Source organism: Streptomyces sp. NPDC052225, from assembly GCF_040679615.1.
GTDB lineage: Bacteria > Actinomycetota > Actinomycetes > Streptomycetales > Streptomycetaceae > Streptomyces.
On record NZ_JBFAVD010000003.1, the window covers coordinates 163,223 to 219,175 of the forward strand.

The following is a 55,953-nucleotide window of genomic DNA, read 5'->3' on the forward strand; positions in this document are numbered from 1 at the left end:
GGGCGATGTGCCCGATGCGCAGCAGCTTCTGCGCGAGGTCCTGGGCGACGAGGCCGGAGGCGCCGACCCCGTAGACGTCGACGCGGCGGGCGCCCGCGAGCGCGTTCACGGCGGCGCCGAGCTGCACGGTGTCGAGTCCGGCCGCGGTGTCGGCGAGGGTCTGCTGTTCGTCGTAGGCCAGCTTGGCGACCACGTCGGCGATCGGGTCGTCGACCGCGATGTCGGCGGTGACGGCCGGGGCCCGGCCCGACTGCTGCTGGGCGGCGAGGCCGGCGAGCGCGAGGCGCAGGTCCCGGTAGCCGGGGTAGCCGAGGAGGCGGGCGGTGCGGACCACCGTGGCCTCGCTGGTGCCGGTGAGCTCGGCGAGTCCGGTGACGGTCAGCGCCGCGCAGCCCGCCGGGTCACCCGCGACGGCCTCGGCGACCCGCTGCATGGAGCGGGTCATCGACGGCGCCAGGGTGCGCACCTTGGCCGCGAGGGCCGCCGGGGCGGGGGGCGCGTCGTTCACGAAACTTTCCTTCACGTCATTGCTCACGTAATGAAAGATATTTTCGCGGCGTGTCGTGGTCAAGGGTCCTTCGGTCGGGACGTGGGTCACATCTGGGGGCCGTGAGGTCGCGGGACAATGGGGTCATGGATTCCGTCAGCCCGCTCGAACAGGCCCTGCACGCGGCCCGCGCCCTCGTCCTCGCCGACCTCAAGGCGGTGGATGTCGCCGACGCGGATGTCGTGTCGCTCGTCGAGGATTCGGTCACCTCGCGCCGCTGGTGGGTCGAGCAGTGGCCGGAGGGTGTCGCGTACGTGACCGGGCTCGTCGCCCAGGACGTGAAGGACGGCCTTCTGGAGCGCTACGGGCGCTGGCCGCTGTGCCCGGTCTGCGGCCCCGGCTCGGGCACGGAGGGGCCGCACGCGCTGGACGTCGAGCCGGAGCTGGGCGCCGACCCGCACTGGGTCTGCTCCGAGGCGGGCGTCGTGGTCGCGCCGGTGGGGTCTTTGGGGACCGTGACCGGATGACCGTCTACATCGACCCGCCGACCTGGCCGGGGCACGGCCGCCTGTGGTCGCACCTGGTCAGCGATGTGTCGTTCGAGGAACTGCACGCGTTCGCCGGGCGGTTGGGGGTGCCGCCGCGTGCCTTCGAGCGCGACCACTACGACATCCCGTCGCACCGCTACGAGGACGCGGTGCGGGCCGGGGCCGTGGTGATCGGCTCGAAGGAGCTCGTGCGCAGGCTCACGGACGCGGGGCTGCGGCGGCCGAAGGGGCGGCCTGCGGTGCCGCCGCCGAGCCCGTGACGATCTTCGATCCCGTACGTCGGTGAAGGCGCAGCGCTGCGGCCGTCGCGGCGAGGGCGAGGACCGTCATCGCGGCGCCCGCCCAGGCGGTGGCCGGGTAGCCGAGGTCCGCGTCGATGACCGTGCCGCCGAGCCAGGGGCCGCCCGTGTTGCCGAGGTTGAACGCCGCCGTCGTGGTGGCGCCGGCCAGGGTGGGGGCGGCGCCCGCGACGTTGAACATACGGGCGTTGAGGGCGGGCGCCGTGTAGAACGCGGAGAGGCCGAGCAGGAACGACAGGGCCACCGCCGCCACCGCGAAGCGGCCCAGGAGCGCGAGCGCCACGAGGAAGACGGTCGAGGCGGTGATGCCGGTCAGCAGGACGCCGAAGAGGTGCGCGTCCGCGACCCGGCCGCCGACCGTCGTGCCGACCAGGGCGCCGATGCCGAACAGGGCGAGGACGCCCGGGACCCAGCCCTCGGACAGGCCCGCCACGTCCGTCAGGAGCGGTGAGAGGTAGCTGAACGCGCAGAAGACGCCGCCGGCCGCGAGCGCCGTCACGACGATCGAGAGCCAGACCTGGCGGTCCGCGTAGATCCCCAACTCGCGCCTGAGGCGCGGTCGTTCGGCGGGCACCGGGATCGCGGGGACGAGCGTGACGATACCGACGAGGGCGACCGCGGACGCCGCGCCCACCGCCCAGAACGCGGCCCGCCAGCCGAGCCCGTCGCCGAGGAAGGCGCCCGCGGGGACGCCGAGGACGTTCGCGATCGACAGGCCGCCGATCATCACGGCCATCGCGCGGGCCCGCTGGTTCACCGGCACCATCGCGATGGCGACCGCCGCGCCGACCGCCCAGAAACCGGCGCACGCCAGGGCCGAGATCACGCGGGACGCGAAGAGGACGGCGTACGACGGGGCGAGCGCGCCCGCGATCTGGCCGAGGCCGAAGACCGAGATGAGCGCGATGAGGGTGGTGCGGCGGGGCAGGCGCAGCGTCGCCACCGCGAGGAGCGGGGCGCCGACCACCATGCCGATCGCGAAGGCCGAGATGAGCAGGCCGGCCTGCGGGATGGTGACGTCCATGTCGTCGGCGACCGCGGGGAGCAGGCCGGAGAGCATGAACTCGCTCGTGCCGAGGGCGAAGACGCTGAGGCCGAGGATGTAGACGGCGAGCGGCATACGGGCGGGGGCGGAGTTCGGCGGCATGTCAGGGGCAACCTGCGCGGTGGGGCGTGGCATTCCCGGTCAGGGGACGTCGAGCAGGCTCAGCTCCGTCGACAGGTTCTCCCGCGCCGCCGCCTCCCAGGCCCTCGCACCGTGCGGGGTCCTGAACAGCCTTGGCAGGCCCAGGAGTTGGCGGAGCACCGCCGCCCGTCCCTCGCGGAACGCCTCGTCGGGCACGAACGCGTACTCCTCGCGGACCGCCCGCGTGTAGGCGGCGTACGTCTCCGCGTCCGACGCCAGGATCGCCAGGTCGGCGTCGCACAGGGCCTCGCCGTTGGTGTCGCCCTCGTCGGGGTCGTGCGTGGTGGTCAGCCGGACCAGCCGCGCGACCTCGTCCACCTGACGGGACGTCAGACCTGCTTCTTTCAGGGCCCGTTCGGCGAGCACGGCGGACCGCTCCTCGTTCTCGGAGCGGTCCGGACGGTACACCGCGTCGTGGAACCAGGCCGCGAGGCGCACGAGGTCGGGGTCGTCCGCGTGCTCCGCCAGTACGTCGATGTGGTCGAGGACCGCGGCGAGGTGCGCGGTGGTGTGGTAGCGCCGCTGGGGCTCGGCCCAGCGGGCCAGCAGGTTGTCGGCGTACGGGTACGGGTCGGTGCCCGGGGTGCCGGTCGTCGCCCGCAGGGTGCGGGCCCAGCGCTCACGCAGCTCGGTCATGGGACGACCATAGCTGTTGTGTACCCCCTGGGGGTATGTTACGTTCCTCGGCGTCCGGTACCCCCTGGGGGTATCTAAGGTCACGTACTCGGGAGGGAATGTCATGGACGGGGTCAACCCACGGCGCTGGTGGGCGCTGCTCGTGCTCGCCACCGCGCAGTTCATGGTCATCATGGACACGTCGATCATCGGGGTCGCGCTCCCCGAGATGCAGAAGGACCTGGGGTTCTCGCAGGGCGACCTCCAATGGGTCTTCAACGCGTACGTCATCGCCTTCGGCGGACTGCTGCTGCTCGGCGGGCGCCTGTCGGACCTGCTCGGGGCGCGCAAGGTGTTCGTCGGCGGATGGAGCGTCCTGATCGCCGGGTCCGTCGTCGCCGCGGCCGCGCAGACCGCGTGGGTCGAGGTCGCCGGGCGGGCCGTGCAGGGCGTGGGCGGGGCGCTGATCGCGCCCGCCGCCATGACGCTCCTGATGATGCTGTTCGGGCACGACCCGAAGGAGCTCGGCAAGGCGATGGCGCTCTACGGTGCCGCGGCACCGGCCGGCGGCACGGCCGGGGTGTTCCTCGGCGGCGTCTTCACCGAGTGGCTGAGCTGGCCGTGGGTGTTCGTCATCTACGTGCCCATCGGCCTCGCCACCCTCGCCGCGACCGGCCTGCTGCCCGCCGTCGCGCCGCGCCGGGGCGCCGTCGACGTACTGGGCGCCGCGTTCGTGACGGCCGGGCTCGCGCTCGCCGTGTACGCCGTGGTGCGGGCGCCGGAGATCGGGTGGGGCGCGACGGCGACGGTGCTCCAACTGCTGGGTGCCGCGCTCCTGTTGGGGCTGTTCATCGGCGTCCAGCGGGCGGTCCGCGCCCCGCTGATGCCGCTCGGCGTGTGGCGGATCCCGCGGCTCGGGTCGGCGAACCTGGCGATGGCGCTGCTCGGCGCGGCCTGGATCCCGATGTGGTACTTCCTCAACCTCTACCTCCAGCAGGTGCTCGGCTACGGGGCCTTCGCGTCCGGCGCCGCCCTGCTGCCGATGACCGGGCTCCTGATGATCTTCATGACCGCCGTCACGGCGCGGCTGCTCGGCCGGTTCGGGGCGAAGCGGCTGATCGGGGCGGGGCTGCTCGTGCTCGCGGCCGGTCTGGTGTGGCTGTCGGCGGTCGGGCCCACGGGGTCGTTCGTGATCGACGTCCTGCCGGCGTCGCTGGTCGCCGCGCTCGGCATGTCCCTCGCGTACATCCCCGCGATGATGGCCGCCATGTCCGGGGCGCCGCAGGAGCAGGCGGGCCTGGCCTCCGGCATCGTCAACACCACGTACCAGGTCGGCTCGGCGCTCGGCCTCGCCGCGCTCACCGCCCTCGCGACCTCGCAGGGGGCGGGGCGGCTCGGGGACCTGCCGGCGCTGACGGACGGGTTCAGCGCCGCGTTCCTCGGGGCCGCCGGGATCGCGGCGGTCGGGGGAGTGGTGACGCTGGCGTTGATGCGGCGCGAGCCGGCTGCGACTGCGACTGCGACTGCGGCTCCGGATTCGGATTCGGCTCCGGATTCGGCTTCGGCTTCGGCGAGCGAAGAGGCCGGCGTGTGAGTGGCTGTCGGCCAACTGGTCGGTGCAGGGCGCCCGTTGCTCCTCTCCCGGAGCGGCGGGCGCCTTACCGTGTGGCCATGACTACAGACGCCGTACGAGACGACATACGGGACCCCGAGCTGCCCGGGCGGCTCCTGGTGACGGAACGGGACGCCCTGATCCCACTGCTGCGGGCGCGGCCCGACGAGGACTTCGCGCTGCGGACCGCGTGTCCGGGGTGGGCGGTGCGGGATGTGCTCGCGCACTGTTCGGCCGCGCTGATGCGGGTCGTGGAGAGCCGGTTCGAGAAGGGGGTCTTCAGCCCCGAGTGCAACGACCGGGACATCGCCGAGCGGGCCGCCTGGTCGCACCAGGAGGTCGTCGACGAGCTGGAGCGCGGGATGACCGAGGCGGGTGCGGCCATCGCCAAGGCCGGCGGGGTGCTCGACGCGGTCGCGCTGGGGGAGTGGATCCACGCGGGCGACGTACGGGAGGCCTTCGGTGAGCCCGGGGCGTACGCGGGGTCCGGGTTGCCGCTCGCCCTTGAACTACTGGTCCGGATCAGCCGGGACCGGGGGCATGTGGCGCTCCACGCGGACGTCGACGACCTGGACACGCCGCTCGTCCTGGGCGCCCCGGCGGAGGCGGCGCCGCCGGGCCGGTACATCGGGGGCGCGAGCACGTTGCTGCGGCTCTATTCGGGGCGGCATGTGGTGGGGGCGCGGTATGAGTTGGCCGGGGTGGGGGAGAGGGAGCTGAACTTGTTCGGGTGACGTCCATGTGGCCCGGCCACATCGAGGGCCTGGGCACATCAAGCCCCTGCGGCGATTGAGCAGCGGGGTCCGGGGCGGAGCCCCAGGCCTCAGCGCCGTTGCCGGTTGCGTTTTCGTGGGCGGGTGCAGCGTCGTCGTGGCTGGTCGCGCAGTTCCCCGCGCCCCTGACGGGGCGGAGTCACATGTCGATACAGCCCCGCGCCCCTTAAGCGCGGCGCTTCACGACACCCGCGTCACGAAGGAGGGCCGGGTCCGTCGTGCCCAGGACGGCCACGCTGAACGCCGCGGCGGCGAAGACTCGGATCGCCCGCACCGTGTCGCCGACGCGGTGCGGACGGTGCGTGCCCGTCGCCGCGGTGGCGCCGGACGGGGCCGGGGTGATGGTCGCTGTAGTCATGCCTCAAGGATGCGATTCGGGCATACCGCGCACATCGGCCCCAGGGTGTAACCGTCGTACGACCCGCGGGGGACCCGTCCCCTAGGGAAGGAAATGGTTGGCCCGGCCCGGCAGCTGTCCCGTACACTCGCCCGTCTCCCCCCGCCCGGCGCAGCCGGAGCGCGTCGCCGACCGGACGGAAACCGGCCGGAGCCTTGTGTACCAGTACCCGTACCTCGGAGCCGGAGGCAGAACCCCGTGAGCACGTCACCGCTCGACCGCGAGCGCGCGCACCTCGTATCGTCCCGCGCCGCCCTGCGCGCCATGCGCGAGGACGCCCAGGCGCTCGACATCCGCGACGTCACCGCGAACTGGGTGAACGCGGAGGTGCTCCAGCGCCAGATCGACGAGCGGATCAAGGCGCTGGCCGACCTGAGCCACACCCCGCTGTTCTTCGGCCGGCTCGACTACCTGCACGCGCCGGGCGCCGAGCAGGCGGAGGGTGCTGACGGCGAGCAGTTCTACATCGGCCGGCGCCATGTGCACGACGCGGACGGCGACCCCATGGTCATCGACTGGCGCGCCCCCGTCTCGCAGCCGTTCTACCGGGCCTCGAAGAAGGACCCGATGGACATCGCGCTGCGCCGCCGATTCGGTTACACCGGCGGGGAGTTGACCGCGTACGAGGACGAGCACCTGTCCGACCCGGAGGAAGTGGCCCGCACCAGCGCGCTGCTCCAGCAGGAGATCGAGCGCCCGCGTGTCGGCCCGATGCGCGACATCGTGGCGACCATCCAGCCCGAGCAGGACGAGATCGTGCGCAGCGGCCTCGCGGGGTCCGTCTGCGTCCAGGGAGGCCCGGGCACGGGAAAGACCGCGGTCGGCCTGCACCGTGTCGCCTACCTCCTCTACGCCCACCGCGAGCGCCTCGCCCGCACCGGCACCCTCGTCATCGGGCCGAACAAGTCGTTCCTGCACTACATCGAACAAGTGCTGCCCGCGCTGGGCGAGTTGGAGGTCAAGCAGGCGACGGTCGACGACCTCGTCGCGCAGGGCACGCACGTGGAGGTGCGCGGCACGGACGACGCGGCCGCCGCGGTGATCAAGGGCGACGCCCGGATGGCCGAAGTCCTGCGGCGCGCCCTGCGCTCGCACATCAAGGCGCCGGCCGAGGGCGTCGTGGTCGTACGGGGATCACGCCGATGGCGCGTCGCCTCGTACGAATTCGAGGACATCGTGCGGGAGTTGACCGAGCGCGACATGCGGTACGGCGCCGCGCGCGACGCGCTGCCGCAGCGGATCGCGCACGCCGTGCTCGTCCAGATGGAGCGGGCGGGCGAGGCGCCGGACGACCGCGTGCAGGACTCCGTCGCCCGGAACGCCGCCGTGAAGGCCGCGGTCAAGGCGGTCTGGCCGGCCGTCGACCCGGCCAAACTGGTGCTGCGGCTGCTGTCCGACGCGGAGTTCCTCGCCGAGCACGCGGCGGGGCTGCTCGACGAGGACGAGCAGAAGACCGTGCTGTGGGCGAAGCTCCCGCGCAGCGTGAAGTCCGCCAAGTGGTCGGCCGCGGACGCCGTGCTGATCGACGAGGTCGGCGATCTCATCGAGCGCACGCACTCGCTCGGGCACGTCGTCCTCGACGAGGCGCAGGACCTGTCGCCGATGCAGTACCGCGCGGTGGGGCGGCGGGCGACGACCGGTTCGGTCACGGTCCTCGGCGACCTCGCGCAGGGCACCACGCCCTGGGCTACGCGGAGTTGGGCCGAGGCGCTGAACCATCTCGGCAAGCCGGACGCCGTGATCGAGGAGCTGACGGCGGGTTTTCGCGTGCCGACGGACGTCATCACCTACGCCTCACGGCTGCTCCCGCACATCGCGCCCGGCCTCGCCCCGGTGAGGTCGGTGCGCGAGAACCCCGGGCAGTTCGAGGTCAGGCCGGTCACGGACGACGCGGACATCGTCGCCGCGTGCCGCGAGGCCCTGGAGAACGAGGGCTCGGTCGGTCTCATCGCGGCGGACGCCCGCTGCGAGGCGCTGGGCGCGGCCCTGACCGGAGCGGGCCTCGCGTACCTCTCCCCGGGCGAGGAGACGACCGCCGCGTCCCGCCTCACCCTCGTCCCCGCGTCCCTCGCGAAGGGCCTCGAGTACGACTACGTGGTCCTGGACGAGCCGGCCGCGGTGGTCGACGGGGAGCCGGACGAGCGCACGGGGCTGCGCCGCCTGTACGTGGCTCTGACCCGAGCGGTGTCGGGCCTCGTGGTGGCCCATTCGGCGCCGCTGCCGGCGGAACTCGGCCTGGCGTAGCCGCTGTAGCGGGGCTGTATCTGCGCAGCCCGGCTGCAGGTGCACCCCGTCAGGGGCGCGGGGAACTGCGCGACCAGCCACGACGGTGTGGCACCCGCCAACGAGAACGCGACCGGCAACGGCGCTGAGGCCTGGGGCTCCGCCCCGGACCCTGCTGCTCAATCGCCCCGCCAGGGGCGCGGGGAACTGCGCGACCAGCCACGACGATGCGGCACCCGCCCACGAAAGCGCAACCAGCAACGACGCCAAGGCCCGGGGCTCCGCCCCAGACCCCGCTGCTCAATCGCCCCGTCAGGGGCGCGGGGAACTGCGCGAGCAGCCACGACGGCGCGGCACCCGCCGACGAAAGCGTGACCGGCAACGGCGCTGAGGCCCGGGGCTCTGCCCCGGACCCCGCTGCTCAATCGCCGCAGGGGCTTGATGTGCCCAGGCCGACTGCCCAGGCCCGATGATGGGCTCGAGCGGCGCCGGAGGCTCAGGCGTCCAAGGCCTCGCGCCACACCCGTACCGCAGACGCCGAAACCGGGCCCGCCCAGCCGTCCGGCCGAGACGCCCCGCCGATGTGGAACGCCGAGATCCCGGCAGCCCGCAGCCCGGCGACATGCTCCAGGCGGAGCCCCCCGCCGACCAGGATCTGCTGCCCGTACCCGGGCTCCCCGGATGCGGAGCGGGACGCCTCCGCGGTGAGGACGTCGAGGCCGGCGTCCACGCCCGCCGCCGAGCCCGCCGTCAGATACGTGTCGAGGCCGGGCAGGTCGGCGAGCTGCTTGCGCAGGGCGTCGCGGTCCGCGGCCCGGTCGATGGCCCGGTGGAACGTCCACCGGCAGCCGTCGAGCTCCGCCACGATCCGCTCGACGGCGGCGAGGTCGGGGCCGCCGTGGTCGTCGAGGAAGCCGAGGACGAACTCGTCGGCGCCCGCGGAGCGCAGGGCGCCCGCGGCCCGTACGAGAGCGGACACGTCGCCCGCCGCGAAGCCGTCGGCGAGGCGGAGCATCACGCGCAGCGGGATGTCCACGGCCGCGCGGATCGCCTCGAACGTCTCCACGGACGGGGTGAGGCCGTCGGCCGCCATGTCCGTGACCAGCTCAAGCCGGTCCGCGCCTCCGGCCTGGGCGGCGATCGCGTCCTCGGCGTCGAGGGCGATCACCTCCAGGACTGCCCGCTCGCTCATGAGGCCCCTTCACCTGTCACCTGCGCGCCGATCACCCGTGCGCGACAGGTCTAGTCCAATGTCCCGCCCAGCCTACGCCGCGTGCACCGTGAACGCAGCCGTCCTGACCTCGCCGCCGTGCTTGAAGTCCAGGAAGAGCCGGTACGTCCCCGTGCTCGGCGCGGTCGCGGTGAACGAAACCTCGGGGCCGGGCTTGCCGTCATGCGGGTGAACGTGGAGGTAGGCGAGGTCGCCCGAACGCAGCGCGACCAGGTGCCCGTACGCCCCGAGGTACGGCTCAAGATCGGTCACCGGCCGGCCGTCCTTGCTGACGCTGAGCGTGAGCTCGCTCGCCGTCCCCGCCCGCAGCTCCCCGTCGACCTTCACCTCGTACCCGTCCGCCACCCGCGCCGTCACCGCGTGCTCGGGCAGCGCCGCCGGTGCGTAGGCGCCCGCGACCCCGAGGTCCGCGCCCAGCGTCAGGCCCTCCTCCTCGCCGCGCGGCGTGAAGTCCGCGAAGACCCGGTAGTCACCCGCCTTCGGCAGCGAGACCGGCGTCGACCAGGTGCCGTCCGCAGCCCGTACGGGGTGCAGATGCCGGTACGCGGTCAGGTCCCGCGAGGCGACGATCAGGTGGAGCTCCTTGCCGTGCTCCTTCTTGTACGAGGTCACGGGCTTGCCGGTGGCGTCCTTGCGGATGGTGAAGCGGATCTCGCCCTTCTTGCCGGGGAGCCGGTCCCGGGCCAGGTCGAGGGTGTAGCCGCGCTCGGAGACCTGGAGGCCTCCGGGGGTCTTCGCGTCACCCGCGGCCTCCGCGTGTCCGCCGTGCCCGGCCTCCTTCCCGGCTTCCTCCTCGTGAGTGTCACCGTGTGCGCCCCCGTGCGCGTCCGCCGGGCGCTCCTCCGCCGTGACGGGGCCGACGCCGGCCCCCACCCCGTACGCGGTGCCGAAGGTGGCGGTGACGGCGGCGGCGAAGGCGGTGATCTTCAGTCCCGTACGCATGACGACTCCCCAGGTTTTGAGCGGTGCGGGCCGGTCGGCCACGAGAACGAAGATACCCCTAGGGGGTATGAAGTCAAGCCCGGCCCGCGCCTTGCTTTCAATACCCCCCAGGGGTATAAATGGATCTCAGCAAGGGGTACCCGGCCGGGGTATCCGCTCACGGATCTCACCGAGGAGGCACCATGTCGGCGCACACCGTCGCCCCACCCGCGCAGGTGGAACTCGCCATCGGCGGCATGACCTGCGCGTCGTGCGCCGCCCGTATCGAGAAGAAGCTGAACCGGATGGACGGCGTCGAGGCGACCGTCAACTACGCGACCGAGAAGGCGAAGGTCTCCTTCGCGGACGGTGTCGACGTCGCGGACCTCATCGCCACCGTCGAGGCCACCGGCTACACGGCGCAGGAGCCCGCGCCCCCGGCGGCCGAGGCGTCCCAGGAGGCCGGGGGTGAGGCCGGCGACGAGCTGCGGCCGCTGCGGCAGCGGCTGATCACCGCGGTGCTCCTGTCCGTGCCCGTCATCGCGATGGCGATGATCCCGGCCCTCCAGTTCGAGTACTGGCAGTGGCTGTCCCTGACGTTGGCCGCGCCGGTCGTGACGTACGCGGCCTGGCCCTTCCACAAGGCGGCGTTCACGAACGCGCGGCACGGCGCCGCGACGATGGACACGCTGATCTCGGTCGGTACGTCGGCCGCGTTCCTGTGGTCCCTGTGGGCGCTGTTCTTCGGCACGGCCGGCACGCCCGGCATGACGCACCCCTTCGAGCTGACCATCGCGCGCAGCGACGGCGCGGGGAACATCTACCTGGAGGCCGCCGCCGGCGTCACCGCGTTCATCCTCGCGGGCCGTTACTTCGAGGCGCGCTCCAAGCGGAAGGCGGGCGCCGCGCTGAAGGCGCTGCTCGAACTCGGTGCCAAGGACGTCACCGTGGTCCATGACGGAGGCCACGAACAGACCATCCCGGTCAGCGAGTTGAAGGTCGGCGACCGTTTCCTCGTACGGCCCGGAGAGAAGATCGCGACCGACGGCACCGTCGTCGAGGGTTCCTCGGCGGTCGACGCCTCGATGCTCACCGGCGAGTCCGTGCCGGTCGAGGTCGCCACCGGCGGCACCGTCACCGGCGCCACCCTGAACGTCGGCGGACGCCTCGTCGTCGAGGCCACCCGCGTCGGCGCCGACACCCAACTCGCCCGCATGGCACGCCTGGTGGAGGACGCGCAGAACGGCAAGGCCGCCGCCCAGCGCCTCGCCGACAAGATCTCCGCCGTGTTCGTCCCGGTCGTCATCGCGCTCGCCGTCGCCACGCTCGGCTTCTGGCTCGGCAGCGGTGCCGGCTGGACCGCCGCGTTCACCGCCGCCGTCGCCGTACTGATCATCGCCTGCCCCTGCGCCCTCGGGCTCGCCACGCCGACCGCGCTGATGGTCGGCACGGGGCGCGGCGCCCAGCTCGGCATCCTCATCAAGGGTCCCGAGGTCCTGGAGACGACCCGCAAGGTCGACACGATCGTCCTCGACAAGACCGGCACGGTGACCACCGGCCGTATGACGCTCCTCGCCACGCACGTCGCCGAGGGCACGACCGCTGCTGAAGTCCTGCGCCTGGCCGGTGCGTTGGAGCACTCCTCCGAGCACCCCATCGCGCGAGCGGTAGCAGCAGGTTACGAGGGCGAACTCCCCGTCCCCGAGGACTTCGCGAACGTCGCCGGGCTCGGCGTCCAGGGCGTCGTCGAGGGCCACGCCGTACTCGTCGGCCGCGAGCAGCTGCTCACCGAGTGGGAGATCCACCTGCCCGTCGAACTGGCCCGCGCCAAGGCGGCGGCCGAGGCGGCAGGGCGTACGGCCATCGCGGTGGCCTGGGACGGCGAGGCCCGCGCGGTGTTGGAGGTCGCCGACGCGGTGAAGGACACCAGCGCCGACGCGATCCGCAGGCTGCGGGCGCTCGGCCTCCGCCCGGTGCTCCTGACCGGCGACAACGAGGCCGTGGCGCGGTCCGTCGCCGCCGAGGTCGGCATCGACGCCGAGGACGTCATCGCGGAGGTCCTGCCCCAGGACAAGGTCGACGTCGTCAAGCGCCTTCAGGGCGAGGGGCGTTCGGTGGCCATGGTCGGCGACGGCGTCAACGACGCGGCGGCGCTCGCCCAGGCCGACCTGGGCCTGGCGATGGGCACCGGCACGGACGCGGCGATCGAGGCTGGTGACCTCACGCTCGTACGGGGTGACCTGCGATCGGCGGCCGACGCGATCCGCCTCTCCCGCAAGACCCTGGGCACGATCCGCTCGAACCTGTTCTGGGCGTTCGCCTACAACGTGGCGGCGCTGCCCCTCGCCGCGGCAGGCCTCCTGAACCCCATGATCGCGGGCGCGGCCATGGCCTTCTCGTCGGTCTTCGTGGTCGCCAACAGCCTGCGGCTGCGGAGCTTCAAGGCGGGCTTCTAGAGGGGCGGGAGGTGCGGCCCCGCCAGGGGCGCGGGGAACTGTGCGACCAGCCCCCACGGCGCCGCACCCGGCATCGAAGCTGAGGTCCCGGGGCTCTGCCCCGGGCCCCGCTGCTCAAGCGCCGCAGGGACTTGATGTGCCGAGGCCCGCTCTCCACGCGCCGCAGGAGCGTGCCCCCGCGAACCCACCCGCTACCGTGGACCAGATGAGCCCCAACGAGCAGAAGCCGGCGGCAGCACCCCGGTCCCTCGCGGAAGCGCTCCGCGCCAGGGACGACGCCTCACTGGCGCGGCTTCTCCGGGCGCGGCCCGATCTGCTCGGGCCGGTGCCGAACGATCTGACGCAGCTCGCGACCCGCGCGGGGACCCGCGCCTCGGTCATCCGCGCCCTGGACCACCTGGACCGGTTCACGCAGCAGGTGGCGCAGGCGCTCGCGGTGGGGCCGGAGCCGGCGACGTACGGGCAGCTTCTCGCGCTGCTGCCCGGCGAGCACACCGCCGACGTGCTGCCGGGCGCCGTCGCCACCCTGCGCGAACAGGCCCTGGTGTGGGGCGGCGACGACCAGCTGCGTCTGGTGCGCACCGCGCGCGAGCTGCTCGCCCCCACACCGCAGCACCCCTCCCCGACCGGCCTCGGGCCGACCGTCGCCGAGGCGACCTCGGGCATGTCGCCGGGACGGATCCAGGAGATCGTCGCCGCGGCCGGGCTGCCCTCCACGCACGACCCGGTCTCCGCGGTGGCCTCGCTCACCGAGCTGTTCACCTCGCCCGAGCGGATGTCGGCGCTGCTCGACGAAGCCCCGGCCGAGTCCGTCGACGTACTGAACCGGCTGGTGTGGGGACCCCCGTACGGGCAGGTCACCGCGCGGCCCGCCGCGCACCTGCGCTGGCTGCTCGACCGGGCGCTGCTCGTGCCCACGAACCCCGGCACCGTCGTGCTGCCACGCGAGGCGGCCCTGCATCTGCGCGGCGGCCGGGCGCACCGGACCCTGGAGCCGCTCGCGCCCGAGGTGCGGGAGAAGGCGACGCACCGTCCACAGGTTGTGGACGCGGCGGCGGCCGCCCAGGCGTACACGGCGCTCGACACCGTCGAGGAGCTCCTGAAGGACTGGGACGAGGGCGGCCCGGCCGTGCTGCGCGCGGGCGGCCTGAGCGTACGGGACCTCAAGCGCACCGCCGCCGCGCTCGACACGACGGAACAGACCGCGGCCTTCTGGGTCGAACTCGCTTATGCGGCAGGGCTGTTGGCGTCCGACGGCGAGGCCGACGAGCGGTACGCGGCGACCCCCGCCTACGACGAGTGGGCCGAGCTGCCCCCGGCCGCGCGGTGGACGCGTCTTGCGACGGCGTGGCTGGCGGCGACCCGCACCGCGGGCCTGGTCGGCGGGCGCGACGGCAAGGACCGCACGCTGTCGGCGCTCGGGCCCCACCTCGACCGCAGTGCGGCGCCGGAGGTGCGGCGCCGGGTGCTCGGCATGGTGGCCGGCCTCCCCGAGGGCGCGGCCCCCGACCCCGAGTCCGTGACCGACCGCCTGACCTGGGAGCGGCCCTCGCCCGGCGCCCTCGACCTGCGCATCCGCCTCGCCCGCTGGACGCTGGAGGAGGCCGAGCTGCTCGGTGTCACCGGCCGCGGCGCGCTCTCCGCGCACGGCCGCGCCCTGCTGGACACCTCGGCGGAGACGCCCGGTGAGACCGCCGTCACCGCCGCCCGCGTCGAGAAGCTCCTCGCCCCGCTCCTGCCCGAGCCGCTCGACCACGTCCTGCTCCAGGCCGACCTCACCGCGGTCGCCCCGGGCCCGCTGGAGCGGCCGCTCGCGGACACCCTCGCCGTCCTCGCCGACGTCGAGTCGAAGGGCGGCGCGACCGTGTACCGGTTCACGCCGGGCTCGGTGCGCCGCGCGCTCGACGCCGGGCGCACCGCCTCCGACCTGCACACCTTCCTGACCCAGCACTCCCGCACGCCGGTTCCGCAGCCGCTCGCCTACCTCATCGACGACGTGGCCCGCCGCCACGGCCACCTGCGCATCGGCGCCGCCTCCGCGTACGTGCGCTGCGACGACGACTCCGTGCTCGGCGAGATCCTGGCCGACTCGCGGTCCGCCGCGCTGCGCCTGCGCCGCCTCGCGCCCACGGTCCTGGCCGCCCAGGCCGACCCGGGCACGCTCCTCGAAGGCCTGCGCTCGATGGGCTTCGCGCCCGCCGCGGAGACCCCCGACGGCGACGTGATGATCACCCGCGCGCACGCCCACCGCACCCCGCCGCGCACCGCCCCCGAGCCGGTCCCCGAGGGGCCGCCGCTGCCCGACGGCACCCTCCTCGACGCCGCGATCCGGTCGATCAGAGCGGGCGACATGGCGGCCACGACGCCGCGCAAGCAGGCCCCGGTCGCGAACGGCGACTTCCCCCGCACCGCCGCCGCCGACACCCTCGCCACGATGCAGGCCGCCGTCATGACGGGCGAGAGCCTGTGGATCGGCTACGTCAACGCCGAGGGCGCCGCCAGCCAGCGCGTCATCGCCCCGATCCGCGTCGAGGGCGGCTTCGTCACGGCGTACGACCACACGGCCGACGAGGTACGGACGTACCCGCTGCACCGGGTGACGGGCGTCGCCGAGCTGGAGCCGGACGCGAGCTGAGTCACGTCACGCAGCCGCCGCGATGCGGCACACTGGACGTTTGGCCGAACGACAGAGGCCGAACGGAAGGGTGCCGCGCGTGAATGGTCCACTGATTGTCCAGTCGGACAAGACCCTGCTCCTGGAGGTCGACCACGAGCAGGCCGACGCCTGCCGCCGGGCGATCGCCCCGTTCGCCGAGCTGGAGCGGGCGCCCGAGCACATCCACACCTACCGGCTCACGCCGCTCGGCCTGTGGAACGCGCGGGCGGCGGGCCATGACGCGGAGCAGGTCGTCGACGCGCTCGTCGAGTTCAGCCGCTACCCCGTGCCGCACGCGCTGCTGGTCGACATCGCCGAGACGATGGACCGCTACGGCCGCCTCACCCTGAGCAAGCACCCGGCCCACGGCCTCGTCCTCACCAGCACCGACCGGCCCGTCCTCGAAGAGATCCTGCGCTCGAAGAAGATCCAGCCGCTGGTCGGCGCCCGCATCGACGCCGACACCGTCGCCGTGCACCCCTCCGAGCGCGGCCAGATCAAGCAGACGCTCCTCAAGCTGGGCTGGCCCGCCGAGGACCTCGCCGGTTACGTCGACGGCGAGGCGCACCCCATCGAGCTCGCCGAGGACGGCTGGTCCCTTCGCCCGTACCAGAAGCAGGCCGTGGAGGGCTTCTGGCACGGCGGCTCCGGTGTCGTCGTGCTGCCCTGTGGAGCGGGCAAGACGCTGGTCGGGGCCGGTGCGATGGCGCAGGCCAAGGCGACGACCCTGATCCTCGTCACCAACACCGTCTCCGCCCGCCAGTGGAAGCACGAGCTGGTGAAGCGGACCTCGCTCACCGAGGACGAGATCGGTGAGTACAGCGGTACGAAGAAGGAGATCCGGCCCGTCACCATCGCCACGTACCAGGTGCTGACGACGAAGCGGAAGGGTGTGTATCCGCACTTGGAGCTGTTCGACTCCCGCGACTGGGGCCTTGTCGTGTACGACGAGGTGCACCTGCTGCCGGCGCCCGTCTTCAAGTTCACCGCCGACCTCCAGGCGCGCCGCCGTCTCGGGCTCACCGCGACCCTCGTCCGCGAGGACGGCCGCGAGTCGGACGTCTTCTCGCTGATCGGCCCGAAGCGGTTCGACGCCCCGTGGAAGGAGATCGAGGCGCAGGGCTACATCGCGCCCGCCGACTGCGTCGAGGTCCGCGTCAACCTCACCGACTCCGAGCGGCTCGCGTACGCCACCGCCGAGGCCGAGGAGAAGTACCGCTTCTGCGCCACCACCGCCACCAAGCGGAAGGTGACCGAGGCGCTGGTGAAGAAGCACGCGGGCGAGCAGACCCTCGTCATCGGCCAGTACATCGACCAACTCGACGAGCTGGGCGCCCACTTGGACGCCCCGGTCATCAAGGGCGAGACGACGAACGCCGTCCGCGAGAAGCTCTTCGAGGCGTTCCGGCAGGGCGAGATCTCCGTTCTCGTCGTGTCGAAGGTCGCCAACTTCTCCATCGACCTGCCGGAAGCCACCGTCGCCATCCAGGTGTCGGGCACCTTCGGTTCGCGGCAGGAAGAGGCCCAGCGGCTCGGCCGCGTGCTGCGCCCGAAGGCCGACGGGCACGAGGCCCGCTTCTACTCGGTCGTCGCCCGCGACACCATCGACCAGGACTTCGCGGCCCACCGCCAGCGCTTCCTGGCCGAGCAGGGCTACGCGTACCGGATCGTCGACGCGGACGAACTCCTCGCCGAGGGCTGACGGCACCCGGCGGCCACGAGGGCGACCCCCAGAATCGGATACGGGGACGCCAACGGCTGCTGCCACCACGCCAGTTGGAGATCCAGGTCTCCCTGGTGGGGCAGCAGCCACATGGTGCGCGCCGTGAAGACGACGGCGAGCGCGACCGCCGTACGGTGCTGCCCCTCCGCCCACAGCACCGCGAGCAGCGGCACGCACCACACCCAGTGGTGCGACCAGCTGACCGGCGAGACGAGCAGCGCGGTCAGCGCCGTGTACGCGACGCCGCGGGCCGGGGTGCGGGCGGCGCGGGCCGCGTACAGGCCCGCCGCCCCGGCGAGCACCGCCGGGACCGCCCAGAGCGGGCCGGGCTCGGTGGTGTGCAGGGCGCGCGCGATCAGCCCCTGCAACGACTGGTTGTCGACGATCCACGCCTTGCCGACCCGGCCCGTCTCGAACAGCCGCCGCGTCCAGAACTCCCAGGCCGCGTACGGCAGTACGGCCGCCCCGACCGCCACCGTCCCGGCGAGACCGAGCACCGCGCGGCCCGCCTCGCGACGGCGCCCGGTGAGCAGCAGGTAGGCGATGAAGACGGCCGGGGTGAGCTTGATCCCGGCCGCGATCCCGAGCGCGACGCCCTTGCCGCGGGCCCCGGCCGGCCTGGTCAGATCCCACAGGATCAGGCAGGCGAGGGCCAGGTTGACCTGGCCGAACAGGGCCGTCTGGAAGACCGGTTCGAGCCACAGGGCGCCCGCCGTGAGCGCGCGGACCGTGGCCCGCGAAGGCCGCAGTCCCGCGAGGCGGCAGGACAGGTGGACCAGCAGGGCGAGCAGCGCGACGTTGCCGAGCAGGCACACCGCCTTGAGTGCGGGCAGCGGCAGCCACGTCGTCGGCACGAAGAGCAGCGCCGCGAACGGCGGGTAGGTGGCGGGGAGTTGCCACCGCGTGACCGTGAACCCGTAGAGCCCGGCGCCACCGTCCCCCCGTGCCGCCGCGGCCCCCTCCGCCCGGTACACCAACACATCGGCCATCGGGGCGTGTTGGACGGCGCAGAGGGTCACGAAGGCCGCGACGGACACGGCGAGCAGGAGGTGGGCGGCGGTTCGTGTGCGTACGGTCACGAGACGTGACTGTAGGTGATCCCGGACGAATCGGGTGACCTTGTGGCGGTGTTGTCCGGCGGGCGGGTGCCCGGATGTCGTGAGGGCGCGATACCGTCGAGGCGTCAACCGCACCGCCCCGGAGGGGACTTCGTGGGGATCGAGAGCGACCAGATCGTCTTCGACTATCTGAGCAGGGTCGGGGACCTGGCCCAGCAGCGCCAGTTGCCGTCCCAGGCCCGGATGCGCCTGGTCTCCGAGCTGCGCAACGAGATCGACCGGCGCCGCGCCAGGGTCACCGTCGACAGCCCCGCCGCCGTGCGCCGCATCCTGGAGCGCCTGGGCAGCCCGGACCGGATCGTCACCGAGGCGCGCGAGAACGGCGGTTCGTCGGGCGGCGCCGCACCGGTGGAGTTCGCGCCGGAGGTGCCCGAGCAGCGGACCGGCCGGGCGGCCGCCCTGCGCAAGATGGTGCCGCGCCCGCGCCGCGAGCCCGCGCCCGAACCCGTACGGGACCTCGACCGGGACGCGCCGTCGCCGCCGCACCTCGCGGGCACCGACGAACTCGGCTCGTCCGCACCGGACATGGACTGGTGGGCCGTCGCCGACGGCGGCCCGGGCGGCCTGGGCGAGACCGACACCGTGCCCGGGTTCACGGGCGGCGTCGAGATCCCGGACATTCTCAAGTCGCCGCCGAAGCGGGACGCGCCCGACCTGCGCAAGAAGCCGCTCCCCGAGGTCATCGAGGCCGACGACGCGGCCGACGAGGAGGACGAGGTCATCGAGGCCGCGGCCTCGCGGCGCACCCTGCCCCGCCTCGGCCCCGCCGCCGGCTGGACCAACCCGCTGCTCCTGCTCGCCGCCGTGGCCCTGGTCGCGGGCGCGATCCTGGGCAACGTCCTGGCGCTGCTGCTCGGCTGGGCCGTCGTCTACCTCTCCCGCCGGCTCACCCTCGGCCAGAAGAAGTGGGCCGTCTTCGGCCTGCCGGGGCTCGCCGCGGCGGGTGGCATCGTCTGGCTGTGGGGCCGCAGCGAAGGCCGCTGGGGCGAGCCGATCGCCGACGGCCGGATGAGCGGAGCGCTCGCCGACACCTGGCCGTGGGTCCTGCGCTGCGCGGCCGTCGCCTCGGCCCTGTACCTGGTCTGGCGCTCCCAGCGAAGCCGATGACCGGTCAGCGCGTCAGGTCGGACTGGAGCTCCGTCAGGATCTGGTTCGCCGCCGTGTAGCCGATGCCCTGGATCCACAGCTCGTCGTCCACCTGGAAGACCTTGCCGTCCTTGACGGCCTTGAGGTTCTTCCACAGGCCGCTCGTCGTGGTCTGCGTGACCTTCGCCTTGCCCGGACTGCCGTACGTGGACGTGAAGATGACGTCCGCGTCCGCCTTGTCGATCTGCTCGGGGCTGACGTCGTACGAGAAGCCGTCCTTGGCCTTGTCGGTGATCGCGGGCCGGCCGACGCCGACGTCGGCGAGGATCGTGCCGATGTAGTTCCGCTCGCCGTAGATGCGGATGTCGGCGCCCTCGACGAAGCGGACGACGTTGACGTCCGTCCTCGCCGCCTTCGCCTTCCCGCCGAGCGCCTTGGTGACCGCCGCGGCGCGGGCCTCGTACTTCTTGATCACCGTCTTCGCCCGCGCCTTCTTGCCGAGCGCGTCCGCGTGGACCAGGAAGTTCTGCTTCCAGGGGTAGCCGGTCGTCTCGGTCAGGACGGTCGGGGCGATGGCGCTGAGCTGCTTGTACCGCTGCCCGTCGCGGACCTTGGAGCTGAGGATCAGATCGGGCTTGAGGCCGGCGATCTTCTCCAGGTTCGGCGCGGTGATCTCGCCGACTTCCGTGATGTCCTTCGTCGCGGACTTCGGGAGGTACGAGAGGAAGGCGTCCTCGGCACCGGCCCGGGTGGCCCCGACGGGCGTCACGCCGAGCGTGACCGCCGAGTCCAGCTCGGCGGTGTCGAGGACGACGACGCGCTTCGGGGCGTTCTTGACCTTCACGTCGCCCATCGCGGTCTTCACGGTGTGCGTCGTGCTCGTGGGACCGGACGCCTTCTTCCCGGAGTCGTCCGAGGTGCAGGCCGTCAGGGACAGGGTGAGACCGAGTGCGAGGGTGCCGATGCCAGTGCCGCGGTGCTTGAGCATGGGGTGCCTTTCGGGTCGCGTCTGACGGGCGTACGGACAGGCTTGAAGGTCAGGCGGTGGCGCTCCACGGCGCGCCGGGGACCACCAGGGGCGAGCCGGTCACCGGGTCGGGGACGACCACGCAGTCCAGGCCGAAGACCTCTTTCACGAGGTCCGCGGTGACGATCTTGGAGGGGGCGCCCTCGGCGACGATCCGGCCCGCCTTCATGGCCACGAGGTGGTCGGCGTACCGGGCCGCCTGGTTGAGGTCGTGCAGGACGACGGCGACCGTGCGCCCCTTGTCGTGGTTCAACTGCCGTACGAGGTCCAGGACTTCGACCTGGTGCGAGATGTCCAGGTAGGTCGTGGGCTCGTCCAGGAGCAGGATCTCCGTCTCCTGGGCGAGGGCCATGGCGATCCAGACGCGCTGGCGCTGGCCGCCGGAGAGCTCGTCAACGCTGCGGTCGGCGAGCGTCGCGACATCGGTGCGCTCCATGGCGTCCGTGACGGCCTTCTCGTCCGCGTCCGACCACTGCTGCCACCAGTGCTGGTGCGGCTGGCGGCCGCGCGAGACCAGGTCGGCGACCGTGATCGCCTCGGGCGCGGTGGGCGACTGGGGGAGCAGCCCGATCTGCTGGGCGATCCTCTTGGTCGGGACCTCCGCGAGGGCCTTGCCGTCGAGGACCACCGAGCCGCTCTTCGGCTTGAGCAGGCGGCCGAGCGCGCGCAGGGTCGTCGACTTGCCGCAGGCGTTCGGGCCGACGATCACCGTGACCTGCCCGTCGGGTATGTCCAGGTCGAGGTCGTGCACGACGGTGCGGTCCTCGTAGGCGAGCGTCAGGTCGCGGGCCGAGAGCCGGCTCATGCGGTGCCTCCGGAAGGGCGGACGGTACGGCTGCGGACGATCAGCCAGATCAGGTACGGGGCTCCGACCGCGGCCGTGAGCACGCCGACCGGGAGTTCGGTGGGGGAGAAGAGACGGCGCGCGAGCAGGTCGCCGACGACCACGATCAGCGCCCCGAGCAGCGCCGAGCAGACCAGCGGGATCTGTGCGGTCCGGGTGAGGCGGCGGGCGATCTGCGGGGCGAGCAGCGCCACGAAGTCGACCGGGCCGGCCGCGCCCGTGGCGACGGAGGCCAGGATGACGCCGAGCGCCACCAGGCCGAGCCGGACCCGGCCGAGCCGGACGCCGAGCGCCGTGGCCGTGTCGTCGTCCAGGGAGACCGTGCGCTGCGCGCGGGCCGCCCATGCGACGCACGGCACGAGGACGAGCAGGACCAGGGCGAGGGGCCGCGCCTCGGGCCAGCCGCGGCCGTTGAGGGACCCGGTCATCCAGATCTGGGCCTGCTGGGCGACCAGGTAGTCGCCCTTCGTCATGAACAGGGTCGTCACCGAGCGCAGGGCGATCGCGAAGCCGATGCCGATCAGGACGAACCGGGTGGCGTGCAGGCCGCCGCGCCAGGCGAAGACGTAGACGAGCGCGGCGGCGACGACACCGCCCGCGACGGACACGTACGGCAGCGCGGCCGTGCTGGTCAGCCCGAAGGTCATCGCGGCGACCGTCACCGCGCTCGCGCCCTGGCTGATGCCGATGATGTCGGGGCTGGCGAGGGGGTTGCGGGCGACCGTCTGGATCAGCGCGCCCGCGACGCCGAACGCCGCGCCCACCAGGAGCCCGACGACCATCCGCGGCTCGCGCAGCGTCCCGACGACCAGCTCGTCCGGCGACGGCCGGCCGGTGACGACCTTGAGGACCTCGACGGGGCTGGTGAACGTCTCGCCCACGCAGAGATAGGCGAGACAGGCGGCGGCCAGGAGCAGAGCCAGCACCCCCGCGACGACCGTCGCCCTGCGGTGCAGCAGGAAGCGGGCGCGTCCGGCGCGCAGGACGGCGTAACCGGAGGGCCGCACCCCTGCTCGTACGAGCGTGCTCACGCGGGCACCGCCTTCCTGCGCACCAGGGTGACCAGGAACGGCACCCCGATCAGCGCCGTCATCACGCCCGCGGGCACCTCGCTCGGCGGGAAGATCACCCGGCCCACGGTGTCCGAGACGAGCAGCATCACCGGCCCGGTGAGCGCGGCCATCGGCAGCAGCCAGCGGTGGTCGGAGCCGACGAGGGCGCGGGCGATGTGCGGCACGGCGAGCCCGATGAAGGCGATCGGCCCGGCGGCGGCGACCCCGACTCCGGTGAGCACCGTCGCGCCGAGTCCGCCCACGATCCGTACGGTCGCGACGCGCTGTCCGAGCCCCTTCGCCACGTCCTCGCCGAGCGCGAGCGCGTCCAGGCCGCGCGCGATCGAGTACACGAGCACCACCCCCACGAGCAGGAACGGCCAGATCTGGCCGACCAGTTCGGAGTCGCGCCCGGAGAGCGAGCCGACCTGCCAGAACCGGAACTCGTCGAGCGCGGACGCCTTCGTGGTGAGGACCGCGGTCGTCACGGAGACGAGCAGGGCGTTGATCGCGGCGCCGCCGAGCGCCAGCTTCACCGGCGTCGCGCCGCCTCTGCCGCTGGACGCGATCGCGTAGACGGCGACCGAGGCGAGACCCGCGCCCACGAACGCGAACCACACGTACCCGGTCAGCGTGTGGACACCGGCGTACGCGATGGCGAGCACGACACCCACCGACGCGCCCTGGCTGATGCCGAGGATGCCCGGGTCGGCGATCGGATTGCGGGTGATGCCCTGCAACACGGTGCCCGCGAGCGCGAGTGCCGCCCCCACCATCAGTCCGACGAGCGTGCGCGGCAGCCGCAGCCCGCGCACCACCTCGGCGGCGTCACTGTGTCCACCGTGCAACAGGGCGTCGAACACGGCGGACGGGGCTATCGCGCGGGCGCCGACCGCGAGGCTGAGCAGCACCGCGAGCGCCAGGGCCACGGCCGCCGCCACGATCGCGACGGCGCGGCGTCTGACGGGCATGGGCGTGTTCTCCGCGAGATCGAGACCGGGGTGTGGCCGGTATGTGGACTTGGTAAGGCTTAGCTAAGTATGCGTTGTGAAGGTCATCGTATGCCCGGGCACAATGGCCCCCATGGCTGCCCTCAAGGACCCCGCGCTCACCGTCGGCTTCGACCTCGACATGACCCTGATCGACTCGAGGCCCGGCATCCGCACGACGTGGGTCGCCCTGTCCGAGCAGACCGGTACGTACGTCGACGCCGACCTGGTCGTCACGCGCCTGGGCCCGCCGCTCACCGACGAGCTCGCGAACTGGTTCCCGGCCGAACGGATCCCGGCCATGGCCGACCTCTACCGTGAGATGTATCCCACATACGGCATCGAGCCGACGCTGCCGATGCCGGGCGTCCACGAGACGATGGCCGCCGTGCACGCGGCCGGCGGCCGGGCGATCGTCGTCACCGCCAAGTACGAGCCCAACGCGAAGCTGCACCTCAAGCACCTGGGCATCGACGCCGACGCCGTCATCGGCGACCTGTGGGCCGAGGGCAAGGGCGAGGCGCTGCGCGAGTACGGCGCGAGCATCTACGTGGGCGACCACGTCGGAGACGTCCGCGGCGCCCGCGCGGCCGGCGCCCTCTCGGTGGGCGTCACCACGGGCCCGTGCGACGCAGCCGAACTGCGGGCGGCGGGCGCCGACGTGGTGCTCGGAAACCTGACCGAATTCCCGGCCTGGCTGGAAAGCTACGTCGAGCGCGCCTGACGGCGCTGCGCCGCGACGCCGCGCAGAACTCCCGCGGCGGCGAGCAGAAAACCGATCCCCATCAACATGCACACCGCATAAGCGATGGACGGGAACGGATCGGTGTCCAGGAACAGAGGGGCCATCGTGACGAGGGTGGCGATCGCTCCTACGACGAAGACGATGCCACCGGCTTTCACGAGGCCGTCGCCGGGTCCTGACTCGGTGGCCCGGGAATTGGCTTGGGTTTTGTCGCGCACCCAGCCAGGGTAGTTCCCAGCGCAGAGGGACAAGCAAAGGGAACCGTTCGGCGACACCTTGTCACCGGCCCCGTGCGCCATAGTCTTGGTCACGGCGGGTCGCACACCACGACCCGTCGTACTGCTATCCAGAGCGTTTTCTTTCTAGTACGAGGACGAGGACTTCACGTGCCTACCGGCAAGGTCAAGTGGTTCAACAGCGAGAAGGGCTTCGGCTTCCTCTCCCGCGACGACGGCGGCGACGTCTTCGTGCACTCCTCGGTACTTCCCGCCGGCGTAGACGCTCTCAAGCCCGGCCAGCGCGTGGAGTTCGGGGTGGTCGCGGGACAGCGCGGCGACCAGGCGCTCTCCGTCACCATCCTCGACCCGACCCCGTCCGTCGCCGTGGCCCAGCGCCGCAAGCCGGACGAACTGGCGTCCATCGTCCAGGACTTGACGACGCTGCTCGAGAACATCACGCCGATGCTGGAGCGCGGCCGCTACCCCGACAAGGCCGCGGGGGCGAAGATCGCGGGCCTGCTCCGCGCGGTCGCCGACCAGCTGGACGTCTGAGGCCCCGCCGCGCCGTGTGCGTCTCGAGCGCGCCCGCCGTCTTCGCCGACACGGCGTTGTACGTCGGGCGCGTGACGCATCCCCGGCGCGGCACGGTCCACGTCCTCGGCTACCGCAACACCGCCGAGAACAGGGGCGACGGCCCCAACGCGATGCTGCTGCACCTGCCCGCGGCCCGCCCCCTGCGCCCCGCCGACTTCCTCTTCACACAGCACCATCCGCACCTGATGGACGCGCTGCTCGACGCCGCCGCACCGCCGCCTCCGGCGCTGATGAGCGACGGCATGGACTGGATGGACGGGACCGGGACCGAGGCCCCGCCGCCCGCCCAGATCTTCGACCACGACATCTACACCGTGGTCCTCGCCGCCGACGCCCGCGCGATCCCGGCCGCGCTCGCCGAGGTCCCCCGGCGCAGGCGCCCGCGCGTCGACCCGCTGCTCATCGACTTCTACGCGCAGCGCTACCCGGACCACGCGCTCGCCCTGTGCTGCTTCGACAACGCCGAAGCGGAGCGCGCCGCCCCGCTGTTCCTCCGGTACCACCCGCACGACCCGGACCTGCTGACCGCGCCCGCCCTCGACTGCCACACCGGCGGCCCGCCCGTGCGCGGCAGGCCCGTCGCCACCGACCACCGGCTGGTCTTCGGCACCGACGAGGGCGGCCCCGCCTGGGGCGAGCCGGTCGACTACCCGGCGGGCGTCCACGGCGGCGGCCTGCGCCGCTCGCTGCGCGCCTTCCTGCCGGACCGGGTCATGGGCGCCGCCTTCACGCACCGGACGCTGCCCAACGGCGACTTCGCCCTCGCCCACGACGACCTGCTCGCGGGCCGCCTCGACCGCATCGTGCGCGTGCCCCCGGCGTCCTGGGGACCCCCTGTCGCACTGGGCTAGGGGAATGCGAGCGCGTCCGGCCCGAGCGCCGGGACCAGGCCCTCGGCCGCGGCCCGGGTCAGCAGACCCCGCACCGCCGCGTAGCCGTCCTCGCCGAGGTCGGCGGTGAACTCGTTGACGTACAGGCCGATGTGCTGGTCGGCCACGGCCGGGTCCATCTCCTGCGCGTGCTCCATCACGTACGGGCGCGAGGCCTCGGGGTCGTCCCAGGCCGCGCGCACCGACGCGCGGATCGTCTCGGCGTACGAGCGCAGCGTCTCGGCCCCGAGGTCGCGGCGGGCGATGATCGCGCCGAGCGGGATCGGCAGGCCCGTCGTGGTCTCCCAGTGCTCGCCCATGTCGGCGAGCTTGTGCAGACCGTAGTTCTGGTACGTGAAGCGGGCCTCGTGGATGACGAGCCCGGCGTCGATCTTCCCGTCGCGCACGGCGGGCATGATCTCGTGGAACGGCATGACGACGATCTCGCCGACACCCCCGGGCACGACATCCGCGGCCCACAGCCGGAACAGCAGATAAGCGGTGGAGGTCTCGCTGGGCACGGCGACCCGCTTGCCGGAGAGGTCGACGCCGGCCTCCCGCGTCAGCACCAGGGGCCCGCAACCGCGCCCGAGCGCGCCGCCGCACGGCAGCAGCGCGTAGTCGTCCAGGACGTACGGCAGGACCGCGTAACTCACCTTCAGGACGTCGTACGTGTCCTCGCGGCGCTCGGCGACGCCGTTGGTGATGTCGATGTCGGCGAACGTCACGTCGAGCGCGGGGGCGCCCGGGACGCGGCCGTGGGCCCAGGCGTCGAAGACGAAGGTGTCGTTCGGGCAGGGCGAGAAGGCGATGCGTGCGGTCTGTTCCGTCATGTGTTCTTCCAACTCTCCAGTACGGGCGCCCACTTCCCGAACGCGTCGGTGAGTGCGGCGAGCGCGTCACCGATGCGCCAGGCGGCGCGGTCGCGGGGGCCGACGGCGTTGGAGACGGCGCGGATCTCGGCCACGGGCACGTGGTGCGCGGCGGCCGCCTCGGCGACACCGAAGCCTTCCATCGCCTCGGCGACGGCGCCGGGGTGCGACTGGGCCAGGAGAGCCGCGCGGTCGGCGGTACCGGTCACCGTGGAGACGGTGAGCACGGTGCCGACAGCACAGGGCGTGGCCGCGGCGAGGTCTCGTACGAGGGACGCCGGCGGACGGTGGGTGACGGTGCCGAAACCGAGGTCGGTGACCGGGACGAAGCCCTCGGGGGTCTCGGCGCCGAGGTCGGCCGCGGTGATCGCGTCGGCGACCAGGACCGCGCCGGGCGCCGCCGTGAAGCCGCCGCCGATGCCGGCCGAGACGACCAGGGCGTAGGGGCGGCCGGTGAGTTCGGCGCGGGTGAGAGCGGTGGCCGTGCCGGCCGCGGCGGCGGCCGGGCCGACGCCTACGGCGATGACGTCGATGCCGGGATGTTCACGTACGCCGTGTGCCACCGCGTCCCGTTCGGCGGGGACGGCGGTGGCGACCAGGACGCGCGCGATATCCGTCAGCTGTCCTTCTTGAGCTTGAACGACCACAGGCCGTACGCCTTCGAGTTGCCGCCCGACAGGATCGTGACCGTGGTGGCCGAGCCGGTGGCGCCGTACTGCTGGTTGAAGAACACGCTGCCCGGGACGGTGCGGTACGTCTTCTTGCTGGCGTCCGTGAGCGGCTGACCGTTCATCAGGATCGTCCAGCCCTTGTCCGCGATCTCCGGGTCCACACCGAAGCGCACGGTCTCGTCGGGGTCGACCTTGATGGACTTGGCGTCCTTGTCCTTGAGGCAGCCCTGGAGCGACGACGGCTTGAGCGCGTCGCCGTCGTTGTAGCAGGTGGCCTCGGAGTTCACCGTGCTGCGGCCCACCGTGATGGTGGCCAGCGGGGTCGGCTTGTCGCAGGCGGAGAGGACGAGCAGTCCGGCGCCGACGGCACCGGCGGCGGCCATGGCGCGGCGGTGGCGCGCGGCGAAACGCTGGGAGGTCATGGGCGAAGGCTATCTGGACCCGCCTGTGCGTTTGCCGGGTGGGTCGATCGTCGGCGTGTGCGGGTTGTATGTGGCTGGTCGCGCAGTTCCCCGCGCCCCTGAAATGCAGGCGCTGCGCGCCGCATTTCTCCGATGAAGGCTGAGCGGCGAAGCCGCAAGCCTTCAGGGGCGCGGGGAACTGCGCGACCAGCCCCCACCGAACCCGCAGCCGCCGACGAGACGAGATCCGGCAGACGCTCAGGCGACCCGAGCCGACCGCACCGGCCCACTGCGACGCGCCGCCGCCAGCAGGCCCCGTACCGTCGTCAGCCACCCCACCGCCACGATCGCGGCCGCCACGGAGAGCCCGAGCGCCCCGTTCAACGGCAGCGCGATCCCGATCGCCCCGCCCACCACCCAGGCCACCTGAAGCAACGTCTCCGAGCGCGCGAACGCGGACGTACGCACCGCCTCCGGCACATCCCGCTGGATCGTCGCGTCCAGCGACAGCTTGGACAGGGCCTGCGCGAACCCGGCGAACGCCGCGAGGCACGCCGTCATCAGCGCCCCGAAGAAGATCGCCGACGTGATCGCGACGCCGAGCACGACCGCCACCACGGTCACGATGATCACCTCGGGCGCCCGCGCCTTCAGCCACGCCCCGACCGCCGTCCCCAGCGCGTTCCCGGCCCCCGCCGCCACTCCGACGATGCCGAGCGACACGGCCGCGCTCTGCCCCGTCATCGGATGCTCGCGCAGCAGGAACGCCAGGAAGAAGATCAGGAACCCGGAGAGGCACTTCAGTGACGCGTTCGCCCCGAGCGCGTGCGTGACGGCCGGGCCGACGGTGCGCAGACCGGGCCTGCGCTGTCGTTCCGTCCGCTTCGCGGGGCCGTGCAGATGCTCCTCGTCCGCGGCGAGCAGCGCCTTGCTCTCGCCCTTCGCCGAGTCGACCTTGTGCGGCATCGAGAACGACAGGAACATCCCGGCCACGTACAGCGTGAACGCCCCGAACAGCGGCCAGCGCGGGCCGAGGGACTGCAACCCCGCCCCGATCGGCGCCGCCGCCCCCGTGGCGAGCAGCCCCGCCAGGGTCACCCGCGAGTTCGCCTTCACCAGGGAGAAGCCGGTCGGCAGCAGGCGCGGCACGACCGCCGAGCGCACCACCCCGTACGCCTTCGACGCCACGAGCACGCCGAGCGCCGCCGGGTACAGCTCCAGGCTGCCGGACACCACCGCGCCCGACAGGACGAGCGCGAGCAGCGCCCGCGCCAGCATGGAACCGGCCATCGCGGCGCGCCGCCCGTGCGGCAGCCGGTCCAGGAGCGGGCCGATGACAGGGGCCAGGAGTGTGAACGGCGCCATCGTGATCGCCAGGTAGAGCGCGACCCGGCCGCGCGCCTCGTCCGTCGGCACGGAGAAGAAGACCGTCGACGCGAGCGCAATCGTGATCATTACGTCGCCCGCGCCGTTCACGGCATGCAGTTCGATCAGTTTGCCGAGGCCCGACTCGCCCGCGCCGTGCGCGTGTGTCGCCTTCCGGATACCGCGCGCGGTGCCCGTGAACGGCAGGTGGAGGGCACGGCCGACCTTGCGGACGGCCCCGCGAACCGGGCCCGAACCGCCGTACTCGTACCGTGTCGCGCCGGACGGACCGGAGGACGACCTTGCGGCAGCCACCCGTTCATAGTGCCCCTTGAACGGGCGTACTAGTGCCGTTATGGGGGTGCGGGTCTGCTTTCGCGTCCGGTGCGGCTCGTACGTCGGTGTGGGCGCAGCGCGCGGGAAGAGGTAGCGTGCGTAGCGCGCCCGCGGCGGTTGTTCTCGGCCGCGCGCCTCTCGGCCATCCCGCAGAATGGATGGCGTAGGTGCGCCCGGAACGTCGGGCACGGACGTCGACGCGGCCCTCCGGTCCGCTCCGTCCGCGCTCCCGCTCACCGGACGGCGCACTCGTGAGACGGCGTAGGAGAGAAGCGATACCTGTGAGCGCAGCGACAACGCGAAGCCGCACCCCTGACCGTCTGTGCGCCGAGGCGGTCGACCTCGCCCGGACAGCGGCCGAGGAGGCCGCCGCCCCCGGAGTGGTCGGCGAGCACGTCGAGACGGTCGTCGAGGGCGACCGCGTCGTCACGCATCTCTTCGAGTGCAAGGAGTTCGGCTACCGCGGCTGGCGCTGGGCGGTGACCGTCGCCCGGGCCTCGCGTGCCAAGTACGTCACCCTCGACGAGACCGTGCTCCTTCCCGGGCCCGACGCGCTGCTGGCCCCCGAGTGGGTGCCGTGGAGCGAGCGGCTGCGCCCCGGCGACCTCGGCCCCGGCGACCTGCTGCCCACCGAGTCCGACGACCTGCGCCTGGAGCCCGGCTACACCGGCGAGGACGCCCCGCCGCCGAACTCGCCCGTCTCCGAGGAGATGGCCGAGCTCGTCGGGGCCGAGGACATCGAGTTCGCCGAGCCCGCGCCGGAGCCGGTCGTCGTGCCGGCCCGCGGCTCCATCGCGGCCGTCGCCGAGGAACTGGGGCTGCGCCGTGCCCGGGTCCTGTCCCGGTACGGGCTGCACGTCGCGGCCGACCGCTGGGAGGAGTCCTTCGGCGCGAAGACGCCGATGGCGCAGGCGGCCCCGGCCACGTGCGTCTCCTGCGGCTTCCTCACCCCGATCGGCGGCTCGCTGGGCCAGGCCTTCGGTGTCTGCGCCAACGAGTTCTCGCCCGCGGACGGGCGGGTCGTCTCCCTGGCGTACGGGTGCGGGGGGCACTCCGAGGCCGCGGTCATGCCGAAGCCGGCGCGGCCGGCTCCGCCGGTGATCGACGAGACCGTGGTCGACGTTCTTCCTTTGCGGCCGGCGGCGGATTCCGGGTCGGTGGGCGAGGCTCCCGCCGAGGGTGCGGATGATTTGGGGCACTCGTAAGCGCCTGCGCGTCTGCCGGGTGATCGGTTCGTAGGCGGGTAGCGGTCCGGTGGGGGCTGGTCGCGCAGTTCCCCGCGCCCCTGAGATGCGCACTTCGTGCGCCATCTCATAGGGCGCGCTCGCGGAGCCGCGCCTTTATCGGGGAAATGCGACGCGAAGCGTCTGCATTTCAGGGGCGCGGGGAACTGCGCGACCAGCCACGAACCACCCGCAGCCGGCGCACGCACCCGGAGTGGCACTCACCCCAGCCGGGATAACGTGCCGCCGAGCAATACACCCCGCCCAGAGGAGACACCGTGAGCGTCAGCAAGGCCGCGCGTCCGGCGCCGCAGGGCATCGACCCGTTCGGCACCGCCAGACTGCGGCGCGGCGTGCTGGACGCGTGGGCGGCGAGCGGGGCCCGGTTCCGCGAGGACGCGAACGCCGAGGAGGACCTCGCCCTCGGCGGCTACCGCGACCGCGTCGTCGTCGAGCTCGCCCAGAACGCCGCCGACGCCGCCGCCCGCGCCGGCGTCGAGGGCCGCCTCGCGCTCACCCTGAAGGACGGCGTGCTCGCCGCCGCGAACACCGGCGCCCCGCTGGACGCGACCGGCGTCGAGTCGCTGTCGACGCTGCGGGCCTCCGCCAAGCGCGGGGACACCGACACCGCCGTGGGACGGTTCGGCGTCGGGTTCGCCGCCGTGCTGGCCGTGTCCGACGAACCCGCCGTCCTCGGGCGCACCGGCGGCGTGCGCTGGTCCCTCGCCGAAGCGCGGCTCGCCGCGGCCGAGACGGCCCGGCACAGCCCCGCCCTCGGCGACGAACTGCGCCGCCGCGACGGACACGTACCCCTGCTGAGGCTGCCGTTCGCGGCGGAGGGCGCGGCCCCGGAGTCGTACGACACCGTCGTGGTCCTGCCGCTGCGGGACGGCGCCGCCGAGGCGCTCGCTCTCCGGCTGCTCGACGCCGTCGACGACACGCTGCTGCTCGCCCTGCCCGGCCTCGCCGAGGTCACCGTCACCACGGACGCGGGCACGCGCGTGCTGAGCCGCCGCACCGTGCCCGGTGACGACGCGTACATCGTGGTCTCGGACGACGCCCGCGAACCCGCCGAACTGCGCTGGCGCACCGTCAGCCGCAGCGGCCCCCTCGCAGCCGAGCTGCTCGCCGACCGGCCCGTCGAGGAGCGGCTGCGCCCGCACTGGTCGCTGACCTGGGCCGTGCCCGTCGACGCCGACGGCGCCCCGCAGGCCCCGCGCAGCGCGCCCGTGCTGCACGCGCCGACCCCCAGCGACGAGGCGCTCGGCGTGCCCGCGCTGCTCATCGGGTCGTTCCCGCTGGACACCGCGCGGCGGCACGTCGCCCCGGGCCCCCTCACCGACTTCCTCACCCTGCGCGCCGCCGACGCGTACGCCGAACTCCTCGACGCCTGGCGGCCCGTGGGCCCCGGCATCCTCGATCTCGTGCCGGGACCGCTCGGCAAGAGCGAACTGGACGGGGCCCTGCGCGCCGCCATCCTGGAACGGCTGCCCCGCACCGCCTTCCTGCCGCCCGCCCTCGCGCCGGACGGCGAGGACGACGACCGGCCCGCCGCCCTCAAGCCGCGGGACGCCGAGGTCGTCGAGGGCGCGGGCGCCGACACGGTGCGCGTGCTCGCCGACGTCCTGCCCAGCCTGCTGCCCGCCGGGCTCGAACGGCGCCCGGAACTGCGGACCTTGGGGGTCGCCCGGGTCCCGCTGACCGAGGCGATCGACCGCCTGGCCGGCCTGGAGAAGGAGCCCGGCTGGTGGCGGCGGCTCTACGAGTCCCTCGTCGGCGTCGACCCCGACCGGCTCAGCGGGCTGCCCGTGCCGCTCGCCGGCGGCCGCACCACGATCGGCCCGCGCCAGGTCCTGCTGCCCACCGCCGACGCCTCGGCCGTGCCCGGTGACGCCCTTGCGCGGCTCGGCCTCAAGGTCGCCCACGCCGACGCAGCCCACCCGCTCCTGGAGAAGCTCGGCGCCCTGCCCGCCACCGCCCGCGCCGTCCTGACGACGCCTCAGGTGCGGGCCGCGGTCGCCCGGTCGCTCGACGACGAACCCGCCTGGGACGACGAATCCGCCCTCGGCGCCGACGAGTTGGCGGACGTCGTCCTCACCCTGGTGCGCGACGCCCACCTCGACGTCGGCGACGAGCCCTGGCTCGGCGCGCTGGCCCTGCCCGACGAGGACGGCGAACTCGCTCCCGCCGCCGAACTCGTCCTGCCCGGCAGCCCGATCGCCGACGTGCTGCGCGAGGGCGAAGTCCCGTACGTGGACGATGAGTTGGCCGAGCGATGGGGTGAGGGGCCGCTGGCCGCCTGCGGCGTGCTCGCCACCTTCGCCCTGGTCCGCGCCACCGACGTCGTCCTCGACCCGGACGAACTGGAGCCGCGCGACAGCGACTTCCCCGAGCCCGACGACGCCGGGCTGCTCGACGCCGTCGACGTGTGGTGCGAGGACGCCCTCGACCGGCTGCCCGACTCGCCCGTACCGCCCGTCGCCACCGAGCTCGTCGCCGTACGGGATCTGGACCTGGTCGACGAGGACCGCTGGCCGCAGGCGCTCGCGCTGCTGTCCAGGCCGCCGCTGCGGGACGCCCTCACCCAGCCCGTCCGTGTCCTGCTGCCCGACGGCACGCACGAGTTGGTGCGCCCGTACACCGCCTGGTGGCTGCGCGGAAACCCCGTGCTCGACGGGCGCCGGCCGGCCGGGCTGCGTGCGGAGGGCGGCGATCCGCTGCTCGTCGGCCTCTACGAAGCCGCCGACGCGTCCGGGTTCGAGGACGAGCAGGTGCTGCGCGCCCTCGGCGTGCGCACCTCCGTCGCCGCGCTGCTCGACGAGCCCGGCGGCGCCGCCGAACTCCTCGACCGGCTCGCCGACCCGGACCGCACGGTCGGCGCCGCCCAACTCCACGCGCTCTACAGCAGGCTGGCGGAGCTCGACCCCGAGCAGGTGACGCTGCCCGACGAGCTGCGTGCCGTGCGCGACGGCGAGATCGTGGTCGTCGACGCCGCCGACGCGCTCGTGGCCGACGCCCCCGACCTGATCCCGCTCGCCGACGGCCACGCGCTGCTCCCCGTCGCCCCGGCCCGCGCCGCGCAGCTCGCCGAGCTCTTCCAGGTGCGCCGGCTCAGCGAGGCCGTCGACGCCGACGTGACCGAGGCGGGGGAGGAGCACCCCGTGCCCGACTCCGTCCGCACCCTCCTGGGACCGGCGACCCCGTCCTCGTACGTCGAACACGAGGAGCTGTTCGTCGCCGGGACCGAGGTCGACTGGCGTCGCACCCCCGACGGGACCGTGCACGCCGCGACCCTGGAGGGCGTCGCCGCGGGCCTCGCCTGGGCGGCGGGCCAGTGGCCGCGCCGCTTCGAGGTCGCGGCCCTCCTGGAGGACCCGTCGCGCACGGAGGAACTGGCGCGGGACCGCTGGTTCGACTGAGGCCGGGGAAAGCCCTGGTAAAGCAGTGGGAAAGCCGAGACAGGGGTACAACCGTCCCCCTGTCTCGGAGGTCTTCTGAACGAGTCAACAGACTCCTAGATCACTTGGGCCCGTGTGACCGCATCCGCACCACGGGCCCCCTTCTCCACTCTGGGGAACACATGCGTATTCGTGCCATAGCGGCCGCCGCCTCCCTTTCCGGCGCCCTGGCGCTGACGGCCCTCGCCGTCCCGGGCGCCCAGGCGGCCGACTCCGCCACGCCCACGACGCAGCAGGCCCGCGACTTCGCGAAGCAGCACGCGGCCGGCGCCACCTCTGCCAAGGCCCGCACGTTCGCCGCCGACGCCACCGGCGAGCCGTACGCGATCGACGCCACCTTCTCCAACGTGAAGGTCAACGGCGGCAAGCCGATCGTCGCCGGCACCACCAGCGTCGTGCACGCCCCGGTCACCTACACGCTGACCCACCCGGCCGACGTGGACGTCACCTCGCCCGAGGTCCTCACCGACGTCGACATCTACTGGGTCAACAGCGACGCCTCCGACGGCAACGTCCTGTTCGACGCGGAGTACGCGAGCTGCACCCCGGTCACCGACACGACCGCCACCTGCACCCAGAGCATCGACATCGACCCGTCGGTCGAGCTCTACAACGTGGACGCGGGCAAGGCGTGGAAGGCCGAGGGCTCGCTCATCGACACCAACGGTGTCGACATCACCGACGAGAACGCCGACTTCAGCCAGGTCGGCTTCGCCTACCAGGACGCCCTCGCCTCCACCACGCTCCAGCGCCGCTCGACGCTGACCGTGAACGCCTCGCCGGAGCCGGTCTACAAGGGCCGCACGATCACGGTCACCGGTTACCTCAAGCGCGCCAACTGGGACACCGGCGCGTACGCGGGCTACACCAAGCAGGGCGTGAAGCTCCAGTTCCGCAAGAAGGGCACGACGTCGTACCCGTCGACGTACTTGAAGACGGCGACCTCGTCCTCCACCGGCTACCTGAAGACGACGTACACCGCGTCCTCGGACGGCTACTGGCGCTACAACTTCCTCGGCACCTCCACCACCCCGGCCGTCAAGGCCTCGGGTGACTACGTCGACGTGCGCTAGTCAGGACACCCCGCTACGCGGGAAAGCGGCGGCCGACCCACTTCCACAGAAGTTCCAGGGCGGCCGCCGCCACCACCGCAACACCCACCGCCGTCCAGGGCATGACGCTGCCGACCAGCTTCAGCGCGAAGAAGTCCTGGAGCCACGGGACGACGAGGACCAGCAGGAAGCCGAGGCCCATCGCCGCCACCAGGCAGATCCGCCACCACGTGTAGGGGCGGGCGACGATGGCGAGCACCCACATCGAGATCAGGAACAGCGTCAGCGTCGCCGAGCTGGTCTCCGCGTCGAGGGCGCCCGAGCCGCTGTAGTAGTGCCGCGCGATCATGTACATCACGAACGTGGCGGTTCCGGCGACGGCGCCGCCCGGGATCGCGTACCGCATCACCCGCCGTACGAAGTGCGGTTGCGCCCGCTCCTTGTTCGGCGCGAGCGCCAGGAAGAACGCGGGGACGCCGATCGTCAGCGTCGACAGCAGCGTCAAGTGCCGTGGCAGGAACGGGTATTCCACCTGGAAGCAGACCACGAGCAGGGCGAGCAGCACCGAGTAGACGGTCTTGACGAGGAACAGTGTCGCCACGCGCGTGATGTTGCCGATGACCCGGCGGCCCTCCGCGACCACCGAGGGCAGCGTCGCGAACGAGTTGTTCAGGAGCACGATCTGCGCGACCGCCCGGGTCGCCTCCGAGCCCGAGCCCATGGACACCCCGATGTCGGCGTCCTTCAGAGCGAGCACGTCGTTCACGCCGTCACCGGTCATCGCGACCGTGTGCCCGTGGGACTGGAGGGCGGCGACCATGTCCCGCTTCTGCTGCGGCGTGACCCGGCCGAACACGGTGCCCGCGTCCAGCGCGTCCGCCATCTCGGACTGATCCTTGGGCAGCGTACGGGCGTCGACGGTGTTCTCGGCGCCGGTCAGGCCCAGCTTCCCGGCGACCGCGCCCACGGACACCGCGTTGTCGCCGGAGATGACCTTGGCCTTGACGTCCTGCTCGGCGAAGTAGCGCAGCGTGTCGGCGGCGTCCGGGCGAAGGCGCTGCTCGAGGACGACCAGCGCGGCGGGCTTCGCACCCTCCTTGACCCGCGGGTTCTCCAGATCCCTCGCCACCCGCGCGAGCAGCAGCACGCGCAGCCCCTGCTGGTTGAGGTCCTCGACCTCGGCGAGGGCCGGATCGCCGGCCGGAAGCAGCACGTCGGGCGCGCCGAGCAGCCACGCGCTGTCCGTCCCGTCGCCCTCGCTGAACGCGGCGCCGCTGTACTTGCGCGCCGACGAGAACGGCAGCGACTCGGTGCAGCGCCACTCCTCGCTGTCCGGGTAGGCGTCGATGATCGCCTGGAGCGAGGCGTTGGGCCGCGGATCGGACTCGCCGAGCGCCCCGAGCACCTTCCGTACGTACGTCTCGTCGGCGCCGCCCAGGGGGCGCAGCTCGGCGACGTCCATGCCGCCCTCGGTGAGCGTGCCCGTCTTGTCGAGGCAGACGGTGTCGATCCGGGCGAGGCCCTCGATGGCCGGCAGCTCCTGGACCAGGCACTGCTGGCGGCCGAGCCGGATGACGCCGATCGCGAAGGCCACGGAGGTCAGAAGGACGAGGCCCTCCGGGACCATCGGGACGATGCCGCCGACGGTGCGCGCGATGGAGTCCTTGAACCCGTGGTTCTTGTCGACGAGCTGGCTGATGACCAGGCCGATCGCGGTCGGGATCATCATCCACTGCACGTACTTGAGGATGGTGGAGATGCCCGAGCGCAGCTCGGACTGGACGAGCGTGAACCGGCTCGCCTCTTCGGCGAGTTGGGCCGCGTAGGCTTCGCGCCCCACCTTCGTCGCGGTGAACGCGCCGCCGCCCGCGACGACGAACGACCCCGACATGACCTGGTCGCCGGCCCGCTTCACGACCGGGTCCGCCTCACCGGTGAGCAGCGACTCGTCGATCTCCAGACCGTCGGCCTCGGCGCAGGTGCCGTCCACGACGATCTTGTCGCCGGGGCCGATCTCGATGAGGTCGCCGAGCACGATCCCGGAGGTGGAGATCTCGACGGCGGCCCCGTCGCGCCGCACGGTCGGCTTCGCCTCGCCGATGACCGCGAGCGAGTCCAGGGTCTGCTTCGCCCGCCACTCCTGGATGATGCCGATCCCGGTGTTCGCGATGATCACGAAGCCGAAGAGGCTGTCCTGGATCGGCGCGACGAACAGCATGATCAGCCAGAGCACGCCGATGATCGCGTTGAACCGGGTGAAGACGTTCGCGCGGACGATCTCGGTGAGCGAGCGCGAGCTGCGCACCGGTACGTCGTTGACCTCGCCCCGCGCGACGCGCTCGGCGACCTCGGCGCCGGTCAGGCCCGCCGCGCGCTCCGGCACCGGTATCGGGTGCACCGGGTCGAGTTCGGCACCCGCGTCGATGTGCGTCATGGAATCGACAGTACGGGCGATTTGGGGCGTTCACCCGTCGACCGGGCGAAAGATCCGACCTGGGGAGGACCCCGCGCGGAGCCCTATGCTCCCGGGGTCGTAGCGGCGGCCCGCTTGATCGCGGCGTCGCGCTTGCGCACGTACCAGATGCCGATGAGGCCGAGCCCCGCGCCGGCCAGGCAGGTCCACACCCACCAGGTGGTCCCGCGGTCCTCGAACCAGCCGTAGAACGGCAGCTGTACGAGGAACAGGACGAACCAGAGGATCGTGCCGCCGGTGATGGTGGCGACCACGGGCCCCTCCAGGGGTTCCGGTGCCTCGTGCTTCGGGGTCCACTTCGCCATGCGCACAGCTTACGAGGCCCTGTCCAGTGCCTGTACAACCCCCGTATACCAAGGGTCTACGCGCGGAGATAGCGATTTCGGCCTCATATGTTCATACTGAAACGGCCTGAGTCTGTCCACTTCTGTTCGTACGAAACACCAACAGCAACATCGGGGAAACCTGTTGGTGATCAAGCGACACCCAGACTTGATCGCACTCCCGCCAACAGATCGCCGTAGATCTGCTCACCGCCTGAATACCGCTGAGGTCACTCATGTCCACATCGGCCACCGCCCCGGTCGACGTCAACAGCCAGCCGCCGCAGGCTCCGAAGAACGGTTTCGACCGGTACTTCAAGATTTCCGAGCGCGGCTCGACGGTCGCCCGTGAGGTCCGCGGCGGTTTCGCCACGTTCTTCGCGATGGCCTACATCATCGTGCTGAACCCGATCATCCTCGGCAGCGCGAAGGACATGTACGGGCACCAGCTCGACAATGGCCAGCTCGTCACCGCGACCGCCCTGACCGCCGCCTTCACCACGCTGCTCATGGGCGTCATCGGCAACGTGCCGATCGCGCTCGCCGCCGGCCTCGGTGTGAACACGGTCGTCGCCCTCCAGCTCGCGCCGCGCATGTCGTGGCCGGACGCGATGGGCATGGTCGTCCTCGCGGGCTTCGTCGTGATGCTGCTCGTCGCCACCGGACTGCGCGAGCGCGTGATGAACGCCGTGCCGCTCAGCCTGCGCAAGGGCATCGCGATCGGCATCGGCCTGTTCATCATGCTGATCGGTCTCGTCGACTCGGGCTTCGTCACCCGCATCCCGGACGTCGCGCACACCACGGTCCCGCTCCAGCTCGGCTCCGACGGCCACCTCAACGGCTGGCCGGTGCTCGTCTTCGTCCTCGGCGTCCTGCTGACCCTCGCGCTGCTCGTGCGCAAGGTGCCCGGCGCGATCCTGATCTCGATCGTCGTGATGACGGTCGCGGCGATGATCATCGACGCCGTCGCCAAGGTGCCGTCCTGGGGTCTGACCACCCCGAAGTGGCCCGGCAACCCGGTCTCCACGCCGGACTTCGGCCTGGTCGGCGAGGTCAGCCTGTTCGGCGGCTTCGAGAAGGTCGGCATCCTCACCGGCATCCTCTTCGTCTTCACCGTGCTGCTGTCGTGCTTCTTCGACGCGATGGGCACGATCATGGGCATCAGCGACGAGGCGCACCTGACCGACGACAAGGGTCAGATGCCGGGCATGAACAAGGTCCTGTTCATCGACGGCATCGCCGTCGCCGCCGGCGGTGCCTCGTCGTCCTCCGCCACCACCTGCTTCGTGGAGTCCACGGCCGGTGTCGGCGAGGGTGCGCGCACCGGCTTCGCGAACGTCGTCACCGGTGGCCTCTTCGCGGTCGCGCTGTTCCTCACGCCGATCGCCACGATGGTCCCGTCCCAGGCGGCCACCCCGGCACTGCTCGCGGTGGGCTTCATGATCCTCGCCGGTGGCATCCGCGCCATCGACTGGGACGACTGGACGATCGCCATCCCGGCCTTCGTCACGATGATGATGATGCCGTTCACGTACTCGATCACGAACGGCATCGGCATGGGCTTCATCACCTTCACCGTGCTGCGCGTGGTCGCGGGCCGGGCGAAGGAGGTCCCGGCAGCGATGTACGCCGTCTCGGCGGTCTTCGTCTTCTACTACCTGATGCCGTCGCTCGGCCTCACCTGAGTCTGAGCCACGGCTGAACCTCAGGCGGCCCCGTAGAACTTCTCCGTCTCCTCGACGGCCGTCTTGAAGCGTTCGTCGAAGTCATCGCGAATGAGCGTCCGGACCACATAGTCCTGGACGCTCATTCCTCTTTTGGCGGCGTGCCTCTTGAGCCGGTCGAGCAGCTCACCGTCTATCCGCAGGCTGAGCACAGTCGATCCCATACGGAACAGGGTCGGGTCCGGGGATGCGTGTGCGCGTCACTTTCCGGATCCGGCTCACTCGTTTGAGTGATGCGGTGGTTGCGTGGCCGGAATCACGGGCAGCATGCGCCTCACCGGTAGTCGTTAGACGAAGTAATGAGTTACGCTAACGACCATGCCGGACCTCTCCCATGGCGACGATGCCGCCGCCGTGAACTCCCTGCGCTCCGCCGTGATGCGCCTGTCGCGCCGACTCAAGCACCAGCGGGTCGACGAATCGCTGAGCCCCACCGAGATGTCGGTGCTCGGCACCCTCGCGAACTGCGGCACCGCCACCCCGGGCGAACTCGCCCGCAAGGAGCATGTGCAGCCGCCGTCGATGACCCGCATCGTCGCGCTCCTGGAGGCCAAGGGACTGGTCAGGCTCGAGCCTCACCCCGAGGACCGTCGGCAGAAGGTCGTCACCTCCACCGAGCAGGCCGAGACCATGCTCCTGGAGAGCCGCCGCAAGCGGAACGCGTGGCTGGCCAACCTCGCCGACAGCCTCGACGAGGACGAGTGGGCCAAGCTGCGCGCGGCCGCGCCCGTCCTGGAGAAGCTCGCCCATCTGTAGCCGGCCCTTTCTGAGCAGCACGACCGCCGAGGAGGCGAACCCACTTTGAGTACGGGATCCGGAGCAGACTCCGCCCCCGTCCCAGCCGCCCACGACACCCCCGCCCGCCCCCGCAAGACCTCGATGTTCGCCAGCCTGAAGGTGCGCAACTACCGCCTCTTCGCGACCGGCGCCGTCATCTCCAACACCGGCACCTGGATGGCCCGCATCACCCAGGACTGGCTGGTGCTCTCCCTCACGGGATCCTCCGCCGCCGTCGGTGTCACCACGGCGATGCAGTTCCTGCCGATGCTCCTCTTCGGCCTGTACGGCGGTGTGATCGCCGACCGTTTCGCCAAGCGGAAGCTGCTCTTCCTCACCCAGGGTGCGATGAGCCTGTCCGGCCTGTTCCTCGCCGCGCTCACGCTGTCCGGCAACGTCCAGGTCTGGCACGTCTACCTCGCCGCGTTCTTCACCGGCCTCGTCACGGTCGTCGACAATCCGACGCGGCAGTCGTTCGTCTCGGAGATGGTGGGCCCCGACCAGGTCCGCAACGCGGTCTCGCTGAACTCCGCGAACTTCCAGTCCGCGCGCCTCATCGGCCCGGCCGTCGCCTCCGCGCTGACCGCCGCCGTCGGACCCGGCTGGGCGTTCCTCGCGAACGGCCTGTCGTTCCTGGCGCCGCTGACCGGGCTGATGCTGATCCGCACCAGCGAGCTGCACAAGACGAAGCTCGCGCCGCGCGGCAAGGGCCAGCTCAAGGAGGGCCTGCGCTATGTGTCGCAGCGGCCCGAGCTGATCTGGCCGATCGTGCTCGTCGGGTTCGTCGGCACCTTCGGCTTCAACTTCCCGATCTGGCTCAGCGCGTACGCCGACGACGTCTTCCACGGCGGGGTCGGCCAGTACGGCCTGTTCAACACGCTCATGGCGATCGGCTCGCTGGCCGGCGCGCTGCTCGCCGCCCGCCGCCGCTCGACCCGGCTGCGGGTCCTGGCCGGCGCCGCGGTCGGCTTCGGCGTCCTGGAGATCCTGGCCGCGTGGGCGCCGGGGGTCTGGGCGTTCGCGCCGATGATCGTGCTGCTCGGCATCCTCGGCCTGACGGTCAACGTGACCGCCAACTCCACGGTCCAGATGGGCACGGACCCCGAGATGCGGGGCCGGGTGATGTCCCTGTTCATGATGGTGTTCACGGGCGGCACCCCGCTGGGCGGGCCGCTCTTCGGCTGGCTCGCCGACCAGTACGGCGTCCGGATCAGCTTTGCGCTGGGCGGCGTGATCTGCGCGGCCGCGGCGGTCGGGGTCGGCCTGATGCTGGCCCGGGCGGCGAACCTCCGGCTCAAGGTCGATCTGCGGCGCGGGGAGCGGCATGTGCAGTTCGTTCCACGGGATCGGCAGCGGTTGGCCGCCGTGGCCTGATCGGTCCGTTGCCGGGTGCGGCTTTCGTCGTGGCTGGTCGCGCCCCGCGGCGGAGCCGCTGATGTCACAGCCCCGCGCCCCTTCATCGGGGAAATGCGCGCGAAGCGCAGGCATTTCAGGGGCGCGGGGAACTGCGCGACCAGCCCCCACCGAACCCGCACCCGACGACGGGACGGGAAACTGGGCTCATGAGACTCTTCGCCGCTGTGCTGCCGCCCCCCGAGGCACTCGCTGAACTCGGCCGCGCCGTGGACCAGTTGGGCGCCGGAGGCGGTCTGCGGTGGACCGAGCGGGCCGGCTGGCATCTCACGCTCGCGTTCTACGGGGACGTGCCCGACGCGACCGTCCCCGACCTGGAGGACCGGCTCGCGCGGGCCGCACACCGTACCGAAGCGTTCGAGCTGGCCCTGCGCGGCGGCGGCCACTTCGGCGGGCGCGCGCTGTGGGCCGGGGTCGACGGCGACGTGGCCGGCGTCAAGCGGCTCGCCGAGCGCGCCGAGGCGGCGGGCCGGAAGGCCGGGCTCCCCGGCGAGCACCGCCGCTACCGGCCGCACCTGACCCTGGCCCGCAGCCGCGACACCGCCGACTTCGGGACGTACGTCACCGCCCTCGACGGATTCGCGGGGACACCCTGGACCGTCGGCGAGCTGGCTCTCGTACGGAGCAATCTGCCGGTGTCCGGGGTGCCGGGAGAGCGGCCGCGGTACGAGAAGGTCGGCGGCTGGGAGCTTTCGGGCACGCGTTAGGCTCGATGCGTGGACCCGAAGACGCGGAACCGGATCATGGCCGGTGTGCTTGTGCTGATGTTCGTCGTGGTGGCGGTGGCGGCGGCCGTCGGCCAGTAGCTTCCGACGGCCGCCGCCCCCGTGCTCACCAGGCGAAGGCCTCCGGGGACGGGCCGGGACCCGGGAAGATCTCGTCGAGGGACGTCAGGACGTCCTCGCCCAGCTCCAGTTCGACCGCGCGCAGCGCCGAGTCCAGCTGCTCCTGGGTGCGCGGGCCGACGATGGGACCCGTGACGCCGGGGCGCGTGAGCAGCCAGGCCAGAGCCGCCTCGCCGGGCTCGATGCCGTGCTTGTCGAGCAGGTCCTCGTACGCCTGGACCTGGTCGCGCACCTTCGTGTTCTCCAGCGCGGTCGCGGACCGGCCCTGGGCGCGGCGCTTGCCCTCGGACTCCTTCTTGAGGACACCGCCGAGCAGCCCGCCGTGCAGCGGGGACCAGGGGATGACGCCGAGGCCGTACTCCTGCGCGGCCGGGATGACCTCCATCTCGGCGCGGCGCTCGGCGAGGTTGTAGAGGCACTGCTCGCTGACCAGGCCGACGCGGCCGTGGGCCTTCGCCAGCTCGTTGGCCTGGGCGATCTTGTAGCCGGGGAAGTTCGAGGAACCGGCGTAGAGGATCTTGCCCTGCTGGATCAGGACGTCGATCGCCTGCCAGATCTCCTCGAACGGGGTGTGCCGGTCGATGTGGTGGAACTGGTAGATGTCGATGTAGTCGGTCTGGAGCCGCTTGAGCGAGGCGTCGACGGCCCGGCGGATGTTCACCGCGGAGAGCCGGTCGTGGTTGGGCCAGACGTCGTCGCCTGCCGCCATGTTCCCGAACACCTTGGTGGCGAGGACGGTCTTGTCGCGGCGGCCGCCGCCCTGCGCGAACCAGGTGCCGATGATCTCCTCGGTACGGCCCTTGTTCTCACCCCACCCGTACACGTTCGCCGTGTCGAAGTAGTTGATGCCGCTGGCCAGCGCCGCGTCCATGATGCCGTGGCTGGTGGCTTCGTCGGTCTGCGGGCCGAAGTTCATGGTGCCGAGGACGAGCCGGCTGACCTTGAGTCCTGTGCGTCCGAGCTGCGTGTACTTCATGACTCCTCAGCCAAGGACGTGGAGTGCGCTCTAGGCAAGGGGGTTTCGCCTGATTCAGTGGCGGGTTCGGCGGCGGGACCCGTGGAGAGGATGTCGCGGGCCTGCGCGGCGGCGCGGGTGAGGCTCTCGGCGACGTAGTCGAGGAAGCGGGCGATGTTCTCCAGGCGGGTGGCGGCCGGGGTGCCGGGGCCGAGGACGGCGACGCCCTGGCGGGAGACCTCGACCTGCTGGATGAGCGCCTTGGAGCTGGCGAGCATCGACTGGTACCAGAGGTCGTCGTCGATGACGTAGCGCTCGCGGCGGCGCTCGTCGCGCTCCCTGCGGACCAGCGTCTGACTCTCCAGGAAGGCGATCGACTTGGAGACCGTCGCCGGGCTGACCTGGAGGCGCTGGGTGAGTTCGGCGGCGGTCAGGCTGCCGGAGTCGGTGGTCAGCAGGCTCGCCATCACCCGCGACATCATCTTCGGCAGGCCCGACTGGACCATCACCTCGGTGAACGTCTCCTCGTACGCGCGCACCGCCTCGGGGTCGCGGCCGTGGGGGAGCGGGGGTGCCTCCTGGCTGCGGGGCGCGGACTGTCCCCGCCGGTGGGCGCGGCGCTCGGTGGCGCGGTGGGCGGCCTCGGCGCGGTAGTCGTTCGGGCCCCCGTTGCGCATGACCTCGCGGGTGACGGTCGAGGTGGGGCGTTCCAGACGCCGGGCGATCTCCGCGTAGGCGAGGCCGTCGGCCAGGCCCCGTGCGATCTCCTGGCGCTCCTGCTGGCTGAGCCTGCCTCCCGGCATCGCGATCTCCTTTGTGGGTGGTCACGTGGTTCTGGTGCCGTGGCGACCTTAGCGTTCACCTCCACCTCAATGCAACGAGCGGTGCGGGTGCGTTGCGTTAGGGGTCAGGATTGTTGCAATGAAATAGCGCAACTGGCCTGCGATTATGGGGTTCTAGCGCTTCTAGTGTGTTGCGAGATTAGTGAACGCTACGTAGCTTTCTCTCATCGGAAACAGCACGGCAGGAACCGACAGGGAGACTGACATGCAGAAGTTCGCCACCACCGCCCCGATCGCCGCCCGCCTGACCGTCCCCGCCGGCCGGGTCCAGCTGATCGCCGCCGACCGCACCGACGCCACCGTCGAGGTCCGCCCCGCCAACCCCTCCAGGGGGCGGGACGTGAAGGCCGCCGACAAGGTCACCGTCACCTACGCCGACGGCGTCCTGGACGTGGTCGACGCTGAGGGTGGCAAGGCCTTCGGCGCCTCGGGTGCGGTCGAGGTCACCGTCCAGCTGCCCGCCGGGTCCCGGGTCGAGGTCCGGGCGGAGGCCACCGAGGTACGGGCCGTGGGCCGCCTCGGCGACCTCACCGTGACCGGCGCCTACCAGCACATCAAGATCGACGAGGCCGCGAGCGTCGACCTGACCGCGACCGACGGCGACGTCGAGATCGGCCGGATCACCGGGCCCGCGAACGTCACCACCGCCCGCGGCAGCATCACCGTCGCCGAGGCCGCCGGCGGCACGGTCACGCTCACCACGCAGATGGGCGACATCACGGTCGCGGCCGCGGCCGGCGTCTCCGCCGCCCTGGACGCGGGCACCTCGCACGGCCGGATCGCCAACAGCCTCAAGAACGACGGCACCCCGGTGCTGAACATCCGCGCCACCACCGCGCAGGGCGACATCACCGCCCGCAGCCTCTGACTCCCCTCGCCCCCTCGCTGCCTTCCAAGGAGTACGTGTCATGAGCACCCCGGCCATCGCGGCACACGGACTGCGCAAGTCCTACGGAGACAAGGTCGTCCTGGACGGCATCGACATCGAGGTCCCCGCCGGCACCGTCTTCGCCCTGCTCGGCCCGAACGGGGCCGGCAAGACCACCGCCGTCAAAATCCTCTCCACCCTCATCTCCCCCGACCCGGACTCCGGGCCGATCACGGTCGGCGGCCACGACCGAGCGAGCGGCGCGCAGGAGATCCGCCGCGCGATCGGGGTGACCGGCCAGTTCTCCGCCGTCGACGGGCTGATCACCGGCGAGGAGAACATGCTCCTCATGGCCGACCTGCACCACCTGCCCAGGACGGAGGGCGAGCGGGTCGCGGCCGAACTCCTGGAGCGCTTCGACCTGGTGGAGGCCGCGAAGAAGCCCGCCTCCACCTACTCGGGAGGGATGAAGCGCCGCCTCGACATCGCGATGACGCTGGTCGGCAGCCCGCGGATCATCTTCCTGGACGAGCCGACCACCGGCCTCGACCCGCGCTCCCGGCACACCATGTGGCAGATCATCCGCGGTCTCGTCGCGGACGGCGTCACGGTCCTGCTGACCACGCAGTATCTGGAGGAGGCGGACGAACTCGCCGACCGGATCGCGGTGTTGCACGACGGGAGGATCGCCGCGGAGGGCAGTGCCGAGGAGCTCAAGCGGATCGTCCCCGGCGGCCACGTCAAGCTCCGCTTCACCGACCCGGACGCGTATCGCACCGCCGCCACCGCCCTGGCGCATGGCGCCCGCGACGACGAAGCCCTCGCCCTCCAGCTGCCCTCGGACGGCAGCCAGCGTGAACTGCGGGCCATCCTCGACGAGTTGGACCGCGCCGGCATCGAGGCGGACGAACTCACCGTCCACACCCCCGACCTCGACGACGTCTTCTTCGCCCTCACCGAGACCACGACCACCACCCCCGGCACCAACGCTGTCAAGGAGTCCGTCCGATGAGCACTCTCTCCCTCGCCGCCCGCGACTCGGCGACCATGCTGCGCCGCAACCTCCTGCACGCCCGCCGCTACCCCTCCCTCACCCTGAACCTGCTGCTCACGCCGATCATGCTGTTGCTGCTGTTCGTCTACATCTTCGGCGACGCGATGAGCGCGGGGCTGGGCGGCGACCGCTCCGACTACATCGCCTTCGTCGTCCCCGGCCTGCTGCTGATGACGATCGGCTCCACCGTCATCGGCACCGCGGTCTCGGTCTCCAACGACATGAGCGAGGGCATCATCGCCCGGTTCCGCACCATGGCCATCCACCGCCCGTCCGTCCTGATCGGACACGTCGTGGGCAGCGTCATCCAGTCGGTGGCCAGCGTCGTCCTGGTCGGCGCGGTCGGCGTCGCGATCGGGTTCCGTTCCGCCGACGCCACGCCCGTCGAGTGGCTGGCCGCCTTCGGCCTGCTGGTCCTGTTCGCGCTCGCGCTGACCTGGATCGCGGTCGGCATGGGCCTGGTCAGCCCCAACGCGGAGGCGGCCAGCAACAACGCGATGCCGCTGATCCTGCTCCCGCTGCTCTCCAGCGCCTTCGTCCCGCTCGACTCGATGCCGGGCTGGTTCCAGCCGATCGCCGAGTACCAGCCCTTCACCCCGGCCATCGAGACCCTCCGCGGCCTGCTCCTGGGCACCGAGATCGGCCACAACGGCTGGCTCGCCGCCGGCTGGTGCGTGGGCCTCATGCTCCTCGGCTACTTCTGGTCGACGTCCACCTTCAACCGCGACCCCGAGTAATCCCCCGTGGCAGCCCCAGGCCTTCAGGGCGGCGCACACCGACACCACGTCGGCCGTGCGCCGCCCTCAGTGCGTGTAGGGCCCGCCCACACCCCACGCCTGATGCAGCGCGTCCGCGAAGGCGCCGGCCAGCTTGTGCTCGCCGGAGGCGTTCGGATGCGTCCCGTCGTACGTGTCCTCGTGGATGTCGTACGACTCCGGGACCGATGCGAGCAGCAGCGGCGAGCGGGGCTGGGAGAGGTCCGCGACCGCCTTCGCGAGCAGCGTGTTGAAGTGGGCGACCTGCGCGGCGAAGGGGGCGTCCGACTCGGCGCGGATGTTCGGGATGACGGGGAGCAGGACCATGCGTACGGCGGAGTTGGCGGCGCGCGCCTCGCCGACGAAGCGGCGTACGTTCCCGGCGGTCTGCTCGGCGTCCGTGTAGAAGCCGAGGTCGATGAGGCCCAGGGAGATCAGGAGCGTGTCGGCGCCGGTCGACGCGACGGCGTCGCCGATCAGCGGCGCCATGTGCTGCCACCCCTCGCCCCAGCCGGCGAGATGGTGCTGCGGGAAGTCCGGGTCGGCGTAGTCGTGGCTGCCGCCGTGCAGCGCGGTGCGCGGGCCGACCACGGTGAACTCGGTGCCGGTGGCGCGCAGATGCCGCCACATGCGATGGCGCCAGGTGTGCTCGCCGGCGCCTCCGATCGTCATGGAGTCACCCACGAACATGAACCTGAGCATCCGCTCATCATCGTGGATGCCGCGGAGATCACCACGGGCGCGTGCGTGTGAGACCGAACACGCCTGGCAAGCTGGGTCCATGCGTACGTATCTGGGGGCGGCCGGGGCCGCGGTCGTGCTGGTCGCCGGAGTCCTCGGCGGGAGCGCGGCAGCCGCCGACCGCCCGGCCGGTTCCGACGGGTTCACGATCCAGGACCCCCGGATCACCGAGTCCAGCGGCCTCGCCGCGTCCCGCGCCCACCCCGGGGTCTACTGGACCCACAACGACAGCGACGACGGCGCCTACCTGTACGCGATCGACGGCCGCACGGGAAAGACCGTCGCCACGCTCACCCTCACCGGGGTCGGCGCCCCGCGCGACGTCGAGGCGATCTCCGTCGGCCCCGACGGTGACCTCTACGTGGGCGACATCGGGGACAACCTCGGCGGCAAGTGGAACCACGTGTGGATCTACAAGCTCCCCGAGCCCAAGAAGCTGCGCGATCAGACGGTGCGGGCCACGCAGTACGTCGTGCGGTACGCGGACGGCCCGCGCAACGCCGAGGCGATGATGGTCCACCCGAAGACCGGCCGGGTCTACATCATCGAGAAGGACGAGGACGGCGGCGGCCTCTACGAGGGCCCCGACCCCCTCGACTCCTCGGCCACGAACACCTTCAAGCGCATCGCCGACATCGATCTGTGGGCGACCGACGCGGCGTTCTCGCCCGACGGCGAGCAGCTGTCCGTACGCGGCTACTTCGGCGGTGTCTCGTACTCCTGGAACGACGGGAAGCCCGAGCGCCAGGGCCAGTTGAGCGTGCCGATCCAGCCGCAGGGCGAGTCGCTCACGTACACCGTCGACGGGAAGACGCTGCTGTACGGCAGCGAGGGCGAGGGCAGTTCGGTCAAGGCGGAGGACGTCGAGGGCGCGTCGGACGACTCGGGCTCGGGGTCCAACTCCTCGGGAGGCGGCGGGAGTTCGGACAGCGGGCCGGGCGGCGACGGCGGCGGCTTCACGGGGAAGGCGGGGGCCGTCGGGGCGGCCGTCGTGCTGATCGCGGTGATCGGTATCGGCCGGCTCCTGCGCAAGCCGAAGCGGGACTGAGGCCCGGGCCTTGTCGAGGGCCCCGCCGGGGGCCTGTCGAGGGGGTCTCTCACTGCTTCGTGCGGGCGGCCACGAGTACGTCGAGGCCGTCCAGGATCCGCTGGAGCCCGAACTCGAAGTGGTCGAAGCCGGGCGCGAACGTGTCCGGGGACAGGGACGCCATCACCGGGTAGGCGCCGCTCGCCATCGCGGCCTCCAGGGTGGGGCTCTGCGCGGCCCAGAAGTCGGCGTCCGTCATGCCCGTCGTCTTCTCGGCCTCGCGCTCGTAGACGCGGGTGCGGGCGACGCCGGAGACATACCCGTCGATCATGACCAGGACGGAGAGCAGCTCGGGGTCGGACAGGCCCATCGGCTTGATGCGGCCCATCATCTTCTCCATGCCGGCCAGGGCGCCGGGGCCGAGGACCGGGCGGGCCTGGTTGACCTGGAGCAGCCAGGGGTGGCGCTGGTAGAGGGCGAGACTCTCGCGGGCGCACTCCTCCACGGCCTCCCGCCAACGCCCTTCACTTTCCCGCGTGTTGGCGTCCGTCTCCGTCTCGTACGGCGTCTGCACCTTGTCCAGCATCAGGTCGAGCAGCTCGGCCTTGCCGGGCACGTACCGGTACAGCGACATGGTGCCGGTGCCGAGCTCCTGCGAGAGGCGGCGCATCGAGACGGCGCCGATCCCCTCCGCGTCGGCCACGTCGACCGCGGCCGTGACGATCCGGTCGAGGGAGAGCGCGGGCCGCGGCCCGCGACTGGGGCGCGCGCCGGTGCCCCACAGCAGCTCCATGCTGCGGCGGATGTCGCCGCTGCCGCTCGTCTCGGTGCCGCTGTTCGTGCCGGTTGCCATGGGGTCAGCGTAAACCGCCGCCCGAAAACTGAGTACGGCGTACTCTTAATTGGGTACGGTGTACTCAGATGGTTGCGGACGAGGAGCGGACAGGGAGGCGGTCATGGACGACGGGGAACACGCGGTGCGGGCCGAAGGGCTCGAGAAGCGGTACGGGGACAAGCGCGCGCTCGACGGGTTCGATCTGGCGGTGCGGCGCGGCACCGTACACGGCCTGCTCGGACCGAACGGGGCGGGCAAGACGACGGCCGTGCGCGTGCTGTCCACGCTGATCAGGGCCGACGGCGGCCGGGCCGAGGTCGGCGGGGTCGACGTGATCCGCGCGCCCGGCGCGGCGCGCCGCCGCATCGGCCTCACGGGGCAGTACGCGGCCGTGGACGAGGTGCTCACCGGCCGGCAGAACCTGGAGATGTTCGGCCGGCTCTTCCACCTCGGCGCCCGGCGGGCGAAGGCGCGGGCGGGGGAGCTCCTGGACCAGTTCGGGCTCGCCGACGCCGCCGACCGGGGCGTCGGCAAGTACAGCGGCGGCATGCGGCGCAGGCTCGACCTCGCGGCGTCCATGATCCTCACGCCCGACGTGCTGTTCCTGGACGAGCCGACGACCGGACTCGATCCGCGCGGCAGGGGCGAGGTCTGGGACAGCGTGCGGGAGTTGGTGGCCGCCGGCACCACGGTGCTGCTCACCACCCAGTACCTGGAGGAGGCCGACCGGCTCGCCTCGCGCATCACCGTCATCGACCGGGGCCGGGCCATCGCCGACGACACCCCCGAGGGCCTGAAGCGGGCGGCCGGCGGCGACCGCATCGAGGTCGTCGTCGCCGACCCGGCCGACCTGCCGCGCGCCGCGAAGATCGTCGCCCGCGGCGGCGCCGATCCGGTCGTGGACGAGCCGGAGCGGCGGGTGCACGCGACGGTCACCGACCGGGTCGCCGCGCTCACCGACGCCGCCCGCACCCTCCAGGACGAGGGCGTCGCGGTCGAGGACATCGGCCTGCGCAGGCCGAGCCTGGACGACGTGTTCCTGCAACTGACGGGGAGGGCCGCCTGATGGGGGCGACGATGTACTGGGCGGTCGCCGACTGCTGGAACGTGGTCCGCCGCGGCCTCACCCACTACCAGCGCCAACCCGTCAACATTGCCTGGCAGTTGGGCTTCCCGATCCTGTCGGTCCTGCTGTACGGGTATGTCTTCGGCAGCGCGATGACGGTGCCGGGCGGCGGCGACTACCGGGACTTCCTGATGCCCGGGATGTTCGCGATGACCATGGCGTTCGGGTTCATCAACACGGCGACGCTCGTCGTGCACGACGCCACCAAGGGGGTCATCGACCGGTTCCGCTCGATGCCGATGGCGCCGTCCGCGGTGGTGTCGGGGCGCGGCGTGACGGACCTGCTGGTCGCCTGCGCGGAGCTGACGATCCTGATGCTGACGGCGCTGGCCATCGGCTGGCGCCCGGACGGCGGGATCGCGGGCGGCCTGACGGCGTTCGCCCTCCTGCTGTGGCTGCGGTTCGCGCTGATCTGGCTGGGCGTCTGGCTGGGCCTGCTCGTCCCGAACCCGGAGGCGGCCGGCGGCCTGTTCGCGGTCGCCTTCCCGCTGACGATGATCTCCAGCATCTTCGTCGCGCCCCAGCTGATGCCGGACTGGCTGGGCGCGGTGGCGGCGTGGAACCCGCTGTCGTCGACGGTGGCGGCGACCCGTGAACTGTTCGGGACGCCGGTGGGGTCGGGCGACTCCTGGGTGGAGCAGCACGCGCTGCTCCTCGCCTGGGTGTGGCCGGCGGTCCTGACGCTGGTCTTCCTGCCGCTGGCGGTGCGCCGGTTCCAGCGGCTGAGCCGCTGACGTACGCGAGGGACGCGAAAGGGCGCGGGCCGGGTGTGACCGGTCCGCGCCCTTACTGCCCCAGGGGGTCTGCGTCGCTCAGAGCTGCCCGATGACGTAGTCGATGCAGGCCGTCAGGGCCGAGACGTCCGCCGGGTCGATCGCCGGGAACATCGCGACGCGCAGCTGGTTGCGGCCCAGCTTGCGGTACGGCTCCGTGTCGACGATGCCGTTGGCGCGCAGCACCTTGGCGACCGCGGCGGCGTCGATCTCGTCCGCGAAGTCGATCGTGCCGATGACCTGCGAGCGCTTGGCGGCGTCCGTCACGAACGGCGTCGCGTGCTTCGACTCCTCGGCCCACGTGTACAGGCGCGACGAGCTGTCCTTCGTCCGCGCCGTCGACCAGGCGAGACCACCCTGGCCGTTGATCCAGTCCAGCTGCTCGGCGAGCAGGAAGAGCGTGGCGAGGGCCGGGGTGTTGTACGTCTGGTTCTTGCGGGAGTTGTCGATCGCCGTCGGCAGCGAGAAGAACTCCGGGATGTGGCGGCCCGACGCGTGGATGCGCTCGGCGCGCTCGATCGCGGCGGGGGAGAAGACGCCGATCCACAGGCCGCCGTCGGAGGCGAACGACTTCTGCGGGGCGAAGTAGTAGACGTCCGTCTCGGCGATGTCGACCGGGAGGCCGCCCGCGCCGGACGTGGCGTCGACCAGGACGAGGGCGCCCTCGTCGGCACCGGCCACGCGCTTGATCGGCGCGGCGACACCCGTGGAGGTCTCGTTGTGGGTCAGGCCGTACACGTCGACGCCGGCCTCGGCCGCGGCCTCCGGGTGCGTGCCCGGGTCCGAGGCGATCACGGTCGGCTCGGCCAGCCAGGGGGCGAGCTTGGACGCCTTGGCGAACTTGGACGAGAACTCGCCGAAGTTCAGGTGCTGCGACTTGTTCTCGATCAGGCCGTGCGTCGCGACGTCCCAGAACGCGGTCGAGCCGCCGTTGCCGAGGATGACCTCGTAGCCCTCGGGGAGGGAGAAGAGGTCCTTGACGCCGTCACGCACCCGGCCGACCAGGTTCTTGACCGGGGCCTGTCGATGGGAGGTGCCGAGCAGGGAGGTACCGGTGGCGGCCAGGGCGTCCAACGCCTCCGTACGCACCTTGGAGGGGCCAGCGCCGAAACGTCCGTCGGCGGGCTTGATGTCAGCGGGAATCTGGATCTCAGCCACGTCTTGGAGGGTAGCGGGTGGTTTTGGTGGGGCTGAACGGTGTCCGCCGGGTGAGATACGGGGTCTCGTCCGCGGGGTGCGGTTCGTCGCCGAGTGCGGGTGCCGTGGTGGCTGGTCGCGCAGTTCCCCGCGCCCCTTCGGGGCGCGGCCGGCCCCCACCCACCCGCAGCCGCGAACACACTCCCGCCCCTACGGCGAAGTGGCGTCACAGAGGCATGCTGGGACGCATGGCTGACGACGACATCCGCAAGGCCCTGCAGAACGTCATCCGCGGTGACATCGACTTCTCCCGCACCGCACGCGCCCTGAACACCATGGACGCCTCCAACTACAGAAGGGTCCCGCTCGGCGTCGTCGCGCCGAAGGACGCCGACGACGTCCACGCCACCCTCGCCCTCTGCAAGGAACGCGGCATCCCCGTCGTGGGCCGAGGCGGCGGCACGTCGATCGCCGGCCAGGCGACCGGCACCGGCATCGTCCTCGACTTCACCCGCCACATGAACCGCGTCCTCGACATCGACCCGGCGGCCCGCACGGCCCGCGTGCAACCCGGAGTCGTACTGGACCGCCTCCAAGCGGCAGCGTCCCCCCTGAGGTTCGGCCCCGACCCCTCCACGCACAGCCGCTGCACCCTCGGCGGCATGATCGGCAACAACTCGTGCGGCTCCCACTCCGTCGCCTGGGGCACGACCGCCGACAGCGTCCTCGCGCTGGACGTCGCCGCCGCGGACGGCACGGCGTACCGGCTCGGGCAGGGCTGGTCCGGCGCCCCCGCGGGCCTCCAGGCGCTGGTGGAACGGGAGTTGGCGGCGATCCGCACCGGCTTCGCCCCGTACGCGGGCCTGCCTCGCCGCATCTCCGGATACGCCCTCGACGCGCTGCTGCCCGAGAACGGCACCGACCTCGCCCGCTTCTTCTGCGGCACCGAGGGCACCCTCGGCCTCGTCACGGAGGCGACGCTCAAGCTGGTCGAGGCACCGCCCGCGAAGGCCCTGGCCGTGCTCGCGTACGCCGAGGAGAGCGCCGCCGCCGAGGCCGCCGCGGGCCTGCTGCCGTACGGGCCGCTGACCGTCGAGGGCATGGCCGCCGACCTCGTACCGCCGGATGCGGGCCTGCCGAAGGGCGGGGCGTGGCTGTTCGTGGAGACCGGCGGTGCGACGCGGGCCGAGGCGCGGGCGGCCGCCGAGCGGATCGTGCGGGCGGCGGACGTGGTGGACGCGCTCGTCGTCGACGACCCGGCCGGGCAGCGTGCGCTGTGGCGGATCCGGGAGGACGCGAGCGGTACGGCGACGCGGATGCCGGACGGCAGCGAGGCGTGGCCCGGCTGGGAGGACTGTGCGGTGCCGCCCGCCCGACTCGGCGCCTACCTGCGGGAGTTCCGGGGCCTGCTCCGCGAGCACGGGCTGCGCGGGACCCCGTACGGGCACTTCGGCGACGGCTGCATCCACGTACGCATCGACTTCGATCTGCTCACGGAGGCGGGCATCGCGCGCTTCCGGCGGTTCTCCGAGGACCTCGCCGCACTGGTCGTCGCGCACGGTGGGTCCCTGTCCGGCGAGCACGGCGACGGGCAGGCGCGCGCCGAACTGCTGCCGGCGATGTACGGGGACGGACTCGTCGGCCTCTTCGAGCGGGTGAAGGCGGTCTGGGACCCGGCGGACGTGCTGAACCCCGGGATCCTCGTGCGGCCCGCGCGGCTCGACGAGAACCTGCGGTTCGCGGTGCTGCCGCGGGGGCCGGTCGATGTCGAGTTCGCCTACCCGCACGACGGCGGCGACTTCGGTGCCGCCGTGCGCCGCTGCGTCGGAGTCGCCAAGTGCCGTACGGAGAATGTGACGTCGGGTGATGCGGTGATGTGCCCGTCCTTCCGCGCCACCGGCGGTGACGAGACGCACTCGACGCGCGGAAGGGCCCGGCTGCTGCACGAGATGCTCGCCGGTGAGGCCGGCGGCATCGTCACGGACGGCTGGCGGTCGGAGGAGGTGCGGGGCGCCCTCGACCTGTGCCTGTCGTGCAAGGGATGCCGGAGCGACTGCCCGGTGGGCGTCGACATGGCCACGTACAAGGCGGAGTTCCTGCACCACCACTACGAGGGCCGGCGGCGGCCGATGGCGCACTACACGATGGGGTGGCTGCCGCGCTGGCTGACGTTCGTGGAGCGCACGCACACCGCTCCGGTCGTCAACGCCCTTGCGGGAGTGGGGGTGTTGGCGGCGATCGGGAAGCGGCTCGGCGGGGTCGCGGCCGAGCGGCGGATCCCGCGGGTGGCGGCGCGGACGTTCAGCGCGTGGCAGCGGCGGCACCTCTGGCGGAAGGTACGCGAGCGGCGGGCAGGCGGCGACCCGGACCGGACGGTGGCCGTGCTCTGGCCGGACACCTTCACCGAGCACCTCGCGCCCGAGGTCGGACGGGCGGCGGTCCGCGTCCTCGACGAGATCGGGGTGGTGACGGTGCCGCCGCCCCGGGTGAAGGCCAAGGCCACGTACGGTCCTGACGGCCTCCGAGGGATCTCCGGAGGCCGCTTCGTCCTCGACCCGCGACGCCCCCGCGTCTGCTGCGGGCTCACCTACATCTCCACGGGCCAACTCGACCGCGCCCGCACCGTGTTGAGGCGCACCCTCGACCTCGTACAGCCCCTCGCCGAGGACGACATGCCGGTCATCGTCCTGGAACCGTCCTGCGCCGCGGCCCTCCGCTCCGACCTGCCCGAACTCCTCCCCGACGACCCGCGCGCCCAGCGCCTCGCCGACCGCGTCCTCACCTTCGCCGAAGCCCTCGAACGCCTCGCCCCGGACTGGACCCCGCCCCGCGTCGACCGTCCGGCGGCCGGCCAGACGCACTGCCACCAGCACGCGGTCCTCGGCGACGCGGCGGACCGCCGCCTGCGCGAACGGATGGGCCTGGACGGCGAGTTGAGCGGCGGCTGCTGCGGACTCGCGGGCAACTTCGGCTTCGAGAAGGGCCATTACGACGTCTCGAAGGCCTGCGCGGAGGAGCAACTGCTGCCGGCGGTACGGGCGGCGGAGGGCGACGGCTCGGTGATCCTGGCGGACGGCTTCTCGTGCCGGACGCAGGTGGAGCAGTTGGGGGGTGTGCGGGCGCGGCATCTGGCGGAGGTCCTGGCGGAGGCGCTGGACAACGATCCAAGCCGGACATCCGGCAGATCAAGCCCCTCCGGCGATTGAGGAGCGGGGTCCGGGGCAGAGCCCCGCGACCT

Annotated in this window: 51 protein-coding genes (2 of these 51 only partly in view); 26 read left to right on the forward strand and 25 right to left on the reverse strand. The window is 72.3% G+C overall.

Annotated features, from left to right (window positions below):
• Positions 1–535: the 5' portion of a MurR/RpiR family transcriptional regulator gene (locus AB0L37_RS06395; RefSeq protein ID WP_365500948.1), read on the reverse strand. The gene continues 383 nt to the left of window position 1, outside the view; the window shows 535 of its 918 coding nt (coding positions 1–535); its start codon is at positions 533–535; its stop codon lies beyond the left edge, outside the window.
• 98 nt (positions 536–633) lie between these two features.
• On the opposite strand from AB0L37_RS06395, the gene AB0L37_RS06400 reads away from it, so the two are divergent.
• Positions 634–1,014 (forward strand): hypothetical protein, encoded by a 381-nt coding sequence (locus AB0L37_RS06400; RefSeq protein WP_365500950.1) that lies wholly within the window; start codon positions 634–636, stop codon positions 1,012–1,014.
• Positions 1,011–1,295: a DUF4031 domain-containing protein gene (locus AB0L37_RS06405; RefSeq protein ID WP_365500952.1), complete on the forward strand. Its 285-nt coding sequence runs from the start codon at positions 1,011–1,013 to the stop codon at positions 1,293–1,295. Before AB0L37_RS06400 ends, AB0L37_RS06405 begins: the two co-directional genes overlap by 4 nt.
• Here the strand turns inward: AB0L37_RS06405 and AB0L37_RS06410 are convergent.
• Both AB0L37_RS06410 and AB0L37_RS06415 read right to left on the reverse strand, forming a co-directional pair.
• Positions 1,234–2,454 (reverse strand): Cmx/CmrA family chloramphenicol efflux MFS transporter, encoded by a 1,221-nt coding sequence (locus AB0L37_RS06410; RefSeq protein ID WP_365501432.1) that lies wholly within the window; start codon positions 2,452–2,454, stop codon positions 1,234–1,236. The genes AB0L37_RS06405 and AB0L37_RS06410 overlap by 62 nt on opposite strands.
• 66 nt (positions 2,455–2,520) lie before the next feature.
• A complete protein-coding gene (locus AB0L37_RS06415; protein WP_365500954.1) occupies positions 2,521–3,156 on the reverse strand; it encodes a hypothetical protein in 636 nt (211 codons plus the stop codon).
• Positions 3,157–3,259: 103 nt separating this feature from the next.
• On the opposite strand from AB0L37_RS06415, the gene AB0L37_RS06420 reads away from it, so the two are divergent.
• Both AB0L37_RS06420 and AB0L37_RS06425 read left to right on the forward strand, forming a co-directional pair.
• Entirely contained in the window at positions 3,260–4,729 is a 1,470-nt protein-coding gene (locus AB0L37_RS06420; RefSeq protein ID WP_365500956.1) for an MFS transporter, read from the forward strand.
• Positions 4,730–4,806: 77 nt separating this feature from the next.
• The gene (locus AB0L37_RS06425; protein ID WP_365500958.1) at positions 4,807–5,481 is read left to right on the forward strand and encodes a maleylpyruvate isomerase family mycothiol-dependent enzyme; all 675 of its coding nucleotides are present in this window, start codon (positions 4,807–4,809) and stop codon (positions 5,479–5,481) included.
• Positions 5,482–5,686: 205 nt separating this feature from the next.
• On the opposite strand, the gene AB0L37_RS06430 is transcribed toward AB0L37_RS06425, so the two are convergent.
• Positions 5,687–5,878: a hypothetical protein gene (locus AB0L37_RS06430; protein ID WP_365500960.1), complete on the reverse strand. Its 192-nt coding sequence runs from the start codon at positions 5,876–5,878 to the stop codon at positions 5,687–5,689.
• A gap of 303 nt (positions 5,879–6,181) precedes the next feature.
• Here AB0L37_RS06430 and AB0L37_RS06435 point away from each other — a divergent pair, with 303 nt between their 5' ends.
• Positions 6,182–8,161: an ATP-binding domain-containing protein gene (locus tag AB0L37_RS06435; RefSeq protein WP_365501434.1), complete on the forward strand. Its 1,980-nt coding sequence runs from the start codon at positions 6,182–6,184 to the stop codon at positions 8,159–8,161.
• Between the two features lie 475 nt (positions 8,162–8,636).
• Here AB0L37_RS06435 and AB0L37_RS06440 read toward each other — a convergent pair whose 3' ends face one another.
• Together AB0L37_RS06440 and AB0L37_RS06445 are read right to left on the reverse strand one after the other, a co-directional pair.
• A complete protein-coding gene (locus AB0L37_RS06440; RefSeq protein WP_365500962.1) occupies positions 8,637–9,332 on the reverse strand; it encodes a copper homeostasis protein CutC in 696 nt (231 codons plus the stop codon).
• A 72-nt stretch (positions 9,333–9,404) separates the two neighbouring features.
• The gene (locus tag AB0L37_RS06445; protein ID WP_365500964.1) at positions 9,405–10,313 is read right to left on the reverse strand and encodes a hypothetical protein; all 909 of its coding nucleotides are present in this window, start codon (positions 10,311–10,313) and stop codon (positions 9,405–9,407) included.
• A gap of 182 nt (positions 10,314–10,495) precedes the next feature.
• Between AB0L37_RS06445 and AB0L37_RS06450 the strand changes: the two genes are divergently transcribed.
• From AB0L37_RS06450 to AB0L37_RS06460, 3 genes are all read left to right on the forward strand, one after another.
• Complete coding sequence (locus AB0L37_RS06450) at positions 10,496–12,748, forward strand: heavy metal translocating P-type ATPase (protein WP_365500966.1); 2,253 nt, start codon at positions 10,496–10,498, stop codon at positions 12,746–12,748.
• A 205-nt stretch (positions 12,749–12,953) separates the two neighbouring features.
• A complete protein-coding gene (locus AB0L37_RS06455; RefSeq protein ID WP_365500968.1) occupies positions 12,954–15,383 on the forward strand; it encodes a helicase C-terminal domain-containing protein in 2,430 nt (809 codons plus the stop codon).
• Between the two features lie 79 nt (positions 15,384–15,462).
• Entirely contained in the window at positions 15,463–17,106 is a 1,644-nt protein-coding gene (locus tag AB0L37_RS06460; protein WP_365500970.1) for a DNA repair helicase XPB, read from the forward strand.
• On the opposite strand, the gene AB0L37_RS06465 is transcribed toward AB0L37_RS06460, so the two are convergent.
• Positions 17,058–18,173, reverse strand: coding sequence for a glycosyltransferase 87 family protein (locus AB0L37_RS06465; RefSeq protein WP_365501436.1), 1,116 nt, complete (start codon positions 18,171–18,173; stop codon positions 17,058–17,060). The two genes, AB0L37_RS06460 and AB0L37_RS06465, sit on opposite strands and share 49 nt — an antisense overlap.
• A 165-nt stretch (positions 18,174–18,338) precedes the next feature.
• Between AB0L37_RS06465 and AB0L37_RS06470 the strand changes: the two genes are divergently transcribed.
• A complete protein-coding gene (locus AB0L37_RS06470) occupies positions 18,339–19,352 on the forward strand; it encodes a hypothetical protein (RefSeq protein WP_365500972.1) in 1,014 nt (337 codons plus the stop codon).
• Between the two features lie 4 nt (positions 19,353–19,356).
• On the opposite strand, the gene AB0L37_RS06475 is transcribed toward AB0L37_RS06470, so the two are convergent.
• Genes AB0L37_RS06475 through AB0L37_RS06490 form a run of 4 tightly spaced genes read right to left on the reverse strand, consistent with a single transcriptional unit; the run spans position 19,357 to position 23,225 of the window.
• The gene (locus AB0L37_RS06475; RefSeq protein WP_365500974.1) at positions 19,357–20,319 is read right to left on the reverse strand and encodes an iron-siderophore ABC transporter substrate-binding protein; all 963 of its coding nucleotides are present in this window, start codon (positions 20,317–20,319) and stop codon (positions 19,357–19,359) included.
• Between the two features lie 49 nt (positions 20,320–20,368).
• Positions 20,369–21,163 (reverse strand): ABC transporter ATP-binding protein, encoded by a 795-nt coding sequence (locus AB0L37_RS06480; protein ID WP_365500976.1) that lies wholly within the window; start codon positions 21,161–21,163, stop codon positions 20,369–20,371.
• The gene (locus AB0L37_RS06485) at positions 21,160–22,233 is read right to left on the reverse strand and encodes an iron ABC transporter permease (protein ID WP_365500978.1); all 1,074 of its coding nucleotides are present in this window, start codon (positions 22,231–22,233) and stop codon (positions 21,160–21,162) included. The genes AB0L37_RS06480 and AB0L37_RS06485 overlap by 4 nt, the downstream gene beginning before the upstream one ends.
• Positions 22,230–23,225: an iron ABC transporter permease gene (locus tag AB0L37_RS06490; protein ID WP_365500980.1), complete on the reverse strand. Its 996-nt coding sequence runs from the start codon at positions 23,223–23,225 to the stop codon at positions 22,230–22,232. The genes AB0L37_RS06485 and AB0L37_RS06490 overlap by 4 nt, the downstream gene beginning before the upstream one ends.
• Positions 23,226–23,337: 112 nt before the next feature.
• On the opposite strand from AB0L37_RS06490, the gene AB0L37_RS06495 reads away from it, so the two are divergent.
• A complete protein-coding gene (locus AB0L37_RS06495) occupies positions 23,338–23,967 on the forward strand; it encodes an HAD family hydrolase (protein WP_365500982.1) in 630 nt (209 codons plus the stop codon).
• Here AB0L37_RS06495 and AB0L37_RS06500 read toward each other — a convergent pair.
• Positions 23,949–24,206, reverse strand: a complete 258-nt coding sequence (locus AB0L37_RS06500) for a hypothetical protein (protein ID WP_365500984.1) — start codon at positions 24,204–24,206, stop codon at positions 23,949–23,951. The genes AB0L37_RS06495 and AB0L37_RS06500 overlap by 19 nt on opposite strands.
• A 168-nt stretch (positions 24,207–24,374) precedes the next feature.
• On the opposite strand from AB0L37_RS06500, the gene AB0L37_RS06505 reads away from it, so the two are divergent.
• Positions 24,375–24,758, forward strand: a complete 384-nt coding sequence (locus tag AB0L37_RS06505) for a cold-shock protein (protein WP_365500985.1) — start codon at positions 24,375–24,377, stop codon at positions 24,756–24,758.
• Between the two features lie 71 nt (positions 24,759–24,829).
• Complete coding sequence (locus AB0L37_RS06510) at positions 24,830–25,651, forward strand: hypothetical protein (RefSeq protein ID WP_365500987.1); 822 nt, start codon at positions 24,830–24,832, stop codon at positions 25,649–25,651.
• Here the strand turns inward: AB0L37_RS06510 and AB0L37_RS06515 are convergent.
• From AB0L37_RS06515 to AB0L37_RS06530, 4 genes are all read right to left on the reverse strand, one after another.
• On the reverse strand, positions 25,648–26,502 hold the full coding sequence (locus AB0L37_RS06515) for a 1,4-dihydroxy-6-naphthoate synthase (protein WP_365500989.1): 855 nt from the start codon (positions 26,500–26,502) through the stop codon (positions 25,648–25,650). The genes AB0L37_RS06510 and AB0L37_RS06515 overlap by 4 nt on opposite strands.
• Positions 26,499–27,188, reverse strand: coding sequence for a futalosine hydrolase (locus tag AB0L37_RS06520; RefSeq protein ID WP_365500991.1), 690 nt, complete (start codon positions 27,186–27,188; stop codon positions 26,499–26,501). Before AB0L37_RS06520 ends, AB0L37_RS06515 begins: the two co-directional genes overlap by 4 nt.
• Positions 27,158–27,634: a DUF2771 domain-containing protein gene (locus tag AB0L37_RS06525; RefSeq protein WP_365500993.1), complete on the reverse strand. Its 477-nt coding sequence runs from the start codon at positions 27,632–27,634 to the stop codon at positions 27,158–27,160. The genes AB0L37_RS06520 and AB0L37_RS06525 overlap by 31 nt, the downstream gene beginning before the upstream one ends.
• 237 nt (positions 27,635–27,871) lie before the next feature.
• Positions 27,872–29,185, reverse strand: coding sequence for an MFS transporter (locus AB0L37_RS06530; RefSeq protein ID WP_365501438.1), 1,314 nt, complete (start codon positions 29,183–29,185; stop codon positions 27,872–27,874).
• Positions 29,186–29,595: 410 nt separating this feature from the next.
• Between AB0L37_RS06530 and AB0L37_RS06535 the strand changes: the two genes are divergently transcribed.
• From AB0L37_RS06535 to AB0L37_RS06545, 3 genes are all read left to right on the forward strand, one after another.
• A complete protein-coding gene (locus tag AB0L37_RS06535) occupies positions 29,596–30,519 on the forward strand; it encodes a DUF3027 domain-containing protein (RefSeq protein WP_365500995.1) in 924 nt (307 codons plus the stop codon).
• A 296-nt stretch (positions 30,520–30,815) separates the two neighbouring features.
• Positions 30,816–33,956: a molecular chaperone Hsp90 gene (locus AB0L37_RS06540; RefSeq protein WP_365500997.1), complete on the forward strand. Its 3,141-nt coding sequence runs from the start codon at positions 30,816–30,818 to the stop codon at positions 33,954–33,956.
• A 161-nt stretch (positions 33,957–34,117) separates the two neighbouring features.
• The gene (locus tag AB0L37_RS06545; protein WP_365500999.1) at positions 34,118–35,068 is read left to right on the forward strand and encodes a hypothetical protein; all 951 of its coding nucleotides are present in this window, start codon (positions 34,118–34,120) and stop codon (positions 35,066–35,068) included.
• A 13-nt stretch (positions 35,069–35,081) separates the two neighbouring features.
• Here AB0L37_RS06545 and AB0L37_RS06550 read toward each other — a convergent pair whose 3' ends face one another.
• Together AB0L37_RS06550 and AB0L37_RS06555 are read right to left on the reverse strand one after the other, a co-directional pair.
• The gene (locus AB0L37_RS06550; protein ID WP_365501001.1) at positions 35,082–37,481 is read right to left on the reverse strand and encodes an HAD-IC family P-type ATPase; all 2,400 of its coding nucleotides are present in this window, start codon (positions 37,479–37,481) and stop codon (positions 35,082–35,084) included.
• 83 nt (positions 37,482–37,564) lie between these two features.
• Positions 37,565–37,825, reverse strand: coding sequence for a DUF2530 domain-containing protein (locus AB0L37_RS06555; protein ID WP_365501003.1), 261 nt, complete (start codon positions 37,823–37,825; stop codon positions 37,565–37,567).
• A 254-nt stretch (positions 37,826–38,079) separates the two neighbouring features.
• On the opposite strand from AB0L37_RS06555, the gene AB0L37_RS06560 reads away from it, so the two are divergent.
• Positions 38,080–39,528 (forward strand): NCS2 family permease, encoded by a 1,449-nt coding sequence (locus AB0L37_RS06560; protein ID WP_365501005.1) that lies wholly within the window; start codon positions 38,080–38,082, stop codon positions 39,526–39,528.
• Between the two features lie 20 nt (positions 39,529–39,548).
• Here AB0L37_RS06560 and AB0L37_RS06565 read toward each other — a convergent pair whose 3' ends face one another.
• Positions 39,549–39,731 carry a ribbon-helix-helix protein, CopG family gene (locus tag AB0L37_RS06565; RefSeq protein WP_338697755.1) on the reverse strand — a complete coding sequence of 61 codons (183 nt, stop codon included), beginning with the start codon at positions 39,729–39,731 and terminating at the stop codon, positions 39,549–39,551.
• Between the two features lie 154 nt (positions 39,732–39,885).
• On the opposite strand from AB0L37_RS06565, the gene AB0L37_RS06570 reads away from it, so the two are divergent.
• From AB0L37_RS06570 to thpR, 3 genes are all read left to right on the forward strand, one after another.
• A complete protein-coding gene (locus AB0L37_RS06570) occupies positions 39,886–40,323 on the forward strand; it encodes a MarR family transcriptional regulator (protein WP_365501007.1) in 438 nt (145 codons plus the stop codon).
• A 45-nt stretch (positions 40,324–40,368) separates the two neighbouring features.
• A complete protein-coding gene (locus AB0L37_RS06575; protein ID WP_365501009.1) occupies positions 40,369–41,718 on the forward strand; it encodes an MFS transporter in 1,350 nt (449 codons plus the stop codon).
• A 188-nt stretch (positions 41,719–41,906) separates the two neighbouring features.
• On the forward strand, positions 41,907–42,464 hold the full coding sequence (gene thpR / locus AB0L37_RS06580) for an RNA 2',3'-cyclic phosphodiesterase (RefSeq protein WP_365501011.1): 558 nt from the start codon (positions 41,907–41,909) through the stop codon (positions 42,462–42,464).
• Between the two features lie 124 nt (positions 42,465–42,588).
• On the opposite strand, the gene AB0L37_RS06585 is transcribed toward thpR, so the two are convergent.
• Together AB0L37_RS06585 and AB0L37_RS06590 are read right to left on the reverse strand one after the other, a co-directional pair.
• Positions 42,589–43,578 carry an aldo/keto reductase gene (locus tag AB0L37_RS06585; RefSeq protein WP_365501013.1) on the reverse strand — a complete coding sequence of 330 codons (990 nt, stop codon included), beginning with the start codon at positions 43,576–43,578 and terminating at the stop codon, positions 42,589–42,591.
• Positions 43,575–44,360, reverse strand: a complete 786-nt coding sequence (locus AB0L37_RS06590) for a helix-turn-helix domain-containing protein (RefSeq protein ID WP_365501015.1) — start codon at positions 44,358–44,360, stop codon at positions 43,575–43,577. The genes AB0L37_RS06585 and AB0L37_RS06590 overlap by 4 nt, the downstream gene beginning before the upstream one ends.
• A gap of 244 nt (positions 44,361–44,604) precedes the next feature.
• Between AB0L37_RS06590 and AB0L37_RS06595 the strand changes: the two genes are divergently transcribed.
• From AB0L37_RS06595 to AB0L37_RS06605, 3 genes are read left to right on the forward strand one after another with little or no spacing between them, the layout of a single operon-like run.
• Positions 44,605–45,267, forward strand: a complete 663-nt coding sequence (locus tag AB0L37_RS06595) for a DUF4097 family beta strand repeat-containing protein (protein WP_365501017.1) — start codon at positions 44,605–44,607, stop codon at positions 45,265–45,267.
• Positions 45,268–45,307: 40 nt separating this feature from the next.
• Positions 45,308–46,279, forward strand: coding sequence for an ATP-binding cassette domain-containing protein (locus AB0L37_RS06600; RefSeq protein ID WP_365501019.1), 972 nt, complete (start codon positions 45,308–45,310; stop codon positions 46,277–46,279).
• Complete coding sequence (locus tag AB0L37_RS06605; RefSeq protein ID WP_365501021.1) at positions 46,276–47,058, forward strand: ABC transporter permease; 783 nt, start codon at positions 46,276–46,278, stop codon at positions 47,056–47,058. Before AB0L37_RS06600 ends, AB0L37_RS06605 begins: the two co-directional genes overlap by 4 nt.
• Positions 47,059–47,124: 66 nt before the next feature.
• Here AB0L37_RS06605 and AB0L37_RS06610 read toward each other — a convergent pair whose 3' ends face one another.
• On the reverse strand, positions 47,125–47,778 hold the full coding sequence (locus AB0L37_RS06610; protein WP_365501023.1) for a GDSL-type esterase/lipase family protein: 654 nt from the start codon (positions 47,776–47,778) through the stop codon (positions 47,125–47,127).
• Positions 47,779–47,857: 79 nt separating this feature from the next.
• On the opposite strand from AB0L37_RS06610, the gene AB0L37_RS06615 reads away from it, so the two are divergent.
• A complete protein-coding gene (locus AB0L37_RS06615) occupies positions 47,858–48,865 on the forward strand; it encodes a WD40 repeat domain-containing protein (protein ID WP_365501025.1) in 1,008 nt (335 codons plus the stop codon).
• Positions 48,866–48,914: 49 nt separating this feature from the next.
• Here AB0L37_RS06615 and AB0L37_RS06620 read toward each other — a convergent pair whose 3' ends face one another.
• Positions 48,915–49,697 (reverse strand): TetR/AcrR family transcriptional regulator, encoded by a 783-nt coding sequence (locus AB0L37_RS06620; RefSeq protein WP_365501027.1) that lies wholly within the window; start codon positions 49,695–49,697, stop codon positions 48,915–48,917.
• A 103-nt stretch (positions 49,698–49,800) separates the two neighbouring features.
• Here AB0L37_RS06620 and AB0L37_RS06625 point away from each other — a divergent pair, with 103 nt between their 5' ends.
• Both AB0L37_RS06625 and AB0L37_RS06630 read left to right on the forward strand, forming a co-directional pair.
• A complete protein-coding gene (locus tag AB0L37_RS06625; protein WP_365501029.1) occupies positions 49,801–50,745 on the forward strand; it encodes an ATP-binding cassette domain-containing protein in 945 nt (314 codons plus the stop codon).
• Positions 50,745–51,539, forward strand: coding sequence for an ABC transporter permease (locus tag AB0L37_RS06630; RefSeq protein WP_365501031.1), 795 nt, complete (start codon positions 50,745–50,747; stop codon positions 51,537–51,539). Before AB0L37_RS06625 ends, AB0L37_RS06630 begins: the two co-directional genes overlap by 1 nt.
• A 78-nt stretch (positions 51,540–51,617) precedes the next feature.
• Here the strand turns inward: AB0L37_RS06630 and serC are convergent, their stop codons facing one another.
• Entirely contained in the window at positions 51,618–52,736 is a 1,119-nt protein-coding gene (gene serC / locus AB0L37_RS06635; RefSeq protein ID WP_365501033.1) for a phosphoserine transaminase, read from the reverse strand.
• A 227-nt stretch (positions 52,737–52,963) separates the two neighbouring features.
• Here serC and AB0L37_RS06640 point away from each other — a divergent pair, with 227 nt between their 5' ends.
• Complete coding sequence (locus AB0L37_RS06640) at positions 52,964–55,921, forward strand: FAD-binding and (Fe-S)-binding domain-containing protein (RefSeq protein WP_365501035.1); 2,958 nt, start codon at positions 52,964–52,966, stop codon at positions 55,919–55,921.
• A 31-nt stretch (positions 55,922–55,952) separates the two neighbouring features.
• On the opposite strand, the gene AB0L37_RS06645 is transcribed toward AB0L37_RS06640, so the two are convergent.
• Position 55,953, reverse strand: a 1-nt sliver of a protein-coding gene (locus AB0L37_RS06645) for a LysR family transcriptional regulator (RefSeq protein ID WP_365501037.1). Its footprint extends 872 nt past the window's final position; a 1-nt sliver of its 873-nt coding sequence is all that appears in the window; its start codon lies off the right edge, out of view — the gene reads right to left on this strand; only part of the stop codon is in view: it crosses the right edge, with 1 base visible at position 55,953.

Bases quoted from the DNA above. Each gene is read 5' to 3' on its own strand.
- AB0L37_RS06420 (WP_365500956.1), top strand. From the start codon at position 3,260: ATGGACGGGGTCAACCCACGGCGCTGGTGGGCGCTGCTCGTGCTCGCC.
- AB0L37_RS06550 (WP_365501001.1), bottom strand. From the start codon at position 37,481: ATGACGCACATCGACGCGGGTGCCGAACTCGACCCGGTGCACCCGATA.
- AB0L37_RS06455 (WP_365500968.1), top strand. From the start codon at position 12,954: ATGAGCCCCAACGAGCAGAAGCCGGCGGCAGCACCCCGGTCCCTCGCG.
- AB0L37_RS06560 (WP_365501005.1), top strand. From the start codon at position 38,080: ATGTCCACATCGGCCACCGCCCCGGTCGACGTCAACAGCCAGCCGCCG.
- AB0L37_RS06425 (WP_365500958.1), top strand. From the start codon at position 4,807: ATGACTACAGACGCCGTACGAGACGACATACGGGACCCCGAGCTGCCC.
- AB0L37_RS06405 (WP_365500952.1), top strand. From the start codon at position 1,011: ATGACCGTCTACATCGACCCGCCGACCTGGCCGGGGCACGGCCGCCTG.
- AB0L37_RS06590 (WP_365501015.1), bottom strand. From the start codon at position 44,360: ATGCCGGGAGGCAGGCTCAGCCAGCAGGAGCGCCAGGAGATCGCACGG.
- AB0L37_RS06570 (WP_365501007.1), top strand. From the start codon at position 39,886: ATGCCGGACCTCTCCCATGGCGACGATGCCGCCGCCGTGAACTCCCTG.
- AB0L37_RS06630 (WP_365501031.1), top strand. From the start codon at position 50,745: ATGGGGGCGACGATGTACTGGGCGGTCGCCGACTGCTGGAACGTGGTC.
- AB0L37_RS06615 (WP_365501025.1), top strand. From the start codon at position 47,858: ATGCGTACGTATCTGGGGGCGGCCGGGGCCGCGGTCGTGCTGGTCGCC.
- AB0L37_RS06495 (WP_365500982.1), top strand. From the start codon at position 23,338: ATGGCTGCCCTCAAGGACCCCGCGCTCACCGTCGGCTTCGACCTCGAC.
- AB0L37_RS06480 (WP_365500976.1), bottom strand. From the start codon at position 21,163: ATGAGCCGGCTCTCGGCCCGCGACCTGACGCTCGCCTACGAGGACCGC.
- AB0L37_RS06605 (WP_365501021.1), top strand. From the start codon at position 46,276: ATGAGCACTCTCTCCCTCGCCGCCCGCGACTCGGCGACCATGCTGCGC.
- AB0L37_RS06440 (WP_365500962.1), bottom strand. From the start codon at position 9,332: ATGAGCGAGCGGGCAGTCCTGGAGGTGATCGCCCTCGACGCCGAGGAC.
- AB0L37_RS06435 (WP_365501434.1), top strand. From the start codon at position 6,182: ATGCGCGAGGACGCCCAGGCGCTCGACATCCGCGACGTCACCGCGAAC.
- AB0L37_RS06640 (WP_365501035.1), top strand. From the start codon at position 52,964: ATGGCTGACGACGACATCCGCAAGGCCCTGCAGAACGTCATCCGCGGT.
- AB0L37_RS06545 (WP_365500999.1), top strand. From the start codon at position 34,118: ATGCGTATTCGTGCCATAGCGGCCGCCGCCTCCCTTTCCGGCGCCCTG.
- thpR (WP_365501011.1), top strand. From the start codon at position 41,907: ATGAGACTCTTCGCCGCTGTGCTGCCGCCCCCCGAGGCACTCGCTGAA.
- AB0L37_RS06400 (WP_365500950.1), top strand. From the start codon at position 634: ATGGATTCCGTCAGCCCGCTCGAACAGGCCCTGCACGCGGCCCGCGCC.
- AB0L37_RS06525 (WP_365500993.1), bottom strand. From the start codon at position 27,634: ATGACCTCCCAGCGTTTCGCCGCGCGCCACCGCCGCGCCATGGCCGCC.
- AB0L37_RS06565 (WP_338697755.1), bottom strand. From the start codon at position 39,731: ATGGGATCGACTGTGCTCAGCCTGCGGATAGACGGTGAGCTGCTCGAC.
- AB0L37_RS06410 (WP_365501432.1), bottom strand. From the start codon at position 2,454: ATGCCGCTCGCCGTCTACATCCTCGGCCTCAGCGTCTTCGCCCTCGGC.
- AB0L37_RS06610 (WP_365501023.1), bottom strand. From the start codon at position 47,778: ATGCTCAGGTTCATGTTCGTGGGTGACTCCATGACGATCGGAGGCGCC.
- AB0L37_RS06490 (WP_365500980.1), bottom strand. From the start codon at position 23,225: ATGCCCGTCAGACGCCGCGCCGTCGCGATCGTGGCGGCGGCCGTGGCC.
- AB0L37_RS06625 (WP_365501029.1), top strand. From the start codon at position 49,801: ATGGACGACGGGGAACACGCGGTGCGGGCCGAAGGGCTCGAGAAGCGG.
- AB0L37_RS06450 (WP_365500966.1), top strand. From the start codon at position 10,496: ATGTCGGCGCACACCGTCGCCCCACCCGCGCAGGTGGAACTCGCCATC.
- AB0L37_RS06415 (WP_365500954.1), bottom strand. From the start codon at position 3,156: ATGACCGAGCTGCGTGAGCGCTGGGCCCGCACCCTGCGGGCGACGACC.
- AB0L37_RS06585 (WP_365501013.1), bottom strand. From the start codon at position 43,578: ATGAAGTACACGCAGCTCGGACGCACAGGACTCAAGGTCAGCCGGCTC.
- AB0L37_RS06445 (WP_365500964.1), bottom strand. From the start codon at position 10,313: ATGCGTACGGGACTGAAGATCACCGCCTTCGCCGCCGCCGTCACCGCC.
- AB0L37_RS06555 (WP_365501003.1), bottom strand. From the start codon at position 37,825: ATGGCGAAGTGGACCCCGAAGCACGAGGCACCGGAACCCCTGGAGGGG.
- AB0L37_RS06515 (WP_365500989.1), bottom strand. From the start codon at position 26,502: ATGACGGAACAGACCGCACGCATCGCCTTCTCGCCCTGCCCGAACGAC.
- AB0L37_RS06600 (WP_365501019.1), top strand. From the start codon at position 45,308: ATGAGCACCCCGGCCATCGCGGCACACGGACTGCGCAAGTCCTACGGA.
- AB0L37_RS06430 (WP_365500960.1), bottom strand. From the start codon at position 5,878: ATGACTACAGCGACCATCACCCCGGCCCCGTCCGGCGCCACCGCGGCG.
- AB0L37_RS06595 (WP_365501017.1), top strand. From the start codon at position 44,605: ATGCAGAAGTTCGCCACCACCGCCCCGATCGCCGCCCGCCTGACCGTC.
- AB0L37_RS06475 (WP_365500974.1), bottom strand. From the start codon at position 20,319: ATGCTCAAGCACCGCGGCACTGGCATCGGCACCCTCGCACTCGGTCTC.
- AB0L37_RS06620 (WP_365501027.1), bottom strand. From the start codon at position 49,697: ATGGCAACCGGCACGAACAGCGGCACCGAGACGAGCGGCAGCGGCGAC.